This window comes from Pedobacter sp. (genome assembly GCF_041645105.1).
GTDB lineage: Bacteria > Bacteroidota > Bacteroidia > Sphingobacteriales > Sphingobacteriaceae > Pedobacter.
This window is the reverse complement of sequence record NZ_JBAZQQ010000004.1, coordinates 461,373-519,043: the sequence shown is the minus strand read 5'-3', so window position 1 is coordinate 519,043 and position 57,671 is coordinate 461,373. Positions and strand designations below refer to the sequence as shown.

Annotated in this window: 45 protein-coding genes (2 of these 45 cut by a window edge); 20 read left to right on the top strand and 25 right to left on the bottom strand. The window is 39.2% G+C overall.

Annotated elements, in window-relative coordinates:
• The 5 genes in view from WC623_RS15505 to WC623_RS15485 are tightly spaced (at most 44 nt apart) and all read right to left on the bottom strand, a layout consistent with a single transcriptional unit that may run on beyond the window.
• On the bottom strand, positions 1 to 911 hold the beginning of the coding sequence (locus tag WC623_RS15505) for a right-handed parallel beta-helix repeat-containing protein (protein WP_372852656.1). 1,285 nt of this gene lie to the left of the window's left edge; the window shows 911 of its 2,196 coding nt (coding positions 1–911); it begins with the start codon at positions 909 to 911; its stop codon lies off the left edge, out of view.
• Positions 908 to 3,133, bottom strand: a complete 2,226-nt coding sequence (locus WC623_RS15500) for a hypothetical protein (RefSeq protein WP_372852654.1) — start codon at positions 3,131 to 3,133, stop codon at positions 908 to 910. Before WC623_RS15500 ends, WC623_RS15505 begins: the two co-directional genes overlap by 4 nt.
• Before the next feature lie 44 nt (positions 3,134 to 3,177).
• Entirely contained in the window at positions 3,178 to 3,993 is an 816-nt protein-coding gene (locus WC623_RS15495) for a ketose-bisphosphate aldolase (RefSeq protein ID WP_372852651.1), read from the bottom strand.
• Positions 3,974 to 4,984, bottom strand: a complete 1,011-nt coding sequence (locus tag WC623_RS15490; protein WP_372852808.1) for a carbohydrate kinase family protein — start codon at positions 4,982 to 4,984, stop codon at positions 3,974 to 3,976. Before WC623_RS15490 ends, WC623_RS15495 begins: the two co-directional genes overlap by 20 nt.
• Positions 4,984 to 6,168, bottom strand: coding sequence for an SIS domain-containing protein (locus tag WC623_RS15485; protein ID WP_372852649.1), 1,185 nt, complete (start codon positions 6,166 to 6,168; stop codon positions 4,984 to 4,986). Before WC623_RS15485 ends, WC623_RS15490 begins: the two co-directional genes overlap by 1 nt.
• 177 nt (positions 6,169 to 6,345) lie before the next feature.
• On the opposite strand from WC623_RS15485, the gene agaR reads away from it, so the two are divergent.
• From agaR to WC623_RS15470, 3 genes are all read left to right on the top strand, one after another.
• Positions 6,346 to 7,173: a transcriptional repressor AgaR gene (gene agaR / locus WC623_RS15480; protein ID WP_372852647.1), complete on the top strand. Its 828-nt coding sequence runs from the start codon at positions 6,346 to 6,348 to the stop codon at positions 7,171 to 7,173.
• Between the two features lie 177 nt (positions 7,174 to 7,350).
• Complete coding sequence (locus tag WC623_RS15475; RefSeq protein WP_372852645.1) at positions 7,351 to 8,562, top strand: M14 family zinc carboxypeptidase; 1,212 nt, start codon at positions 7,351 to 7,353, stop codon at positions 8,560 to 8,562.
• Between the two features lie 106 nt (positions 8,563 to 8,668).
• Entirely contained in the window at positions 8,669 to 9,886 is a 1,218-nt protein-coding gene (locus WC623_RS15470; protein WP_372852643.1) for an acyltransferase family protein, read from the top strand.
• A 205-nt stretch (positions 9,887 to 10,091) separates the two neighbouring features.
• Here WC623_RS15470 and WC623_RS15465 read toward each other — a convergent pair whose 3' ends face one another.
• Together WC623_RS15465 and WC623_RS15460 are read right to left on the bottom strand one after the other, a co-directional pair.
• A complete protein-coding gene (locus WC623_RS15465; RefSeq protein WP_372852641.1) occupies positions 10,092 to 10,334 on the bottom strand; it encodes a hypothetical protein in 243 nt (80 codons plus the stop codon).
• Between the two features lies 1 nt (position 10,335).
• On the bottom strand, positions 10,336 to 10,995 hold the full coding sequence (locus WC623_RS15460; protein WP_372852639.1) for an Rpn family recombination-promoting nuclease/putative transposase: 660 nt from the start codon (positions 10,993 to 10,995) through the stop codon (positions 10,336 to 10,338).
• 367 nt (positions 10,996 to 11,362) lie between these two features.
• Here WC623_RS15460 and WC623_RS15455 point away from each other — a divergent pair, with 367 nt between their 5' ends.
• A complete protein-coding gene (locus WC623_RS15455) occupies positions 11,363 to 11,488 on the top strand; it encodes a hypothetical protein (protein WP_372852637.1) in 126 nt (41 codons plus the stop codon).
• An 85-nt stretch (positions 11,489 to 11,573) separates the two neighbouring features.
• On the opposite strand, the gene WC623_RS15450 is transcribed toward WC623_RS15455, so the two are convergent.
• The 7 genes from WC623_RS15450 to WC623_RS15420 all read right to left on the bottom strand — a co-directional run bounded on the left by WC623_RS15450 (position 11,574) and on the right by WC623_RS15420 (position 19,646).
• Entirely contained in the window at positions 11,574 to 12,242 is a 669-nt protein-coding gene (locus WC623_RS15450; protein ID WP_372852635.1) for a DUF6266 family protein, read from the bottom strand.
• Between the two features lie 335 nt (positions 12,243 to 12,577).
• On the bottom strand, positions 12,578 to 14,767 hold the full coding sequence (locus WC623_RS15445) for a DNA/RNA helicase domain-containing protein (RefSeq protein WP_372852633.1): 2,190 nt from the start codon (positions 14,765 to 14,767) through the stop codon (positions 12,578 to 12,580).
• The gene (locus WC623_RS15440) at positions 14,764 to 15,279 is read right to left on the bottom strand and encodes a nucleotide pyrophosphohydrolase (RefSeq protein ID WP_372852631.1); all 516 of its coding nucleotides are present in this window, start codon (positions 15,277 to 15,279) and stop codon (positions 14,764 to 14,766) included. Before WC623_RS15440 ends, WC623_RS15445 begins: the two co-directional genes overlap by 4 nt.
• A gap of 124 nt (positions 15,280 to 15,403) precedes the next feature.
• Entirely contained in the window at positions 15,404 to 16,369 is a 966-nt protein-coding gene (locus tag WC623_RS15435) for a hypothetical protein (protein ID WP_372852629.1), read from the bottom strand.
• Between the two features lie 42 nt (positions 16,370 to 16,411).
• The gene (locus tag WC623_RS15430) at positions 16,412 to 17,191 is read right to left on the bottom strand and encodes a hypothetical protein (RefSeq protein ID WP_372852627.1); all 780 of its coding nucleotides are present in this window, start codon (positions 17,189 to 17,191) and stop codon (positions 16,412 to 16,414) included.
• A gap of 241 nt (positions 17,192 to 17,432) precedes the next feature.
• Positions 17,433 to 19,229: a DUF4365 domain-containing protein gene (locus WC623_RS15425; protein WP_372852625.1), complete on the bottom strand. Its 1,797-nt coding sequence runs from the start codon at positions 19,227 to 19,229 to the stop codon at positions 17,433 to 17,435.
• Positions 19,230 to 19,316: 87 nt separating this feature from the next.
• A complete protein-coding gene (locus tag WC623_RS15420; RefSeq protein WP_372852623.1) occupies positions 19,317 to 19,646 on the bottom strand; it encodes a hypothetical protein in 330 nt (109 codons plus the stop codon).
• A gap of 607 nt (positions 19,647 to 20,253) precedes the next feature.
• On the opposite strand from WC623_RS15420, the gene WC623_RS15415 reads away from it, so the two are divergent.
• The 11 genes from WC623_RS15415 to WC623_RS15365 all read left to right on the top strand — a co-directional run bounded on the left by WC623_RS15415 (position 20,254) and on the right by WC623_RS15365 (position 33,293).
• Positions 20,254 to 21,441 carry a GTPase-associated system all-helical protein GASH gene (locus WC623_RS15415; protein WP_372852621.1) on the top strand — a complete coding sequence of 396 codons (1,188 nt, stop codon included), beginning with the start codon at positions 20,254 to 20,256 and terminating at the stop codon, positions 21,439 to 21,441.
• Positions 21,441 to 22,406 carry a hypothetical protein gene (locus WC623_RS15410; RefSeq protein ID WP_372852619.1) on the top strand — a complete coding sequence of 322 codons (966 nt, stop codon included), beginning with the start codon at positions 21,441 to 21,443 and terminating at the stop codon, positions 22,404 to 22,406. The genes WC623_RS15415 and WC623_RS15410 overlap by 1 nt, the downstream gene beginning before the upstream one ends.
• A complete protein-coding gene (locus tag WC623_RS15405) occupies positions 22,399 to 23,226 on the top strand; it encodes a hypothetical protein (protein WP_372852617.1) in 828 nt (275 codons plus the stop codon). Before WC623_RS15410 ends, WC623_RS15405 begins: the two co-directional genes overlap by 8 nt.
• Positions 23,223 to 25,772, top strand: a complete 2,550-nt coding sequence (locus WC623_RS15400; RefSeq protein WP_372852615.1) for a hypothetical protein — start codon at positions 23,223 to 23,225, stop codon at positions 25,770 to 25,772. The genes WC623_RS15405 and WC623_RS15400 overlap by 4 nt, the downstream gene beginning before the upstream one ends.
• 3 nt (positions 25,773 to 25,775) lie before the next feature.
• The gene (locus WC623_RS15395) at positions 25,776 to 26,924 is read left to right on the top strand and encodes a hypothetical protein (RefSeq protein WP_372852613.1); all 1,149 of its coding nucleotides are present in this window, start codon (positions 25,776 to 25,778) and stop codon (positions 26,922 to 26,924) included.
• Complete coding sequence (locus WC623_RS15390) at positions 26,921 to 27,961, top strand: trypsin-like peptidase domain-containing protein (protein WP_372852611.1); 1,041 nt, start codon at positions 26,921 to 26,923, stop codon at positions 27,959 to 27,961. The genes WC623_RS15395 and WC623_RS15390 overlap by 4 nt, the downstream gene beginning before the upstream one ends.
• Positions 27,951 to 28,901: a DNA/RNA non-specific endonuclease gene (locus tag WC623_RS15385; RefSeq protein ID WP_372852609.1), complete on the top strand. Its 951-nt coding sequence runs from the start codon at positions 27,951 to 27,953 to the stop codon at positions 28,899 to 28,901. Before WC623_RS15390 ends, WC623_RS15385 begins: the two co-directional genes overlap by 11 nt.
• 458 nt (positions 28,902 to 29,359) lie before the next feature.
• The gene (locus WC623_RS15380; protein WP_372852607.1) at positions 29,360 to 30,796 is read left to right on the top strand and encodes a hypothetical protein; all 1,437 of its coding nucleotides are present in this window, start codon (positions 29,360 to 29,362) and stop codon (positions 30,794 to 30,796) included.
• A gap of 68 nt (positions 30,797 to 30,864) precedes the next feature.
• Complete coding sequence (locus tag WC623_RS15375) at positions 30,865 to 31,371, top strand: hypothetical protein (protein ID WP_372852605.1); 507 nt, start codon at positions 30,865 to 30,867, stop codon at positions 31,369 to 31,371.
• A 241-nt stretch (positions 31,372 to 31,612) separates the two neighbouring features.
• A complete protein-coding gene (locus tag WC623_RS15370; RefSeq protein WP_372852603.1) occupies positions 31,613 to 32,173 on the top strand; it encodes a hypothetical protein in 561 nt (186 codons plus the stop codon).
• A gap of 4 nt (positions 32,174 to 32,177) precedes the next feature.
• Positions 32,178 to 33,293, top strand: a complete 1,116-nt coding sequence (locus WC623_RS15365; protein ID WP_372852601.1) for a hypothetical protein — start codon at positions 32,178 to 32,180, stop codon at positions 33,291 to 33,293.
• 807 nt (positions 33,294 to 34,100) lie between these two features.
• Here WC623_RS15365 and WC623_RS15360 read toward each other — a convergent pair.
• Positions 34,101 to 34,322: a helix-turn-helix domain-containing protein gene (locus tag WC623_RS15360; RefSeq protein ID WP_372852599.1), complete on the bottom strand. Its 222-nt coding sequence runs from the start codon at positions 34,320 to 34,322 to the stop codon at positions 34,101 to 34,103.
• Between the two features lie 572 nt (positions 34,323 to 34,894).
• Between WC623_RS15360 and WC623_RS15355 the strand changes: the two genes are divergently transcribed.
• From WC623_RS15355 to WC623_RS15345, 3 genes are read left to right on the top strand one after another with little or no spacing between them, the layout of a single operon-like run.
• Positions 34,895 to 38,122: a SusC/RagA family TonB-linked outer membrane protein gene (locus tag WC623_RS15355; protein WP_372852597.1), complete on the top strand. Its 3,228-nt coding sequence runs from the start codon at positions 34,895 to 34,897 to the stop codon at positions 38,120 to 38,122.
• 14 nt (positions 38,123 to 38,136) lie between these two features.
• Positions 38,137 to 39,495 (top strand): RagB/SusD family nutrient uptake outer membrane protein, encoded by a 1,359-nt coding sequence (locus WC623_RS15350; protein WP_372852595.1) that lies wholly within the window; start codon positions 38,137 to 38,139, stop codon positions 39,493 to 39,495.
• 33 nt (positions 39,496 to 39,528) lie between these two features.
• The gene (locus tag WC623_RS15345) at positions 39,529 to 41,145 is read left to right on the top strand and encodes a TlpA family protein disulfide reductase (protein ID WP_372852593.1); all 1,617 of its coding nucleotides are present in this window, start codon (positions 39,529 to 39,531) and stop codon (positions 41,143 to 41,145) included.
• 58 nt (positions 41,146 to 41,203) lie between these two features.
• Here the strand turns inward: WC623_RS15345 and WC623_RS15340 are convergent, their stop codons facing one another.
• The 3 genes from WC623_RS15340 to WC623_RS15330 form a co-directional block, all read right to left on the bottom strand.
• Positions 41,204 to 41,491 (bottom strand): hypothetical protein, encoded by a 288-nt coding sequence (locus WC623_RS15340; RefSeq protein ID WP_372852591.1) that lies wholly within the window; start codon positions 41,489 to 41,491, stop codon positions 41,204 to 41,206.
• 31 nt (positions 41,492 to 41,522) lie between these two features.
• Positions 41,523 to 41,990, bottom strand: a complete 468-nt coding sequence (locus tag WC623_RS15335; RefSeq protein WP_372852590.1) for a MauE/DoxX family redox-associated membrane protein — start codon at positions 41,988 to 41,990, stop codon at positions 41,523 to 41,525.
• Between the two features lie 477 nt (positions 41,991 to 42,467).
• Complete coding sequence (locus tag WC623_RS15330; RefSeq protein ID WP_372852588.1) at positions 42,468 to 43,586, bottom strand: hypothetical protein; 1,119 nt, start codon at positions 43,584 to 43,586, stop codon at positions 42,468 to 42,470.
• A 405-nt stretch (positions 43,587 to 43,991) separates the two neighbouring features.
• Here WC623_RS15330 and WC623_RS15325 point away from each other — a divergent pair, with 405 nt between their 5' ends.
• On the top strand, positions 43,992 to 44,972 hold the full coding sequence (locus WC623_RS15325; protein ID WP_372852586.1) for a hypothetical protein: 981 nt from the start codon (positions 43,992 to 43,994) through the stop codon (positions 44,970 to 44,972).
• 94 nt (positions 44,973 to 45,066) lie between these two features.
• Positions 45,067 to 46,230: a PstS family phosphate ABC transporter substrate-binding protein gene (locus WC623_RS15320; RefSeq protein WP_372852584.1), complete on the top strand. Its 1,164-nt coding sequence runs from the start codon at positions 45,067 to 45,069 to the stop codon at positions 46,228 to 46,230.
• Between the two features lie 28 nt (positions 46,231 to 46,258).
• Here WC623_RS15320 and WC623_RS15315 read toward each other — a convergent pair whose 3' ends face one another.
• The 7 genes in view from WC623_RS15315 to WC623_RS15285 are tightly spaced (at most 40 nt apart) and all read right to left on the bottom strand, a layout consistent with a single transcriptional unit that may run on beyond the window.
• The gene (locus WC623_RS15315) at positions 46,259 to 47,512 is read right to left on the bottom strand and encodes a redoxin domain-containing protein (RefSeq protein ID WP_372852582.1); all 1,254 of its coding nucleotides are present in this window, start codon (positions 47,510 to 47,512) and stop codon (positions 46,259 to 46,261) included.
• Positions 47,513 to 47,552: 40 nt separating this feature from the next.
• Positions 47,553 to 49,217, bottom strand: coding sequence for a trypsin-like peptidase domain-containing protein (locus tag WC623_RS15310; RefSeq protein ID WP_372852580.1), 1,665 nt, complete (start codon positions 49,215 to 49,217; stop codon positions 47,553 to 47,555).
• Between the two features lie 10 nt (positions 49,218 to 49,227).
• Positions 49,228 to 50,475: a TlpA family protein disulfide reductase gene (locus WC623_RS15305; RefSeq protein WP_372852578.1), complete on the bottom strand. Its 1,248-nt coding sequence runs from the start codon at positions 50,473 to 50,475 to the stop codon at positions 49,228 to 49,230.
• A 9-nt stretch (positions 50,476 to 50,484) separates the two neighbouring features.
• Positions 50,485 to 51,780: a redoxin domain-containing protein gene (locus tag WC623_RS15300; protein ID WP_372852576.1), complete on the bottom strand. Its 1,296-nt coding sequence runs from the start codon at positions 51,778 to 51,780 to the stop codon at positions 50,485 to 50,487.
• A 17-nt stretch (positions 51,781 to 51,797) separates the two neighbouring features.
• Entirely contained in the window at positions 51,798 to 52,880 is a 1,083-nt protein-coding gene (locus tag WC623_RS15295; RefSeq protein WP_372852574.1) for a redoxin domain-containing protein, read from the bottom strand.
• Positions 52,881 to 52,914: 34 nt separating this feature from the next.
• On the bottom strand, positions 52,915 to 54,375 hold the full coding sequence (locus tag WC623_RS15290) for a RagB/SusD family nutrient uptake outer membrane protein (protein ID WP_372852572.1): 1,461 nt from the start codon (positions 54,373 to 54,375) through the stop codon (positions 52,915 to 52,917).
• Between the two features lie 24 nt (positions 54,376 to 54,399).
• Positions 54,400 to 57,671 carry the 3' portion of a SusC/RagA family TonB-linked outer membrane protein gene (locus tag WC623_RS15285; RefSeq protein WP_372852569.1) on the bottom strand. Its footprint extends 316 nt past the window's final position, so the window shows 3,272 of its 3,588 coding nt (coding positions 317–3,588); its start codon lies off the right edge, out of view; the stop codon is at positions 54,400 to 54,402.

Genomic DNA, 57,671 nt, shown 5'->3' with positions numbered 1-57,671 from the left:
TTCTTTATCCGTCCATTTCGGATAATCACAGCACCTTCTCCAGTCACTTTCTTCATTCCAGATGTCGAAGCATCCGAAAAGACTTTCTCATGGTCGAAAAAGGCACCATATCTACCTTCGAATAAATGCCCATAATGCCCATACCGTTCTACCCGACCTACAATCCCCACACCCACGTCAAACGCAGGCCTGATATCAATCTCATCAACCAGGCAATCAGTATCTGCCCGTACACGTACGCGATATTTACCAGCAGGCAGCCCCTTCAGGTGCGCCATAACAAAACCTCCACCCAAACGGGGCGATTGGTTTATAGTCGGACAGCTCAATGCGGTAGAGTCGGCATATTCTGTCAGGCAACGAACCGACTTCCCAAACTCATCTTCCACGAACACACTAACACGCATTTCCTTGCTCTTGTCGGGCCCCATGTCTTCATAATAATAACCAGTCACACCACACATAGCATAATAAGACCGATCAGCCACAGGAAGCTCCATGTAAGACGACACAATTTCGTCTCCCGCTTTTAGACTCATTAGTTTTTCACCCACAAAAACATGTACATCTTTGGTATTCACTACACTGGCACCTGGAGCTCTTGACAGATCCCATCCTGCCGGGCCCTTTTCGAAACCACCGTTAAACAGATTGTTATAACCTCCATCGGCATAGTACACGGTAAATCCATTAAGATCCAATGTCACGTCTTTACCTAAAAAGAGGGCACTGTGGCTACTATGAATATCATTAGTTAGCTTGTAAGTCACCCCAGGCTCCGCATAAAACCCCGGACCAGAAACCAATACAATCTTTTTATTTCCAACATTTTTCTGAGCACAAGCCCCAGTCCAAATCCCGAAGAGTAAGACAAAAAGCCCTACATTCGCTACACATACACCAATCTTCATTGTTTAACGCCGATTTTTAATTTCACATTTTCCGTTAAGCGAACCAATTGCTCACCTCCAGGATAGACCAACTTGTAGGGTCCATTTGATACCGTCACACCACCAGACACCTGAATTTCCGTCAATTCAACCTTCAGAAAACCTCCGGCCGAAGAAATACCACGATAAACCTCCAGTTCTTGATGATCCAAAATAGACACCGGAACACCAGACACCCCCTTACCGGCAAGCCCGACAAATTGCGCATCCAGCGTCCAACGAACCAGATAATCTTTTTCAGCCTGACCAACCTGTTCCACCTTAAAAGGTATTCCTACCAACGCATTGGATCGAAATGCAATGTTCAGAGCAGAGTTACGAGTACCCCTATACCCTAACCGTATTGCCGGAAAATCAAACTCAGATTCCCTATGTTTGATTAAGGTATTCATAGTCAGATCAATATTTGCCGCACTTCCATAAGGGCAAGCCACCCAAATCGGCGTAACATTCGAAACAACGGTATTCCGCTCAAAAACTCCCCCATCTGCATTCCCGATATAAAAGGCATGAGCAATTGTTTTGGCTTTTGGATCCTCATGCCATACCGACACTTTATTACCATAAATTTCATTATCACCCGCACTGGCACTAAAAAATACCGCATTCGCCATACCTACATAATCCGGATACGCGTCAAATGCACGTGCCACTATATCAAATGTATTATTGTATATTTTATTGAACCTAGTTCCTTTCGTCGAGCCCCTTACCGCGCCATAATCGGCCAATCTCACCCCATTTGTACTGTAATCCAAATGATACTCACAAGACGGCGGAGCAACTGACACCTTGAAATAATTATCAAAAATCTCCACACCTTGTCGACGGAAAATATTAATTCCAGAACCAATTTCAGGCTCAAAACGATTTTCAAAAATCTTTAAACTATCTCCGGATGCCGTAATACTATAATGATTGGTAACCGTCTGTCTATTTGCAAAAAAATTACGATAAACCGACGAGCCCTTACCTTTTAACACCAGACACCCCTGCCCTCCAAAAAATGACGAATAAGACACTTCAGACGGCTTATCACCTCTCAAGTCAACCGAATGGAACTGTGAACCATGCCTATTAATAATAAAAGGATTATCAGTACGAAACACACATTTTGAAATATTTGCCTGAGGCACATCTACCGCGATAGAATTAATCCCTTTGGATTCTATCACCAGATTTTCCAATACCAATTGCACATCTTTAGCGGTAGACTGAATACCCCATGACATTACCCCTGGCGTACCATTTTTGATTTTACCATTTTTGATAACAACCTTACCTTCCCCTATTACCTGAGGCAACCCTTTCCTTGGGCTTAAACGCCTTACCGGGTCAGCATAATCAAAAAAAGCTGAATACCTCCCCTCAAAAAGGTGATCGTTATGTCCGTTCGGGAAAGTCGCCCCTACAATACCAATTCCCACATCAAATGCCGGCCGAATATCCACCTCGTCAATCAGACAATCTGTATCCGCCTTTATCCGCACCCTATATTTTCCTGCCGGCAAACCATTCATATGAGCAACAACAAATCCCCCACCGAGCCTAAGTGTTTTCCGCTCAACTGGAACACTCGTCATCACAGTATCCACATAAGAGGTCTGACAACGAACCAACTCCCCTTTTTCATTCTCTACATAGACACTAACAATCATATTGTCATCCAACGTCTTACGATCCTTATCATACCGTCCTGTAACCCCACACATTGCATAATAAGACCTGTTTGCATAAGGCAAATTGACAAACGAGGAAACAACTTCATCACCTGGCAACATACTCAACAAGCTATCTCCAACAAACTCATGCACCAATCTTGTGGCCACTACCTTTGCCCCGGGCGCTTTCGACATATCCCAACCATCAACACCTTTCTCAAATCCTCCATTTCGAATCTGCTCATAAGCCCCTTTCGCATAGGTGATCGTATACCCATTGAGGTCTAACGTCACATCTTTACCCAAAAAAATGGCACTATGTGTACTTGTAATATCATTCATCAAACGATAAGTAACACCTCGTTCCGCATAAACACCAGCTTTGGTAACCGGAACAATACGTTTTAGAGAGTCCGTAACTGCCATCACGTTCCCTACAGAAACAAACACAAAGAAGAATCCAAAGGAAGGCCATACAATCATCATCTTTCTGCACAATACTCTTCCCGGAAATTTTATCATAAAACAAGTCATAGCGATAATAAGATTATAGAATAAATAAATAACTACAGCACATCCAACTTAGCAGAAACTAAGTCCGTAATTGATTTAATTGCGTAAGGAAATGTTTTCCTGAGATCGATTTCCTCATTTACAATCAACACCTCTTGCAATTTTCTCATAAATGCATCTTTGATCTCCGTTGCCAGGTTAATCTTACAGATCCCTAAATGAATAGACTCAACTAAGGTTGCAAGCGGGATACCAGAGCCCCCATGCAATACAAGAGGAATTTTCGTTACGCGCTTAATCTCCCGCAAGAGATCCAGATCCAACTTTGGTTCTGCTTTATAAAAGCCATGTGCAGAACCAATGGCCACTGCCAACGCATGTACCCCAGTCTCCTCTACAAATTGCTGAGCCTCTTTCGGAACTGTAAATCCGCAATTTTCTTTCGGCTGCCCCAACTTCGCCACATAACCTAACTCAGCCTCTACATTAGCGCCGTACTTTTCAGCCAACTCTACCACACGTCTGGTTATGGCAATATTTTCCTGAAATGTCCACTCGCTATAATCTATCATAACAGAATCAAATCCTACATCCAGGCAACTCGCAACCAACTCATACGAACCAGCGTGATCAAGATGTATCCAGGCTTCAACCCCATACTCCTGAATGGCGGACCGAGCCATACTTACTGCCGTGCGAAGCCCCATGTAATCTATAGACCCTTGTGTCAACTGCAAGATAACCGGACTTTTACGCTCCGCAGCCGCAGACAGAATCCCTGACAATGTCTCAAAATTATAAAAATTGGTCGCCAACAAACAGCCTTTCAGCAGGTTTAACTGACCTAATTTATCTTTCAACGTCATCATAGGAAAAATTAAATTTAGTTCTACCGATTTCCATCACTTCCTCCGGCGTGGTAAAGGCCCCCGTACCGCCGACAGCAGTGGTCGATATAGCCCCCATCAAGTTTCCATAAACCTGGCACATTTCGACCGAATACCCTTGCAAAAAGTGATAAATAAACCCAGCATTAAAGCTATCACCCGCACCTATGGCATCCACCACATTTTCGTTTAAAAAAGATGGAACATAGGTAACAACACCATTTTCCATAGCCAGACACCCCTTTTCCCCAAGCTTAACCACCACGATATTCGCATAACTACTCAGCTGATCTATCGCTTCTTCAACAACATCACAGCCCGTTAAAGCCAACACCTCCACTTCATTAGGCAGAAATAAATCCACCAAAGGAAGTAACCCCCGTATAGGTAAGTCCCACAGCTCATCAGGATCCCATTGCACATCCAAGGAAGTCGTCATTCCTAACGATTTCGCTTTACTCAACAGACTCATCAAGCCCTGTTTAAGTTTTGGTTGCAAAAAAACTGACGACACATGAAGATGGCTCATTCCAATCAACAAATCCCAATTAACATCATCCACACCAAATGCATTCATGGCCCCTGGATAAGTTACCATAGCCCTGTCGTTTCCGAAACTAAACGCAACAGTAGCACCCGTCTGATGGTTGCGATCACGGATAACAGCCTTTGTATCCACACCACTTTCAACCAGGCGACGCATCACCAAATCTCCAAACAAATCCTCCCCAATCTTCCCTACAAAGGCCACATCACCACCCAATACGCTTAAATTGTTTGCAAAAATCGCGGCAGAACTTCCCAATGTTAAACCCATAGTGTTAACCAAAACCTCCTTACCTACTACCGGCAATTGGCCCAGACCACCCATAATCAAATCTACATTCAACTCGCCAACAACAATAACTTTTCCCATATTAATACCTACATTTACATCAAAGAAAATTTCACTATTAAAATCGACATTATGCATCAAACCTCAAAGGGATATATGTAAACACCTTTAACCACTCGTGATATTTTACCATCAACAGATGGCGAATCAGGCAACAAACCCAAATTAATTGCTTTAAAGAAACCTATAATTTGCGCCGGCAATGCAGTTACGATAGCAAGAAAATCGTCCTCTAACAGCACCTCCCCATCTAACGACAAGGGAACATATAAATCCAAATCCTGATCAGATTTTGAATCTTCACCAATTCCAACCAGATACAAACCTGATTTTGAAGCATTCACCGACTTCACAAGATCCACCTCATAATGACTCGCATGGCTATTATTTGAAAAGATAAAAACGACGAGCGTTTTATCATCAATCACCACCATAGGGCCATGTCTCAACCCAAGATAAGAATCAAACTTACAAATCACTTGTCCTCCTGTTAGCTCCTGTAATTTTAATTGAGACTCACAGGCAACACCACGAAGCGGACCAGACCCCAGAAAAAACGCACGGTCAAACGCCCTATCCGACACCGCCCTGAGGCCCTCAACTTCATCCCGCAGAATACGCTGGCCGCAATCAACCACCCTGTCTACCTGCTTTTTATAATCCTCTATACGATTGATACGCGAAATCAGTATCCCCGTCAGCAACATCGAGGTAAAACTACTGGTCATCGCCAAAGATTTATCATTCGTTTCTTCAGGAAGAACAATTACATATGACTTCTTTTCCCGAACAACACGAACAAGCTCACCTCCCTCATTACAGATAACCACTAAATGATACACTCGGGAACACAACGACTCAGCCAAATCTACCACCACCACACTCTCCGGGCTATTACCCGAGCGCGCAAAGGACACCAACAGAAGTGTGTCTTTCTCGCAAAAATACTGTTGAGGATGTGTCACTATGTCCGTGGTAGCATACGCCCAGGTGTTTTTACCTAAAAATTGCTGAAAAGACTGACTGATAATATCACCAATATAAGCAGATGTACCTGCCCCCGTAAGAACAATCTTAAGATTGTCGAAAGCGCAAGCCTCTTGTAAAAATTCAGAAATCAACTCCTTTTGCTCTAAAATCTTTTGATAGGTGAGCCCCCAGACGTCAGGTTGCTGACAAATCTCACGTGCAGTATTCATCGCCCCCAACTCCACCAATAATTCACAACCAATCCCTAACTTATTCTCATTCTTTCCAACCATAAATCACAAAACAAAGTAAACTCAATAAATAATAACGAATTGCAAATATATAATTTTTTATTTCCTTTCATTAATATTGAATAAAAAAACATTTCCTTTCTAAATGGCTATATAAAACAAAAAAAGGATACAATAAACAAAGCGATAGACAGCGAAATATTGTCTAATATTAATTTTATGCATATCTTCGAAAGAAATAACAAGTTCATTGCAAACATCATGACAACGATAAATAAAGCAACCACAGTTCAAAGGCGAGTACATATCCTAGAACAATTAAATAAAGACGGCCAGGTAAATATCGCAGACTTAAGTAAAGAACTGAATGTCACTGAAGTTACTATCCGCAATGACCTTACTCGCCTTGAACAAAAGAAAATGCTAATCAGAGCTAGAGGCGGAGCTATTAAAGTTGAGCGTGTTGGAACTGACTTCAATATTTCCGACAAAAACAAACACAGATACGAACAAAAAAGTTTCATCGGAAAAGCAGCTGTCACGCTCATCGAAGATGGCGACACCGTTATTTTTGACTCAGGAACAACCACTTCTGAGCTAAGCAAACAGCTTGGCGACAAGACAATAACCGTCATCACAAATGCCCTAAATGTCATCAATCAGTTAGCGGAATCTGAGAACGTAACAGTTATTGTACCAGGCGGTTATCTTAGAAAAAAATCACTTTCCTTAGTCGGAGGAGCAGCGGAAGACAGTTTAAAAAATTATTTTTGCGACAAATTATTCCTAGCTGTAGATGGCATCAGTGCAGATTTTGGATTATCTACCCCAAATGTGGAAGAAGCACATCTTAATAAGGTTATGATTTCAATTTCCCAAAAAGTCATCGTAGTAACCGACTCGAGTAAATTCAATAAAAGAAGCCTCGCCTTTATCGCGTCCATCAACGAGATTGACACGATCATCACCGATTCTGGCATACCTGACGACGAGCGCATCAAACTTGAAAATGCAGGGATAGAAGTTATCATTGCTGACCCCAGTTAAAAAGAACAAGCTCCTTAGCTTTCATTATTTATCTTTACCCTTAGCCTTTCGAATGTAATAAATCGAAAAGAAAACCTATTTGCATAATTAAATAAAAATAGAAACGTTACGAAGATTTATTTTTTTTATTACCTTTGTTTTATAGAGACTAAGTCTAAAACAAGAAAAAGATAAATTATGAACAACAGCCGTATTTTTCAGATCGTTTATTTGGTTGCATTAACAACTATCACCCTATCCTGTTCACAACGATCTTCGGCTCAAACTTACAATATCCCGAAAGGATACTTGACAGAGGCTGAAAATATCCCCTCATTTTGGATAAATACCATACCCGAGATTGAAGACTATCTAAAAAATCACATCAAAAAAGGTCAGGTAAGCCATGTCGGCACATCAGCAGGAGGTAGAGCTATTCACTCTATTTCGTATGGAAGAAAACGACATAAGGGAGGTACAACCACTTTTTCGGGATACCTTGGTACAGGTGATTTACAACACTACCGAGGAAAAGATAGCGAAAAACTAGTATACATGGCAATAGCGGCAGTACATGGATATGAGGTAGAAGGCATTGTAGGCATAATCAATCTATTATCGGTACTCGAAACGGGCAAAGATCTGAGAGGCACTTCATGGCCGGAACTGACAAGAATGGCCGACAGCATAGACCGGATCGTACTCATCCCGTTAGTCAATCCTGACGGCAGATCGAGGGTTCCTGTAAAAATGGAGCCCAATCGAGGTGGATCCCCTGATGCTTTTACTATCCACGAATACCTAAATACCGGTGGCAAGCAGAACGGCACCATTATCGGATGGCCAGATGTAAAGGAATTTATCCCTATGGATTTCACCAAAGTAGGTTTTCCGGGAGGATATCCGAATGATGCAGGGGTCAATATCATGCATGACAATTTCTTTGGAACAGTCCAACCTGAGACTCGCATGCTTTTCGATTTATCTGAGTCCGAGAAACCGGATTTAATCATAAATATGCATACAGGAGTACCGCGCAATAACTATTTCATGACCATCCACAGGCCATTTTGCGAGCCTCAAATACAACCTGTTTTTGACGAATTATACAGAACGATCAATACGCGTTTAACCAGCCAAAAGCTAAGGGGTTCGACTAATATCGCTTTTGAAACTGAACCTTCTCATGCCGATATGAAGGGCTACAACTTGAGCACAGCACTCAATTTACACTGTGGAGCGCTTAGCGTCGTGATAGAATCGGCTTGTCATGGTTTTTCGGGGACTAATCTCAGTGGAGTACCAATTACACATAGTCCTCAAATGCTACTAGACGCACAGCTGATCGCCCATCAGGAATCTTTACGATTCTTATTAAAAACCGGAGGGCGCGCCAAATGGACTAAATAGACTACCTGATACCAGGTGTCTATTTCTTTAAAAACCCTTTCCACCATGAATCTATGTTAAGAGACTATTTAATCATACAATCCTATTATAAACAACAACCTAAACTATGACCACTGCATCATCACCCGTTATTGAACCGGCCACAATGTCAGCAACTGAAAGAATTGCTTCTATTGATGTATACAGAGGCTTGGTTATGTTATTAATGATGGGCGAGGTGCTTTCTTTTAAGCATGTATCCGCAGCGCAGCCAGATAGCTCTTTCTGGCGGTTTCTTTATTTCAACCAGGACCATGTCCAATGGTTTGGATGCTCATTGCATGATATGATCCAGCCCTCCTTCACCTTTTTAGTAGGAGTGGTACTGCCATACTCTATTTCAAGTAGACTAAAAAAAGGAGCAACGCATAAAGCCTTATTAAAACATGCTGCCGTACGCTCAATCATTCTTATCTGCCTTGGAATATTTTTGCGTTCCATGTCATCAAAGCAAACCAATTTTACTTTTGAGGATACGCTTACGCAAATAGGTTTAGGCTATACATTTTTATTTATGCTGGGGTTTTATTCTCAGCGTGTACAATTAATTGTATTAGCTGTAATCCTGGTTGGTTATTGGCTAGCCTTCGCATTTTATCCTCTACCCAATGCCAGCTTTGATTACATTGCCTCGGGATTAAGTGCATCATGGGAATATAATTTTCAGGGCTTTATGGCGCACTGGAACAAGAATACAAATCTTGCCTGGGCTTTTGACCGTTGGTTTTTAAACCTTTTTCCGCGCGAAACCCCATTCCTTTTTAATAATGGAGGCTATTCAACGCTGAGTTTTATCCCCACACTAGGCACTATGATCCTGGGCTTATTTGCCGGGAATCAATTAAAGGCTGATACGACCAACCGGCATAAACTTAAATTTTTTATCATAACCGGGTTCAGCTTAGTACTATTAGGCTTGCTTTTGCACTATTCGGGTATAAACCCAATAGTAAAACGGATATGGACACCGGCCTGGACGATATTTAGCGGTGGCATATGCTTTTTGTTTCTGGCCTTCTTTTATGGCATAATTGATGTCGCTGGCAAAAAAAAATGGTCATTCTTTTTACTGGTGATAGGAAGCAATTCTATAGCCGCTTATATCATATCTGATGCAGGCGTCAGGGATTTGATTTCCAACTCGCTTCATATCCACCTGGGGCAAACCTATGATCAGCTATTGGGCGCTCATTATGCTACATTGGTAAATGGTTGTTTAGTATTATTTATAATCTGGTTGATCTTATATTGGCTTTATAGAAAAAGGATTTTTATTAAGATTTAGCACATTGTCTTATACTGATATTAGTTTACGAATTTTCGCCATTTATAGAGTCCGATATTTTGGAAGGGTTACAGAGCCAATTGTAAATACTGTAATTATTGGAATTAACACTACCATAGAAGCAATTAGATCTAAGTTGGGCTCATAAAGATCGAATACTGTAAACGTATTTTTCCCCTTCTCCATTAGAGTGAAATGGAGTTTATTATTTTAGAGCTGCAACTTCTTCTTCTGATAACCTGGTACATTTTGCAATCTGACTTACGGGAATACCATCAGCCAACAATGCCTTTGCAATTTCAATTGAGTTCTGATACTTAACTTTTTCACTCGCTTTCTCTATTCCTTTCTCTATTCCTTTCTCTATTCCTTTCTCTATTCCTTTCTCTATTGCAAAATCTCTAACATTTTGCTCATCCCATTTTACTTGTTGTGCTGTTCTAAACATATTACGTTCCTCTTGTGTTAAGTTGGCATATCTCGCCAGATGAAAAAAAAGCATAAAGCCATTCATCTAGCAATGTCTTTAGTTCATGCTCCTTCTTATTAAACTTCGCAACTTCGATATAAGTGAAGTGTAGCTTGTTATAAAAAACACTGCCTGTATCCGTATCACATAGTGACACATTATGAAGATATTTACCAGGCTTCGTTTCTGGTAGACTGAAATTCTCCAACAATGAAATAGAATATATCTCTTTAAGGTTATATCTCCATTCCTTATACCCTTTCGGTGACTGATCACTAATCAGCCTACTGGTATAAAACAATGAACGTTCCTTAAAATTCTTCTGCTCCTGTCGTTGCACCTCTACCAGAAATGTTACCCCATCTTTGTCTTTGCAAATGAAATCAAATACAGAATTACCTTCATCTCTTATTTCTCCAGGGTATTCATTCTTACCATAAGTAATAGATTCAATGTACCTTTTGCCCTCCAAAACCACATTCAAAAATGCCTTTGCAACCTCCTTACTACTTTCCGAAGCAAAAATTCTTTTGAAAACCCAATCCTCAAATGGATTGATGTAAATAACCGGAGATTCAGGAGTTTTTCCATAAACAATAGATGACTCCTTTACAACATTTTCTTGTAGCTCTTCCGACATATTACTTGTTTTGCCTTTAAGCAAAGGTAGGTAGAGTTATTCTAAAAACCACAACAAATTATCATAAAAATTACAAACAATAACCATAATGCAATTTATTGTAACCAATTACATAAAAATGAATTATTTTATAAAATATTGAAATCTATCTCGATTAAATTCTGAAGTGGTATTATAAATAGCGGAAGTTATGAATCCACAACAATTCGAGATTGAACCAGGCTACTTGTGGGTTACTGTAGTTTCCTTGCAGTTTTTGAGAGTTAACTGATTACTGGCAGGAGCATGGAGTACAAAAAGGAGATGAGTTTGCTTTGTTAACAAATATCATTCATCAGGAATGGACTGGTAAAACCTTCGGGATCAGATGACCGAGGCGGAGTTATTGTTTACAGCACTGGCAGAATTATCAACACGACAGATTGCTGAAAGTGATGAAGCTGAAGGGTTAAAAGAAAATGCTGTCGCCGGTAAAAAAAAAGTGGGAAAATAGCCAAGGATGCCAGGATTTGACCGAACGAGATGTAAAGGTCATTATTGATGTTCAATAATGACCTTTACATTTATCTTTTAAACCATTATACAGATACCCTTCCTACATACACACTATCGGAGATCTTTTTACGGTCGTCGGATATAAATGCGATATAAGTTTCTATATATTCATCTTTATTAGCGTTGCTATTTGTTTTAGGAACCAGGCTAACTTTTAGCTCTTCGCTCCCTTCATTTCTACGTGCTCCGCTTAATAAATATTCTGCGGTGTTGTTGGCAGGTAGGTAAGCAAGCAGCATTACCTGATCGCGATTGAGCTTATAGCTCCATTTCGGATCTACAGTCCACGTGAACTTTAAAGTGTCGCCATCAAGCTTAACTGTAGGATTTAAGGGGACTGGTAGTTTCCCTTTGCTCACCATCACTTTACTGAAATCCATTTCATAATCTGGATACACCCCCGTTACCGCTTCTTTCAACAAGTAGGAAACTGCTCCGTTTTCGGGAATTCTTGGGGTTTTGGCCACATCAAACTGATAGCCTACATTGATAAATTCACTAATCACGGCAACAAATCTTTTGACCATCAGGAACCGTAAATTAACAGCTTGTTGTGCAATGGAGCGCTCTGCTTTTTTCTTCTTTTTTTTGGGCTTTGTCCTGACCACTGGCACGCCACGTCTTATATAAGTCACTAGATTTGAAATTTTCCCGATGATCGGTCCAAGGATACCATACTTCATGCTTGCCATATGTATAAAATATTTAATCAGGACACCATTGTCCTTAAGGCTAAGATAAGGTCAGATTGACCGTTTGCAGCCTTTAAGATTTAATTTGTTTTTATATAGCTGTTGTTATGGGTTTAAAGTGCATTTCTATTGGTCTGAGCAAAAGGATAGCAAAAGAATACCAAAAGGATAGCAAAAGAATAGCAAAAGAAAACTACAGCAGCAGGTGTAGCTCTTTTAGGAATCGACAGCATGTCTTATATAAACTTTTACTAAAACAATACGGAACTATTAAAAGAAATGGCATTAAGAATTAAAAAATGGGAATAGCCATTTGAGAGTTATGGCTCTAGTAGCTAAGCCAGCACCCCTTCAAAAACCCCAATCACCTTAAAACTGTCTAACTCATCTTCAGTTAGTTTAATATCTTCAAACTTCGGATCATATGACAATGGTTTTAACAATATTGAAGTATGGTTCCATCCCTCGTCATTAACGTTTTTAGAACTATGATATTCTTTTACGGTGTATCCAGAGCCAAATTCCATATCCTTAAATGTAGTACTCTCCGCAAGGACAATCTTCCCATTTCGGGAACCACCAGTATATTTTCGGAACAGACAAATTGAACCATTTGGAATGACCTTATTCATAGACTCCCCTATTACCCTACAGGCGAATAAATCAGAATCAGGGCTGTAACGATCCGGCAGTTTAACCCAATGATGATTGAGACCATACTGTAAATCGCTAAAATTACCGGCAGCAGCATACAGATCGTAAAAAGGTACACTATTTTCTGTCTGCGTTGCCATCACTTCCAATTTCACCTGTGGTTGCTCAACTTTAGCCTGGGGTATATGTTTCGCGAGGTAATTTCTGAGTTTAGGATCACAAACGTAAACATATGTACCTCTTATTCCACGCTGAAGTATTGTATTATAAATATTCAATATATACGATTTCAGTCTTTTAGGATCTTTGACTGTATTCTTTCCATTCTTGTCGAAATAGTTCTCTTTGTAGATTACGATTTCATCATTCAGCTCATCGTAGGAGATTTCATGCCCAAAGATGATCCCTGCATAATTCAAATCATATCCCTGCGTAGTATGGATACAACCAACCTCATCAATTGCATTCTTTGAATTGGTCCAGTCTATCGCTTTACTGTTCCACCTCAAGCTAGTATCACCAATCTGAATATCGATCAGGTATCTGTTCTTCTTTTCTTTAGTTTTCCATTCCCAGGAAAAGCCAGCGATTAGTCTTGCCAAACCAATTGCTTCATTCTTCGATTTAATTTCAGCTATCATCTGATCTAGAGAATCAAACAATAGAAACTCATAATCTTTACTCTGGTAAATCTTTCTATCTGGGGCTAAAGTACAATTAAGTAGCTTATCGATGTATGAGATATAGTCATGTCCACCCCTTACCCTAAACTGCGACTTAAGCTTCTCTACGGTGGTATATGGAGATGATTTTAGTCTGTCAAAGTCTTCCTTATTTGCATCCGAAGGTTTGATAGACTGTTTTTCATCATAAAAAAGGATACTTCTATCCGATCGCATCAGCACCCAATCCAATTCACTGCAGGTCATTTTGTTTAATCCCAGCTTCGCACATGCTTTGTCAAAATCTCTGAAGTAAGACCCCAAGTTTACACGTTGACGCAGGCGATGTGACTCATCTACCAGCACTATATCATATTGATCGTTCACCATTTCTGATGGACCGATCACCATATTCGCATTCAAGCCCTTTACATTGTTAAAAACCTTCTTTACCGTAGTCCTGAATGAGGACATTGGAATCACAAGTGCCATCTTTGGATCAGGATACTTCTCTTTCAACCTTTTCACCAGGTCAATAAATAGCTCTTCCTCATTCCCAAATTCACTGAAGTTGAAATCATGGATATCTGTCTTGAGCAATTTAAAAAGGAAAATTGCTAAAATAGTCTTCCCGGTACCTGCCCCACCTTCAACCACAATCCTTTTGGAGTAGTCATTCAGCAGGCTGTTCATTATCATCATTAGCCCAAGTTTCTGTTCTGGTGCTAAGCTTTTATAAGGGGAATATTTAAACAGGTTAGAGTTATCAATATATTGCAATGAGTGCTTGGCCAATCCCTTAGCGCGGAGATCGTTCCAAAGCAACTGAAATAATGCCCAATATTTAGCTTTTTCGTAAAACTGATGATTAGCTAATCCAACATTTACATTGAGTAATTTATAAATACCGTCTCCGGATATGTATTTAATGAGGTTTGATTCAATGTCCAGTGTCGCAGACTTATTGAACTTATCGCTGGCAACCAGATACATGGAGTTCAGCTTTTGCTTAGCATCATCTTTTAGATGAGCGGACATTCTAGTCAATGCATCTATAGTTTCACCAATGTAAGCCTCTTTACCTTGCCCATTATTTAAAATATAAACTACGGGCCAGTAGTTTTTGATGTGTTCACTCTCTATCAAATGACCTAGAAGATCCCGGTTAAATTTAAATTCAGTTACATCAAATTCGCATTCAGCATTCATAGATCTGTATACTTGGTAGCCGTACCTTTAGCTTTATCAACAGGATACTTCTCCCCGTTCCTCTTTATCTTATCCAGCACGATCTCATTGATATCCAGATCATATTTTTCTGCAAGCAATATCGCATAGGCAAACACATCAGCTAATTCTTCCCTGATCTTTTCCGGATTGGCTTCATCTGCCTTTTTCCAGAGGAATAATTCATTTAGTTCCGCAGCCTCAATAGAAAGTGCAAGTGCAAGATCCTTAGGATTGTGGAATTGTTCCCAGTCACGCTCATTTCTGAACGCAATTAATGCGTCTTGTAGTTTTTTCCAGTTTTCCATAAAGCTTCTTAAAATATGGATGAAAAATAGGGAAAAATTGAGAGGATGTGAAATAATAATGAAGTCCTTAAGGAACGGAGCATGTTTAGCCTCTCGCATTTTATCAAAAGAATTCATCCATTTTAAATACTTGGTGGCCATCACAGTAATTACCATGCTGATCATTGCACTTATAGCCCTATGCATCGTAGCCACCAAGTTATGATGAGCTGCACAAACCGCCTCTCCATACCTTTGGTATAGAGACCTCCTTAGTGGTATTCGATAAACATAAAAACCCACTCACCGCCCGATTTGATGGTGCATAAAATCAGAGCATTTGTAAATGTGCAAAGAAATCTTTCACATCAGCCTTTGTACCGCTGAATACTTTAGTTCCGTATTTTTCTGCCAAACCGGTTTGTTCTAATTCAAATTTACGTTGCTTATCGGTAAACACCAGGTCTGAAGGTAGTAACCCCGTTGAGAGCCTCATGATATCAATCTGGTCATTGACGGTTTCTTTTTTATGTTCTACTGCAATATTTGCTGTCAGACTGCACCGGATATCAAGCGGAGGGATTTGATCAAACCCCGTTTTATCCAGCAAATCCCAGAGCCTAATCGATTCCTGGTATGTCATTTTATGTTCGAGTAACAAATATTGCAACAACAAATCAGTCCATTTGATCACCTGCTCGCCATTGATGGTAACCCCCTCACTAATGAAATGCCCTTTAGCAATCAGGGATTCTAGGCGATCCAAAAAAGACCGTACCTGCAAAAACTTCGCAGCCTGATAAAGCGGCTCTATAACTGATCTGGGAAACCGTTTCTGTTTCAGCGTCTCCCTAAGCTCATTCTGATTACCTACAGTATCATCAATCTGTGATTTGAGCACTTGGTGCAAAGCCTTGTATTCCACAAATGCGCCCTCCTGGTTCAGCGTTTCCGCATGGCGAAGCAAGCCGAAAAAAACCCTCTGGCTAATAGCTTCCCCCCGTACGAGAGCGATCATATACCTGGTCGCCGCAACTGATTCTGATAAAAAAGCAAAACCATTCGAGAGTTTTCCAAACTGACGGTCAACCACAAGCGCATTGTCCTGAAGCTTGTTAGAAGATTCCAAAAGATGCTCAAATGGCACCGGACAGATTAATTTCCCCTTCCCATGTTTTTCCAGCAAAAGATCACGGATTTTGACCCAATCCTCAGAAGGCGGCTGATCAAACAAATTACTTGCAGCAAATTGATCCAGGAAGATGCAAGCCACCTCATTTCCAAAATATCCTTTCATACCTGTTATTAAATCGCTATAGGCATACCTCTTTGGTCCTCATTAACTCTCCCTGATGTAATCAATAAAATGTTTCCCAAAGGTGGTTATCTTCATGTGGAGGTATTGAACATGACCGATAGCACCTATTCCTCCATCAATCATTAAGGCCCTGCTCGCAAGAATTTGCTTCAAATACAGAAAATCATCTTCTGCTAATCCGTAAAAGTCAGCCCTCCTATACTTTCCCAGCGTTTTCTGTACCTCCTGAATTCTTTGCAATTCAGGCCGGTACATTTCAAGTTCAGCCTCATATTTAGCGGAATCATTAGCCACACCTAAGTCTTTTAATTCAAGCTCTTTTTTAAGCAAATTTTCTGCTTTTCTCACCAACCCCTCTTGTGTTTTCTCCAGTTGATCCAGCCTGTTAAATTCCTGATCACAGAGGTAATGGTATTTCAGTACGGTGATGGAGGACTCCGTGAGCACTGAGACTAGTTCAAGGAAAGTATCCGTATGATCAAGTTGCCGCTGAGGCTCTTGCAGGTAACCAACCAAAATATCCCTGAAACGTTTATGTTTTTCCTTCGATCCGGTGTGAGCCACCCTTAAAATGATGGATTCAAAAAGATCACTGAATTCTACCCTGTTCAGTCCGCTAAAATCTACATTCCGATGCTCGGAGAAATATTCAGCAAGCAAGGCACTAAATTCATTTAAGCGATCCTGCTTAATGCGGCTTCTGTAGTCATAAAATATTTCATTTAGTGGTTGCCCTGCAAATGGAATGGCGGCAAACACTGATTTTATTACCGATTCCTGAGCACTGTTTAAATTGATCATGAGACTAAATTACCAAAATCTTTCGCTTAACTTAAATCCTATTCGTTCTTGATGTAACTATTAGTCTTCAAATGTATTATCATTTCAGTAATTGCCTATCGTTCAACAAGATTTGACTGATGGGTTTGCAAAGGGAGGTTTTAAATCGCAGCCTGATCGCTTTCCATTCTTCTTAACGGTAACAATCGCAATCTATAAAAGCCCAAAGAACTGACCAGCTGACGACCAAGCCAGGTTGAGCCTAATTCTTTAGTGCCGGGAACTCAAATTTCATCAACTCATTAATCGACCACTCAACACGCTTAACATCAGCCAAACATTTTGCCTGCGAAAAATCCAAACATCCAAGATCAATGTTTGAATTAGCAACAAACTCATAATACTTACTAAACCTGGACTCCATCTCCCGATAAAACTTCCAGTGATCCGTTATACCCATTGCCAAATCCTGGTAATCTGCCCCGTTAGATTGCTGCAAATTCCTGTCATCAATCAATACCTTTATCCGGCTCAGCGTTTCCTGGGCAAGCTGATCCTGCCCGCTATAGTCCTCAATCTCATACTTCAGGCAAAGGACATCAACCTGTATAGCCGCATTTGCCGTGTCACCACACTGTTCACAAACACCCTCCAGGCGCCTAGCCCTTTCCATTAGTTCCGCCACGGCTAGCTTTTCAGCAGGTCCTGCACTCATCATAGTCCTGGAATTCCAGTGGTCAAAAAACTGCTTGATATATGCGGTCTTATAGATCCAAGACAAATGACTCTTGGTAATAGCGGTCAATACCGGAACATCCATCGTTTTCAGCGCTTCAGCATAAACCTGTCGAAGCCTTCCAAAATAACTTTCCTCATACTCATCCCAAACCTGGTACAATTCATCCTTCAGGTGACCAGCACCCAGACTAAACAAAGAGAAGAGGTTATCCCGGAACTCAGTAGTCAACACGACCAATTCAATATGCAACACTTTCGCATACACCATCACCCTGGAACCCGAGGCGTCCGGATTTGTGGCAAGGAAATTACTTATCGTCCCATATAACTTTTCTACACTCTCAGTGCATGGCCGCTTATTCGCATAAAATTCCTGACATGCTTTTTCTAATTCCAAAAAAGAACCAATACGCTCTCCTTCCAATAATGCCATCCGCTGCTGCTGAAAAACTTCCCTATCTATCATCCCCAGCAGATGTTTTGCCTGTAACAGCACATGGATCAGTGTCGAGCGGTGTTCAGGCGCAAAAAGACTGGCACTACGGTTGGCTTTTTTCAAATACTCCAATGCCCTGAGCATTTCCCCTTTAAAGTAATAAGCCATCCCGCAAACATAATTGTACATCGGTGAAGCCTCTTCCCCGCCCAGATAAGTTCTACGCTCCAGCTCAATGATCTGCTGAAAATTTCGGTCATTCAGCATATGAAGACCCCTGTGCTCAATCATATATATATTTTGCCCGGCACTATACACATCGTTGTTTTCATCAATCGTGATCCCAGAACCAAAAGCCTCTTTACCATTTGCTTTCCGCTGGGTACTCACTTTCCAAAACAGATCACCGGCTTTCAGCGTCTCTTTGTAGATTTCAGCAATGGCATCCGCATCCAACTTTCGGCTAAAATTGTGACTGAATTTAGTAGGATTCTGCTTCCCCTGGTATTTCTCATACATCGCCTCCCAAACCTCCTCCACATTCGCCACATAGAACTCCCCGGTATTATGATCATAAAGCACATAGTAAGCTGGCATTCCATAATGCAATAGGTAAAGAATATTGGTGCAGGCCAAACCATAAGCCATTGATCCGTCCTTTTTAACCTTACTGGTTTGCGTGGCTTTCAATTGCACTGCAAAATGAAAATTGAGGAAATGGCCGTCTTTTTTAATCTCTACAAACACATCAACACCTTTATCCCTCACCGATACGTCTCGCACTTCGAATAAAGCAGTATCCAGCAATAAACTAAATTTTCGTCTGCAAGTAGTTTCCAGTTCCTCATTTGGATTGGTTTTCGGTAAAGATGAGCGGTTACCCATAATCAGTTCGTTTGGTTAGCCTCAAACTTAAAAAAATAACTACAATCCAAACACATATTTTGTGCTGCAACCGATGGCAATAAACATCTATGGCTCGTTCAGAAATATCGGGGTGTCACAATTGGTAAGCGCCCAGTCCGTCCAGAACTTGAGCCACCTCAGACGTTCGAAGTGGAAATCTTCCTCCATAAGGGAATCTGGTGCCTTGATCGAAAAGACAAAAGGATACTCTTCCACGTAAGCAGAGCATGCTGCATGGATCACTTCCTGATGTGCCTTGGTAAACGGAGATACCCCATCCGCACTGTTCAATAGCCCTATTTCCTTTTCAAAGAAGAAATTATAAAGCCCAACGGCCTCTGCAAAGATCTCCCAGGTGGAATAGAAAGGGTTTCTGACATTGGTATGGTCGGTCAATCTCCAAAAATCGAGTTTCGAGGTTTTTGATGTGCCGTCGCCGAGTTTCGAGGCAGGGGCTGAAATCCTTTTGTATCACAAACGTACATTTCACTCCGCCAAAAAAACAGGCGGCATATCCCCTTCCCACCAGTACACTGCTGATTTAAATTGAGTGATATGTTGAGTGAATTAAATCCCCGGGTTCAGGCAGGAGCTGCGCCTTGAAATGGGCTGACTCGTGGGCAGGCCTTCCAGAATATGTTCCAGGTTCAGGGGAAGAAATCCACGGATCCTGGATCGGATCTTTTTACTCGGATCTATAACGATCCTCTTGATCTTAGGGTAATGTTTGCCGTTAAACTCACGGCTCTCGTGTTGTGTTGTTGTTCATGGCTCAATGTTTTATTTGAACCAAAGTTGGGTAGGGATGAAAAGGATTTATGGGGAGTGAATTGGGGAGTTGTTGCATTTAGCTTGATTCAGATGCTGCCATCTTAAAAAATAGATAAGATATTAATCAGTAACTCACATTAAGCAAAAACCATAAACTTGAACTTCTTAAGTCTTTTTTTATTGGATAAATTTTAACACTTTTGAGAACACTCAACTAACCAAACTAAATTGTATGCTCCGAGAATTTGTAAATGAAGGTGTTTTAATATTAGCTGACGATTCGCATTTTGATAAACTTAAAAAAACGTCAGGCGAGCTTGTAAAAAAGCTAAAAAACAAAAATAAAATATTGTCCTATACCATGACCGCTCTTGACAGTCAGGTTTCAATTGAAAACCCCGAAATAATAGAAGTTAAGGAACTTATAACAAAAAACTGGACAACCTTTCTTAGCAATGTAAAAGATACCCCTTTAGCCTATATAAGAGCTGTAATGCTGGACGCCTTAAGTGATCTAGCGAAAGACATAATTAACGCGACCATTATATGGAATGCCGGGAGAGACGCAATTAAATATAAAGTTCTTGTAGATAAAGAAAAGAATATTCTTAGAAAATTTTTATTAGAATTAGGAGAACGGGTCGAACAGGAAGCAATACTGCGATGGTCTTTTAAAGACATAGAACTCTCCGAGGCATATGCAAAAAATCAAACATACCTTCCAATTGATAAAGCAAAAATAGAAGCTCATCTGAAAGCCGCCGCTGGAACGGCCGATTATGACGGGGAAAATCCTGTAAGCACGGCAAGTACCGATTCATGGCATAATTTTTTCTCAAAACGTGCCGGCACCGGAATAGCCGACGAAGTTACTGCTGCTCTAAAATTTCTAGCTAACAAAAGTACGGCGAAAGACAATGCGATTGTGGAATATGTCACATCTTTGCAGGCTCAATTGAAAAATCAGGCCTTAAAATCAGAATTGTTATGGTGGAAAGAAAGCGGGTATTCATCAACCGTGAAAAAGGGTTATGAACAAATAGAAGAATGCCCCCTTCAGATTCTTTTAGCAAGTGATTTTGCAAACTTGTTGCCGGAAATATGCCCTGCTAGCGCTGATTTTTTTCTCATCAGAACCATGAAAACAATTTGCGCAGATCGTGAAGTAACATTTGGAGAATTCTTAGATGAAATCACTAGCTCATCAAATTTATGTCAGCAATTCTTAGTACAGTCAAGTGGAGAGGAAAACACCTCTACTTTGTTAGGTTTTGTTCGAGGCTTATTATGGGGTCAGCTGAAAAAAGAAGAGTTCAAAAAAATAGTTGGGCCCGATTTAGATACTAAAGTTAAACTAAGTTATATATGCAATTGGTTGTTCCATGGCTATCAAATCTCTAAACTAATTGCGATTAAATAATGGCTACAGGAAAATGCTCAAATCCAGATTGTGTCGCTCCTATCAGCTGTCATTTAGGAAAAGATGATTATAAAAATTGTCCTTCATGGGCGATTAACAACCAATCAAAAGTGGTTGAAGTCTCCAAAAAGACAAAATCGACAAAAAAAAATCAATTGACTTGGACCGGAAAGCCTATGATGGTTGACGAGCTACCCCTTGTCGGACCGCGGAATATGCCAGTGATTATAGGAGTAATCGGGAAAGCGGATGCTGGCAAAACCACGTACCTAGCCATGTTGTTTACCTTACTGTTACAGGGAAAATCAATTCCTAATTATAAATTTGCTGGTTCAAAAACAATTTTGGGATGGGACGAACTGTATCATACTCTGAAAGTATACAATAGCCAGGTAGAGTTCCCAGAACCAACTCCTTTATCTTATAACCGATTACATCATATCGCGCTTAGAGGTGACAAGAAAAGACTTGTTGATTTATTTTTTTCAGATGCCTCTGGTGAGGTTTTTAGTCGTTGGTCACAAAATAGAAATGACACGAATGCTGACAATGCCAGATGGATTTATCAAAACTCCCAAGCCTTCATGCTTTTTGTGGATTGTGATGATTTGGTTAAACGAAAAAATCAGGCAAAGACAGAAATAATCGATATAGCAGAAATGCTCAGACATGATCTCAGAAATAGACCCGTTATAACCTTATGGTCGAAGGCAGACAAAAAGAGTGACATCCATCCGTTAATAATTTCATCATTAAGCCAGGAACTATCAGAAATGTTTCCTGTATTTAGTGAAATTGACATTAGCAACTTTTCAATGGACGATCCTGACGATCTTGTTCACAGCAATAACATCAAGGTTGTGGATTGGTTACTAAACCAAATTTTCCAGCCAACTGGACAAATCTTAAAGATAAAAAACATAAAGAATTCCGACCCATTTTTCAACTATAAGGACGATGAATAAATCTCTGCTTTTAATTGGAAAGCCTCATGCATCGAAAACGGTTTTTCTGTCGCAATTTTATTCGCGCCTACGCAAGAATAAAAGCAAACTTTCTCTCTATAAACCTGTTGAAGATTTATCGCCAATTGCAGCGGTTAGAGACGCACTGTCTAACGGTGAACAACCTGAGACAACACCGCCAGAAAGAAATGTGAAGTTCAATATACCAATTCGAAGAGGGAATGAACATATTGACTTTCTCTGTCCTGAATACGGTGGAGAGCAGGTAAATCAAATAATTGAAAATCGAGAAGTTAACGCAGAATGGGAAAGCGCCATTAAAAACAGTTATCATTGGATTTTATTTATACGAATAGGTAGTGTCAGCAAATCTTTAGACATTTCTGAGGTAACGGTGGAAGAAAAAACAATCGCCGCCCCACCAGATCAAGAAAGACCAAAACATGTACTTTCAGAACAATCCTCCTATATCGAGCTCTTGCAAATTTTACTTCATTACAAAAACCATGATTACCATTTGCTAAACCGGGCTGTCACTTTGACCGTTGCTCTTACATGTTGGGATGAGTTGGAAACGAAAGAACTTCCTGGCAAACTCTTACAAGAAAGAATGCCTCTTGTAAAGTCATTTTTAGAATCAAACTGGGATAAATCAAAATTGAACATTGTCGGATTATCTGCACAGGGATTCTCATTACAAGATCGGGAAAACCAGGAGAAGTATCAAATAGAGGGTCCTGAAAAATTCGGCTACCTTATTTTTGCGGATGGACAAGACACCGACGATATTACTGAATTGATCGATATTGCACTGCAGTGAAAATACAAGTATATCAAGCCCTATGCGGCGAGAATCCGAAGAAGGCTTATGATTTGCTAAAAACAAATTTTCCTGATAAGGATATTGCGAAAAATCTTGCATTTAAAACAGGTCTTCAGGATAATGTCCAGGGCACTAAATGGGATCCTCAAATAAGAGGCTTTTTCGAGGGAGAATATTTTCTGTTGATGAAAACTTTCCCAGATAGATCTTCTGATGTACGACCTGGAAGAGTGTTTTCTCATACTCTTATACTTCCAGCTGACCAAATATGCGAATGTGTGTCACTGAATGCATTTTTTTCTATTCTTCCACAGGAGATGGATAAAAATAGCGTACTTGAAAATATTAGCGTTGATTGTAGTATATCTAACGAAACACTGACGGACACTAATTTTAAAGGCAGATTTAACAAAGTTATTCATGGATTAGTTAATCACCACAAATATAAGAATACAATCATTTGGGTCGGTCAGAAAGATATGTCAAATGCCACCAATGAATTATGGAAACTATTGACACCTTCCGAACGCAAAACGTTCAACTTCGGCATTTATTTCGATGCTGAAAATATATCGGGTGATAAGCTAAATCTGATCACGGTCCCAGAATCAATTCACAGTAAATTCTTGAGCAAGGAATTTCTTTTGATTAATAAAAACGAAAACTATCTACCAAGCGGACTAGCTGAAGAAATTTTAGCTGGGAATATCAATGCGAAAAACAGACTGGAGATCTTCAGAAAAGAACTTAATCTTTCTGATTTGACTAGATCAGAGTTGGATTTAATTGCAGTGGTACTTCCTACAATGGAAAATTTGAATTCTATCACAGACATTAAAAAAGTAAATACCCTTGGCCAAATCATAGCATTGCATGCACCGAACCCACAAACGGGAAAGAACTTCAAAAATAAACTGATCGATAGGCTCGTTACATTAATTGAAAATTCAAACAGCAGTGATTTAACCGTTCTTAGAAACTTTAAATTAGAGTGCTTTCTTTCTGCAAATGAAAAGATGGGAAAGGCAGTTCAGTCATGGGTTAACAAATACATACTAAACACAAAAAAAGCTGACCTTAATGAATCACTCGGTATAATTAATCTGTTAAATACGGATAAAAAGAGCTGGATTTCTATTAACATTTCAAAAAAAATAGGTGAATCTTTAGGGATTCTGGACTCGGAAAAGGCCAAATTAATTTGGAGGTGGCTTTTATTTGATCCAAGTTATTTCGACACAGTTCAGCAGTTTGTTTCACAAACATCCGCAAATGAGACGATCTTAATTGCAACAAAACCAAAAAAAATTGATAAATCAAACGTAGAGTGTGCAATAAACGCTGCAAATAAAAAACGGTGGTTTAGGCTTAACGCGCATCTTTTATTAAGTATACATTTACCGGAAAAAGCGTTGGAAATGCAACTTTCCGTCGATAAAGATCCAGAATCGATGGAAGGACTGCTAATTATCGCGAAAAAAGTAGAGCAGTCAAAACTGGTGGCCATAGCCATTAAAATTAGTGACCCACGGATTTTAAAGATTCTTTCAATGCTACACGGAACGTCTGCATTGGTTTTGGATAATTTAGATTTAAGCGACCCTTCTGCACAAAAACTCATTATTCTATTCGGAGAAGATCATGGAAATTCCAATTGGCTTAAAAATGGAAAACGCTCGAAAAAGGCGGTGAAGAACATTTTCGATTGTTTAATCAGCGGAACCCAAGTAGAATTAAGGCTGCTGGAAGACATAGCTGAATCGGAATTTTCTGACGTTCTTGACTATGATCAGAGAAACGCGCTTTGGGAAAAGTTACCTGGAATTATCCGAAGTAAAATTCTAGAAAGTACCTCGACAAAGCTACTTGGTAAGCTTGCAAAGGATCCTGCTACGAAGGTGCCAGACGACAAGATTCTCTCAGAATTCATCCTTTCAAATGGTATCTCTGGTTTTCTATATTACAATAACGATAAACTAAAAAATACGCTTCCAATTTTTAACCGATACAAAAACATTCCAGACCATTATCTCACAGATTATTTAAGAAATTATCGCGGAGACCTGAACTCGTTAGATGCTAAACAATTGGGGAAACTGATTTACAACAGAAGTAACAGAGATGCGGCTCATCTCATTTATCAAAAGAGTAGCCGAGATAATAACTGGCGGTTCGCACTAGTAGAATGTCATTCAATCTTAGATAGATGGACTAGGTTTAAAATTGCTGGAAAAGGGATCATTAAAGGAGTTAAGATTCCTTCGGATGATTGGTGGACTCCTCTAGGAGAGTTCATAGTTGAGTATTATTCCAATAGAAATGCCTTGGTGACAGTTTGGCGTAAAGCTGGGGGGCAAGAATCAGATTTATTAATGGATGGTTCCGCTTTAGATGCTTGGAACAATGCATTGTCTAAGCTTCGCCACGGTGCTTTGAAAAAGCCAAAAATGAAAGATCTGCTTTCGGAAATTAACAAAGACTACGGTCATATTGAAGATTTTCGCTTATTGTATGATCTACGCCATTCATTCATTAAGAAATAACATATGGATTCAAAAACAAGCAAGGCCACTAGGATTCTCGAAACTTTAGAAAGCTATAGTATTTCTGGAGATCAAAGCTGGGTATCAGAAGAAATAAGTCCTGATCATCAACTATTTTTCGAGGATGAGAGGTTGTTTTGGAATCAAATTCTAGCAACACCCGATGCCTTCTGGAATCAACAAGTGAATCTGCGCAATTTTACACTTTCGGAGTCAATTGCTCGGATACCTGGGCTCTATTGGAATGAAGGTTCTTCCGCGTTGCGGTTGCGAAGTGAAAATGAACTCATATTTAAAAACGATGCACGGATAGAATACCAACCTTCCGGAAAATCAAAAATAGTTCTCGGGGGCATAGGAACAATGAAACTCCCAAGAGCCGCAGATGGCGCTGCATTATTTTGCGTAACGTCAAGTTGCAATGCTTCTATGGGAATTCCTATCGCAATTACAGGTTCAATTATAGATGACCTTAAGCTTAAAGAAGGTGACTTGCTAAACATCAATAATGCAAAATGGATTAGATATACCCGAGAATGGTCCCGTAGTTTTCCAACCACAAAAGGTATTCCAAGGGGATTTTTACAAATTGATAGCCACAAAATGATTTCAGTAATCAGGACTGGACATTCAGTAATTAGTCATCCGTTTAGTGTAATGGAATATGAAACTGAAAATAATTTTCTTTATGATTTTGTATTCTGTTCCGCATTAAACAATGTGGGTCGAAACGTTAGATCATATGTGGAAAGGTTCTTTGAACACTATCGCAAAGATAAAGACAGAAATGGCAGGTATTTAATTAACACCGATCTAGTTGATCCCCTTTTTGATGCATATTATTTCGCTCCTTCGGAAATGAATAACCCACTCGAAAAGGCAAAACTTGATTTACTATACAAAAGAGTTTCAAGCGTACCGATTGCTGGCATCACATTAGATCTGTTGTTGGAACGTTTACCCATGTTCTATAACACCTCACAGGCGATACAAACATTAGCAACAAAGTTAGGAATACCCAGATCGCATCTAGTGGAAGGGAATGCCGCATCAATGTCCTCCTATTTGATTAACTACTGTATCGATAGGGAAAAAATAGACAGGTTGATTAAATACATTACCTTAGATTACAAAGAAATTTTCGAGAAATGAGTTGGAGCAAAAAACTAACCCAATTGAATGACGTTCTCGCGTATCTTGCTCCTAGTCAGCAAAGTGTACAACGATACGCCACTCATGCAGGAATAAAGATTCAAAAAATCACTTTTAGTGGTAACGCTGAAGACATGTGGAACAGTACGCTCGATGAGGCCAACAAAATGAATCTTGTCGATGAGCTTGTTAAACAGGTCCTAAAAGACTATGAGGGTAATCCGTATTTAATTGCCGCTCTTAATGAGGAGGAAATTGACTACTCCTTAAGTCCCGAAATTGACAAAAATTCAGGATGGAAACCTGTGTCAAAACAGACACTCGAAGTACTCACCTTTGCAGCAAGCAGTCTGCTACCTATTAATTTTCTGGAGCAAGGTGTGATAAAAAGCAGGTCTGTTGCGAAAGTTGAAATTCAGCGGGGAGCTAGAACAGATGTTGGTACGGGTTTTTTATTTAGGATCGATGGCATAGACCGCCTGTTTTTTATGACCAATTATCACGTTTTAAATAACAGAGATCATTGTTCAAGTGCCAGAGTTATTTTTGATTTTGAAATGGATATATACGGGGAAACCAAGAAATCAAAGAGTTTTCAAATAGACTCAACAGGTCCTTGGCTTACTTCCCCTGTACACGATAAAGATGTCGCTGTATTTTGTTTAATCGATGACACAGCTCTTTCGGTATATGGATTCTTAAAACTGGAACCTGTTGAGGTAGATAAAAATGACTTCGTTAATATCATTCAACATCCTGGTGGTGGAATGAAACAAATATCGCTTTACCACAATATCGTAACTCATTCCGACACACGAGTAATTCAATACCTAACAGACACCTTAAAAGGATCTTCTGGGTCACCAGTTTTCAATTCAAGGTGGCAAGTTGCTGCGTTACATCACAGCGGCGGTAATAGGAAACCCGGTGAGAGTGACCTACCTGACGGTATAAAATCCAGAAATGAAGGGATACACATAAATGGCATAATAGAATTTGTAAGAGCGGAATATATGAAAATAACAAATGAAAGTTGACACTGCCAGCCAAGGATATAATCCTAACTTCTTGTTAGACAATTGTTCAGGAAACGAAGCTGTTCCTCTCCCCACTTTAGATGCCGGCCAATTGTTGGATCTGCTTGTTGTACAAGACAAAGACAATGGAATTCTGGATTACATGAATTATAGTGTCGCAATGTCCAAGTCACATAAACTTGCCTTTTTTAGCGCTTCAAATATCGACGGACTAAACTTCCAAAACGCACCAAGAAAAGACAGGTGGAGAAAAGATGTACGAGTTGGAAAATATCAGTGGGGTATGGAATTTTATGGAGATAAAGAAGCCAAGTTTGATCGCGGCCATATGACAAAACGTGAGGACGTCCAATGGGGGACAACACAACATGTAGCGATGCTCGCTGCCGAATCGACATTTTATTATCCCAATGCAGTCCCGCAACACAAAGACCTGAATAGGAGCCTTTGGAAAAGATTGGAAAATTATATACTCAATTCAGAAACGAAAAAAAACTCGTTGCGTATCTGTGTATTCAGTGGCCCAGTCCTCGCTGAACGTAATCCCTATTTTATTAAAGCAATTAAAGGCCAATCAGTGCAAATACCGGTATTATTCTGGAAGGTGATCGTCTACCCAAAAAGCGACGGAACACTTCACCGGGTTGGATTTATCATGAGTCAAAATAGCCTATTAATAGCTAATGGATTGATAGAGGAATTAGAAATAGCCACTGACGACGATGACCTTTTTTTGAGATTCGATAGTGCTGATACCTATCAAGTTAACATTCAGCTGATAGAATCGATGACAGGGCTAACATTCCCCAAAGCTATTGATGCTTATAGAGATCACCGAGACACAAAACTTATTCTAAAAGAAGTAGATATTGATCCTGATTTAGAAAGTTCTTCACTTGAACAGGAATTGGGATATTCGATTGAAAATATTTTACTGTAGCAAACAAACCTTGATCAATCAAATAATTGAAAAAATGCAATATTGTACCTACTTAATTCATTTTTCTATGTAGATAGGTTCTTTCTCATACATTCTGTTACAGGATAATTTACAAAATAAAAATCTGTCAAATATACAATAGGATTAAGCCATAAATACGTTAGTCCTCATTTTTCTTGTTCTTATAGATTTTTCTAATGACACTAAAAATACCCTCTAAGTGTTGCAATGGACTCCCTTCTTCCCCGGATCTTGGATCTGACTTTTTACTCAAATATGTGACAATCCTTTTGATCTTAGGGGAATGTTTGCAGTTAAACTCTAGGCTCTCGTGTTCTGTTATGGTGTTGTTCATGGCTCAATGGTTTTATGAGCCAAGGTCGGGAAGGGAGTAAATATCTTTATGGAGAGTTGTTAGTAATTATATATAACTTTAACTATTCATTAAATTAACACTCATGGAGAAACCAACTGACAATGAAATCTTACGCCAGGCTATTGAAGTGTTTATCGTCCAACACTTTGATACAATAGATCTTGCTGGAAGCATACGTGAAGAAAAAAAAGAAAATGTTAACTATTACAGTATCGATTTAAATGAGCATGATTGGGATCAGAACGTCGAAAATCTAAATTCTGAGCTTAGTAAGTACTTAAGTGCATGGGTGCGTAAAAATCACAGCGTATTTGAAAATTACGTTTCACTGGCAGATATTACCGTCGACTACCTGTTGCCTGAAAAGGACGGTTCGATTCAAAATAAGGCTAAAAGTATTCGCCTATTTTATTTACCATCATACTATTATGAAACAACCTTTAATACAGGCGAACATAAGCCCAGATCAAAAATATTTTTGTGGTGGCTGAACACCTGGAATACACTGATAAATAGGTACATAATAATTTCAGCACTCTTTGTTAGTGTATTAACCATATGTACTCTTTTATACCTTAAGAAATTTCCGCATGAGGTTACCAGTTTAGGAAAAGTATTTGAATTTACAAACATTGCTAGCGGCGTGATTGCTTCATTTATTTTGGGATATATCGTTACAAAAGTGACGGCAATTAGACAGGAAAAAATCCAGCGGGCACCAGAAATATTGAAGCTTTCAAATCAACTCACTTATTTTAGAAAGGTTTGTTTTAATTTTTTGAGAGATCATAATTACTGGAACACGACAAATCCAAATATTGCTAGCTTCAAACATGGAAAATCGATTAAAAATTTAATTTCATATGAAGACTTCAATTATCCTTCTTATAACGATCCGGTAAAATATGCAAAATATAAATCATTGATCAACGATCACATGTCTTTTCCTATAGTAAATCTAGTACTTCAAATGTATATGTTTTCAGACGAAGATTATTTTAATTCAAAGTTGACCTACACAGAATATCCAGGCAACTACATTTATTCGTTCGAAGAAATGGAGAAGTTCATAATGATGAACGATGCGAATCATATTTGGTACTGTTGCGAAGAAGGCGCCTATTTTCCTGAGACATTTCCCGTAGGGCACTATTCCATTGAAATACTTAAGGACTTAAAGAGAATAAATAAAGTGTATAAATCTAAATTTCTTACTAAAAAGCTATTATCCAAAGTAAGTTTGGACTTTCAATATGAAATTCTACCCAGACTCTTTCACCTTATAAAACAAAACGAAGCACCGTTGCCTCCGATCATAAGCTATTTCAAGGTTACTACAAGTCTAATTCTCACCTTTGGAATTATTGTACCATCGATTTTTTATGTTTTTTTTTCCAATAAGGGTATCGCATTTTTTTGCTCTTATATTGTTATCGGGGTGATTGTTCATATTTTGCTAAGTTTGGGTGCCTTATTAAAAGATGAAAACACCCTTGATCGGGAAAACGACTATTTGTAAAAACGACCATGATCTTTGATATACTGAATAAGCTTTAGAACTATAAATTACGATTCAACTTAAATGCAATGAATGCAGAAAAACTAAAAAAGTACATTCATCCTGATGCTAATCCAAACCTAAACCGTTTTCAAACCGCTGCATGGTACTTGTGCGTCAGCTTTCCATTTTTTATTTTCATTGTCAGTGCAGGCATTGCGCTATTAATATATTTCGCCGGTAGCGAGAATAAGAGCATAAATCTCAGCAATATTGGATTTGCAATGTTAATCGCTCTTTCATCCGTCTGTTTTTCTTATTTTAAAGTATTACAACCTGAAAATTATGTAAAACTTCATCTTGACGTTCAAAAGGCTGGTGAACTGTTTCTGACATCCGCCATCGCTTTTATTATGTCATCCGCATTAAAATATGCCTGGACCATTATGGATTCGGATGGTTTTTTATCAGACTGGTTTGGATTTTTGATTCGAACATCTTTTAAGCTTACCTTTTTTACTGCCGAGGTAATCTGCATAGTTGGTTTAGCCAAATTAATAGATGTCTTACATATCAGAATAACGACATCACGTTAGACATCGTTGATCGTACTTTGTTTCTGAAGAATGTTGAAAAGCAGGAAAAGCTGTTCCTTACAGAACACTTTGAAATTAAAGAAGACATAAAGGAGATCGTACATGCTGAAATAGAAAGGATAAGACATGACCCGGTATTAGAACATCTCGTCATCAGAAAAAAATGGCACTATGGTCAATCTCTTACCAAAGAATAAAAAGTAAGCGTATATTGGTATAGACCACACCGTAAAACCAACAAATGCCTAGTAAAAAAAGCATAGCCATCGCTACATTAAAACAGCATCTGATTGAACTAAACTTAATCAGTAACATTCTGGAAGGAAATACATGGAAAGCATCGCTGAAGGATACACTGACTCTTTATCTCGGCGAAAACTCCTCTCTAACCAATAGGCTCGATAATATTTTCCTCACAAGAACGGTGGACAATCATTCCCGGGATTATGCTTATACAGAGCATGTTTTTGAAGAATCAAAAAAGGAAAATTTCAAAGTCCTTATTCAAAAAACTATCGGTTATGTCGAATCCAACGGCGTGTATCAAGATCCATCTCGAAAAAACTTTTTAAGCAATTTAACCATTATAGGTCTATGGAGTTGTCTTATAACAATAGCGGGAGGTCTGTTAACTATCGGGATCTTCTTAGGGAATTTGCAAAAAGAACGTGAGATCCTGGAAAGTGAAACTCAGCGCAGAACTTCTGAACAGAAACATGAAGCCTCCCTGAAAGAGCAAAAAGAGCTGAAAACTGAGATCGAAACGTTGCGGAAAAATCAGTTAACCACCATCAAAAAGTGATCACATGTCTGCTAAGATAAAACAGGCGATTGCCAAATGTATGATCAAAATAGAAAATGACACTTTTGATGAGGATACCATTCGCACCTTACTGATCGTTTCCAGAGAGCATATTGAAGGTAACGGCCTAATCAGAGAGCTGGCTCATTTTATTGCCCACAACGATAGAAATCAAGGGATGTTTCATAAAAAAGTGAATGCCAGATACACTAAGTTCAAACTTTTTGAACAGCAGAGCGACCGGGCTAATTTTACGGAGATCGCCAAGACTTTCAAGACTGAAGATGAATACAGCGACTATATGCTTAGTGCAGTGTCCATACAGAAGATTAATTCCAAGTTATTTCATATTCTGTATTCTGACGGTCTGGATGACTTGCCGGAAGAACATTTAAAGCAATATACCGGATTCACCAAAGCAGAAGCGACAGAACTGCTCCAGCGACACTATATCAAAAAAAATGGGTTCCATTACCTGACAACTCGCAGAACAGAGTATTTAATTAATGAAGTTAAAAAACTGGGGGACCATACGCAGGAAAAAGAGGCCGAACTTGAAGAGAGTTTACGCACAGTAAAAGAGCTGGCTGATAAAATTGAAAGGAGGATCGACGGTGTTCAAAAAGTAATCCGGGGAGCCATCCATTATACCGCAGTCTTTGAAACTGACACTTTTAAAAATGAAATTGAAACCGCGATCAGGCAAGTCTTGAGCAAGTTCGAAATTGATGATAAATACCTGCTTCAGGTCAACAAGAATAGCGATGACATCCTGCTGTGTGTGATGACCTTGTTGCATGACAGCACCTTTACTTTTTACGACAAGGAGGAATCAAGAAATTACCTTGGGTTTTATCTGGATCACAACAGTAAGGATGATAAGCAAATGTGCCGAGAGGAAGCGGTTTATCATTATGGTTACATTGCTTTATATATTTCAGGAATGAACAAAATGAGCTATCCCCTTTTTGTATCAGACTTGCCCGTAAAACGGTATCTTTCTTACGAGGCATACAAATGCAAACCAGCTATCTCAAACTTTTCCGAATCGGGATGGATCACCGCCGGAAGAGTCGGAAATAATCTGCAACTAATTAACGATACAATTGATGAAACTTGAATTTAAAGCCGGTAAAAACAAATGAAAAAAGATATAAAATTATTCAACGCGACGAAATCCCAAATCTCCCCAGCTTTCTTTTACAATCGGCACAAGATCTTCCACAGTTTTGCATAATGGGGTATTCAGTATGTCCAGGAAGAAGTTTTGCCAAATCACCTATCAGATTTTTTGCGGAATCTATGTTCTTGAACGCCGATTCGTTTAACGACAAACCAATTATCGTCTTATCATTATCATCGTGATTTAGTAATTCATCTTTGACATGAATGATATTATTTCGCAGCATCTCGAACTCCTTAAAAACACTCCAGTAATTAAAGGTATTAGGTTGTAACCCTTCCAAAATATCGGATAAAATGCGAAAATTCGTAACTTTAAAACAGTAAGATGAAAAAGTCAAAAATCGGTGAAGTACAGATCGTAGCAGCGATCAAAGAGCATGAAGCAGGTAAATCAGCAGCAGATATCTGCCGTAGCCTAGATGTTCATTAGGCTACCTTCTACGATTGGAAGAAGAAATACTCAGAAATGGATAATCAGGAACTTCGTCGGCTTAAGGAGCTGGAGTAGGAAAACCGTAGGTTAAAACACCTGTATGTGGAGTTAGCTTTAGATAATAAGATCCTTTTTGTGAATGAACAACGAGCCCTGATAAAAGGAAGAGAACACTATAAAGATATTTCATAAACAAATCAAAGCCTTATCAGCTCATTCCTCAAAAAAAGATATGCTGATTTTTCTTGTCGGCTAAAATCAAAACCTGTATGAAGAAACTTCCCAAATTAGATGGCAACTAGTGCCACATTACTCTTCCTCCTTTGTTAACATTTCGATTACTGACACATTTAATGCATCACATATTTCAAATAATGTAGAAATCATATAGTCCACACGGGCATTCTCAATCTTACTTATTTTAGCACGATCTACTGTTTTACATTTAGCAGCAAGATCATCTTGGCTAAGCCCGTTACTTTTTCTTATCCTTCTTAGATTGTAGCCTATGATTTGATAATTATTGCTCATACAGCATAATACAAAAGGAGTCAAAAACAAAACGTGTCAATATTACCACATTGTAAAAAAGAATGATTAAATTTACAGTAATGATTGCAATCAACTAAGTAATAAGATGTGGAATAACTAAAACGTAAAAAAAGACATGAATACCTTGTAGGTATTTTGGATAATTTCACGAGCCTCGTCAACAGAAACTAGCACTTTTTGAACCAAAACGAGCAATAGGAAATGAACCCATACCCGCTATTGCGTATATTTGCGCAATCTTAGGGGTTGGGTTCCTATTGGATATTGTTTTGGGGTATGTGCTAGTACCTTGTTGACAATTGAAAAAAGGGACCCGCCCCTTTGTCTTAAACAAGGCTCATTTAAAACTCAACTAATTTAAATGAGATATGAAACTGAAAAACAAAACCAATTATCGCAACATTATTTCGCTTGTAATCTGTCCACCCATATAGATAAAAATCCATCTTCAAGCATTTTGCGCTTAATTTTTTAATCCATTAATCACCTGCAAGCCAGATGCGGAATCAATTCCTCATGTCTAGCTTGTAGGTTTTAACCTCTAACCAAATATGTTTAAAACGATACAAATCATCGTAGTGGCCACGCTTTGCCTAAATTTCAACACTCGAGCACAAAGCCAAAGCACACTACTTTTACCAAATAAAAAAGCCATATTAGGGAAAGTCATTTCTTCCACAACCAGCGAAGCTTTACCCGGAGCAGTCATAAAAGTAACAACACCAAACCATTCTACAGTAAGCAACGATAAGGGAGAGTTTATCCTAACGCTAAGCAACGGAACCTATAATATATCCATATCCCACCTTAGTTATAAAACCAAAAACATCACCATCCAAGTTCCCCTAAAAGACCCATTTGTTATTGCACTAGATAACGATGATAAAAATCTTCAAGAAGTTGAGATAGTATCCACAGGATATCAAAACATTCCAAAAGAAAGAGCCACCGGTTCGTTTACTACAATCGATGAAAAAACTCTGAATCGGAGTGTTGGTATTAACATCGTCGATAGACTGGAAGGTGTTGCCAGTGGGCTATTGTTGAACCGTGGCATGGGCATTAGCAATACGCCAAAAATATCAATTCATGGCCGCAGTACCATTTTTGCAAATGCCGAGCCATTGATAGTTTTAGACGGATTTCCGTATGATGGAACTATCGACCAAATCAATCCAGCAGACATAGAAACTATACATTTGTTAAAAGATGCTACTGCCTCCTCAATTTGGGGAACAAGATCAGGGAACGGGGTTGTCGTCATCATCACTAAAAGCGGGCGTAAAAACCAAAAATTGGCTATTAATGTATCATCTACATTCACCATTACTGGTAAACCGAATTTATATCTAGTTGATCAACTGTCTTCATCAGATTTTATTGGATTAGAAGAATTCCTTTTTTCGAAGGGGTTTTATAATAGCCGCTTCAGTAATCCATACAATTCTGTCTCTGCTGCAGTTGAAATTTTCAATCAACGAAAAAACAACACTATAAGCTCATTGGATTCGGCTGCACAAATAGATAGATTAAAGGATCTTGATGTCCGCCGCGATCTAAATAAATATGTTTACAGAAATCAATCCCAACAACAATATCAGTTAAATTTAAGAGGAGGCACGGAAAATCATACTTATTATATATCTGCTGGATATGATAAGAATCTCGCAGACAAAGTGACCGAAGACTTTGATAGACTTTCTATTAATGCAAAAAACACATTTTCACTATTAAAGAACAGATGGCACATTTCGGGAGATATAAGTTATACGGCTAGCAATACCAATTCTAATCCCAGCTTATATTCTCCAAAAAGTCCTTATGATAGAATAGCTGATGAGAATGGCCGTTCAGTACCTGTTGTACTGAACTCGAGCACAGCATTTAGGATGTCATACGTGGACACCGTTGGCAATGGAAATTTATTAGATTGGCATTATTTTCCCAAAGATGAACTTTCAAGCTATCTTTCAAATCGGGTTGATCAACTTAGGATAAAGGTGGGCAATAATATTAGAATCATAAATGGCCTCGATCTTTCTGTAAACTATCAATATTTAAAAGAGAGTTCTATTCAGAAATCGGATCGGGATACAAACTGGTATTATACCAGAAACATGATAAACCAATATTCGACAATAATTGGTAATACAGTAAATCGAGTAATCCCAGTCGGAAACATCAACAGGGAGGTTCGTCGTGACTTTGTATCAAAGGTATTTAGAGCACAGCTTAATCTAAATAAGACAATAATAAAAGACCATGAGATAAATGTAATAGCAGGTTACGAAGGTGGCGACACCAGAGCGACATCGAATGGACAAACATACTATGGCTATGATCCCATAAATCTAACACATGCTAATAGTACCATTGATCCTTTATTTCTATATGATTATTATTACAGTTCTGCATCTGGTACAATCCCAACAGCACCTGATCTATTGGGAACAATTAGTATTAATCAGTCCTATTATTCCAACACATCCTATACTTATAAAAATCGTTATATACTGAGTGGTAGTATTAGAAGAGATGAATCAAACCTATTCGGTGTTAAGACCAATCAAAAGGGTGTTCCATTATGGTCTACTGGGATATCCTGGATAATCAGCGAGGAAAAATTCTTTTCCCAAGATTGGTTCCCAATGTTGAAATTAAGAGCAACCTATGGCTATAATGGCAATGTAGACAAATCTGTCTCTGCTTATTTAACAGCTAGCACCACAAGTACGAACAACATAATGGGCAATCCATATGCGGTAATACAAAACCCTCCAAACCCATCACTTAGATGGGAGAAAGTAAGAATATGGAACTTAGGAATAGATTTTTCTTTCAAAAACACAAGAATCACTGGTAGTATTGATGCTTATGAAAAAAATGCAGTCGACCTTATTAGCAACAATCCCATTGCAATGCAAACAGGTATCATCCAATTTAGAGGAAACGGAGCTAATCTTCAAACAAAAGGCATTGATGCAGTAATCAACACGACCAACCTGACTGGCAAACTTCAATGGTTCTCAAAACTACTCTTCAGCTATAATACCGACAAAGTAACCAGTTACAAAGTGAAACAAGTATCTAACAGTCAGATTGCATCCAATAATGAACAGAATCCTTTGGAAGGATACTCTTATTATGGCATTTTTAGTTTTCCATTTGCTGGGCTCGATAATAAGGGAGCAGCACAAGGTTATTTAAATGGAGCCTTAAGTAAAGATTACACTGCAATCACTGGTACTCTTGACCCAACTCAACTTAAATATCATGGATCTGCTTCGCCCAAGTATTTTGGGAGTCTCATAAATACCTTTGCTTATAGTAACTTTCAACTTTCTTTTAATATCACATATAAACTTGGTTACTATTTTAGAAGAAATGGTGTTTTTTCTGGGAGTAATTTTGGCTCAGCTGCACTGACAAGTTATAGCATGTTAGACTATGCTAAGCGTTGGCAAAAGCCGGGTGATGAATTAACCACCAACATTCCAGCCTTGACCTACCCTGCTTCCAGGCAGGATGGTTTCTTCCAAAATTCGGATGTGATGGTTGAAAGTGGCAATCATATTCGCTTGCAGGACATCCGGCTCTCTTTTAGCCTTGGAGGATCTAGAACTCAAACCTCCTTTTTTAGGAATGCAAACATTTTTGTTTATGCAAAAAACCTCGGAATCTTATGGAGGGAGAACAATCTTAAAATTGACCCTGATTATGGCGCAACCAATATACCGCAATCTTTTAGTGGATCATTGGGAATCAATATCACTCTTTAACAGTCAAAGCAATCATGAAAAAACTAATCATATTAATCATTATCTGCACTTCATTTTCTTGCACAGAAAAGCTGGAACTAAAACCAAGCAGTTCTACCATATTACCAACAACAATTAAAGACCTTGAACTAATCCTTGACAATATTGATGTAATGAATGTTACCATGGCATTACCACAATTGTCAGCGGACGAATACTTTATCCCAAACCGGGAAGACTGGGAAGCACTGTCCACAGCCACTGCCAGAAACTCATATATTTGGGCGAAAGATATTTACGAGGGAGAAACCAAAGTTGCAGATTGGAGAATACCATATGCTTCAATCTTTTATTGTAATAACGTTCTTGATATTCTTTCCAAAAAAGACGTAGATAATGATAGCCAACTGAAAGTTTTAAAGGGTTGGGCACTCTTTGCAAGATCTTACTCGTTCTATTGCCTGGTAAGTACATTTTCTAAAGCCTACAATCCTGCAACCGCATCAACTGATCTTGGCATATCTTTAAAATTGAGTGCCGGAATTGATGAAATTGTCCAGCGAAGCACGGTAGAGAAAACATATAGTCAAATTATTAATGATGCCTTAGAAGCCGCTGAATTATTAAATCAGAATATTATAAATGGCAAAAGAAACCGCCCTTCAAAAGTTGCTGCATATGCCTTTTTAGCCAGGGTTTACATAAGCATGAGGATGTATGATAAAGCTGAAATATATAGCGACAAGTGCTTAAGTATATATTCCAAGCTAACTGATTTCAATACATTAAATAAAACAGCAAGCTCTGCTTTCTCTTATGATGACGATGAAATTATCTATTTTACAAAGCAGATAAGTAGTTACTCCCAGATAACTTATGGGCTTAGTAATAGCTATGGAATTGATCCGGATTTAATAGCATCGTATGATCCATCAGATTTAAGGTTACCTATATATTTTCGAAAAAATACAATAGGAAATTATAATACCAAACCGATCAATAACCGTTCACAGGTCCCTTTCTCTGGATTAGCTACAGACGAGGTATATCTGATTAAGGCTGAATGCCTGGCAAGAAGGGATGAAAAAGATGAAGCACTCATTGTTTTAAATGATTTGGTTAGAACAAGAACTTCGGGTACTTATACTCCCATTATTGCAAATACAGCTGAAGATGTTCTGGAAAAAGTTTTGACCGAACGACGGAAAGCTCTGATTTGGAGAAGCCTGCGATGGACTGATTTAAAAAGATTAAATCTTGAGGGGAGAAACATTACGCTAACCAGAAACTTGCAAGGTGTAACATATAGTCTAGAGCCCAACAGTCCTAGATATATCTTACCCATCCCAGATGATGAAATAGCACTCAGCGGAGTAATTCAGAACTTAAGATAACCTATCATTTAAAAATATTAAAGTCATTATACTATGATAAAGAAATCACTATTGCTACTGACAACTGTTTTAATGTGTCATTTATGCAAGGCGCAGACTTCAGAGGGAAGTTTCAAAATCAATGGAAGAATAGATAGTTCCGTAGTCAATTTTTTCGCCCTTAACGAACTGGTTATTAAAATTTACAACAGATACGATAGATTGAATGAAGTGGAAAGTATAAGTATCCCTGTTAGTGCAGATGGATCCTTTCGATCGACAATAAAATCAAAATCGGCATTGGTCTATGTCTCCTTTTCTGCCGAATATAATGGAGACAGCGGAATTAAACGCCCAGGCACAATCTTGCCAATATCCTATCCTTTCAGAACTGAAATCGGTACGGAGGAACTTTATATTTTTGAAAAATCAGATAGCATCAATGTCCGGATAGGACCTAATGGTAATCTTAGTTTTAGCGGGACAGGAGCAGATAAACTTAACTGCCAATTTCTAATCCACAATATTGAACCTACTTCAAAAAGTGCACTTTCCAGATCTATTCAGCTAAGTCAAACAGGAAATTTTGAAAGATGCATTGCCATCCTTGATGAGAGTTTACAATTAGCGATCCAAATGCGCCTCATGATTTTGAAAAGTTATAAACCTCAGTTAAATAGGAACATTTATGATCTCATCTACCTAGATGCAATTGCTAAGGCTGAATATCACTTTCTAAGTAGGCTTCACATAAGTGCTTCCTTTGGAAGCGAAACCAGGAGATCAAATGGTACAACTGCTGTTCAGAATTTCTATAAGAAATACATCAAAAGGGAATTTGAAAACGGAATAGATTCTTCTGCCTTGGTGAAATCTGCTTATTATCCGGAGTATCTTTTTCTGAAAGAATGGAATGCGTATAAGTTATACACTAAAAATCCAGCCATTGGAGATTCGTTTAATGCGATCTTTAAAATTTTAAGCACGAAATATTCAGGAGAGCTCCGTGATCAATTAATTTTGATCTGTATTCGTAAACTGAATAGACGTTTTCCCACTGAAATCAAGTCATACATTGATAAAGCAATTGAAAGGTTAGAAGGGGAAAAATATAAAAGTCACCTCATAGCTTGGAAAAATAAAAACTATTATGCTCAGGCGTTTCCATTTGAACTCCAGGATAAAAATGGAAAGGTTCATAGGTTAATTGATTACAGGGATAAGATCATAATTATGGACTTTTGGTTCACTGGTTGCACCTGGTGCACCAACCTAAATGCAGCAATGCACACCATTATTGATCGGTATAAGGCCAATGGGGATGTCGTCTTTATTAGCGTAAGTGAAGACAAAAGTAAAGAGGTATGGTTAAAAAGCGTTTCAACTGGAAAATACACCTCTCCCGGAACCATTAATTTGTATACAAATGGATTAGGTGTTACCCATCCACTTCTAAAATTCTACAACTTTAAAGGAGCACCACAACAATTAATAATAGGGAAGAACGGGAAGCTTATCTCATCAAGACCACCAAGACCTGACGGAGGGATTGAGTTTGAAGTAGACAAGAATAGAGTATATATTCCCAACCATAAAGATGTTTTGTCAAACCCCGCAGCTCAGGCATTCATCAAAATTATTGATGATTTACTTTTGTCCAGTCAAAACTAATTTATAGAAAGTACAAAGGGGCATAAATACCCCTTTGTACTTTCCATCAATAAACTTATTACTGCCAAGTCCCTTCTTCTATTGACTTATTAGCCGTTCCTCCAACTACCTCTACATCTTGAAGTTCATTATATTCAAATGAGGGGTATTCTTCCCTGGGATCATTATCAAACGAAATTGTACATGGATACTGTTCAATACCCAAACAATCAGAGTCTAAAGGTGGTGTTTGTTCATATTGACCACTACCAACATGATAGTAATTTGTTAGTAAAAGAGAAGAGTTATTCTCAGCGCTTGTAAATGCGCTGAATCCTACCACCAAGCAAGCAACTAGCCCGCTCAAAGTGATTTTTTTTATGCTATTATACATAGTATTATTTATTAAGTGTTTGTTTTGCTTTCCCTAGCCACAAGGCAAGTACAGCCAATGCAATAAATCCTACATTGAACCATAAATGCTGTCCCCAGCTCAATTTCTCGATGATCAGATTGCAATGACAAGGCAACTTCTCGGCCCAGAACAGCATACTTAAAATGTATCCTGTAAAGACCGTCATCAGTCCTGTAAAACCATACAGTCCCCATTTACTTAATGCTGGCACTAACAATAAAACACAAACTATAATTTCTGCTATCGGAACAAACCAGGCAAGGTATACCGCAGCCCCTCCTATCACAGAGACTTTAGATAAACCTTTTACAAAGGTTTCATGATCTGCAATCTTACCATAAGCGGCAGAAGCAAACAAAGCGAGACAAAGTAAACATATGCCGTATACCATCCATTCTTTGGTCTTGTCTGTTAGCCTAAATCTAGTCCTGTGTTTTATTGTAGTTTCCATTTTTAATCATTGTTCTTATTCATCGTTTTTACTCTTTACCACTTATGTGGGTTCTCTATATTTAATCCTTGCTGGCGCTACGCCTGAACAGTGCATATCTTCGATTATGGGCAACAACATGTGAAAACAATAGATAACCTAACGATCGACCACTCAGGCAGTCTGGCGCTGTGTTCTCGCAGTCAAACAGACAAAGGGCCATACTCTTATCCTGGACGCACATCCGGGTACTAAACGATTGGTTAATTCTTGCTTTCATAGCCGTTATTAAAAGGTTCAAAAGCAAAAGAGCGATAACAATTTCAATCCAAGGGGTATAGTCTAGCATAGCCAAACGATACTGAAAAGCCTACATGGGTATAGTTTCAAAAACCCACAACTATCCCCATTGGCTCAAAACAGACATAAAAACCAAAAGGGGGTATGATTTTTCGTCATACCCCCTATTTTAATAAAAGCAGTCTTTTTCTGCTGTTTTTAAAGATCGAAGTCGATTTTTAACTGTTCTAAAATCCGAGTACTCCTTCGATAATAATTCAATGCAGCACTTCGTTGTTCCAGTCTATCATATTTCAGCAGAGAATTCGCCGAAATATCCGCCGTCCCGACACTTCGAATATTTTCGCAAATAGCTTCTGCTGCCGCCTTTTTTGATGGATAATCGAAAACTTTTTCGGTATAATAAGAATGAAACACAACCGATAGCTCATCTACACTAAGCTTGTACTTAACTTTCTCTGGCTTTAAGGCTGCTCTCCTTTCCATCTTTTCTCTCAAATGTGGGCCAAGCATTCTGATTTGCTCCAGCAACATGCTTTTTAAATCATCTACATCGGTGTTATAAGCAAGCTTGCGCTCCATCTGAATTTGCTTGATCCAAATCTCCTTAGCAAATAGCAGATCATATTGCTTTTCCGGATCCCGGATCATAAGAATCTCTTTTTCCTGTTCTGCTTGCAGCAACTTATAAATGCCCAGATGGTTGCAGTTGAGTTTAATTAGCAAAAGCCTGAGCCGCACATTCCAATCTTTATCCCTATCATCAATAGCCATTGCCGAAAGATTGGTAAGTAGCGCTTCTACATATTCCTTCTTGGAAACACTAAGTACAGGGTATTTTGATTCTTTAAAAAGATCAAGGAATACTTTCTCTAGCTGCAAGATTAAAGCTTCTGATATTTTCTTAGCCCTCAAATGTCCTTTAATGACCTTAAGTTCTGATAATACACGATGCTTTAATGTGAATCTTTCGAAGCTTGTTAAGTCACGGTCCGCATCTAAAAAACTACGATACTCGTACTCCAAGAAATGTTTCAGCGCCAATACGTCCATCATCGCCAAACGGGCAAAGGAATTAGGCAATCTGGCTCTTTCCCATAATAAATTGGCAAGATTTACCAATCTTATATAACGGGAGTTCATAGCTTCAGTAAACTGGAAACTATCTGCAGTATGATTAAAAGAAATATTAAAAACGTCTTTTAATCGTGCACATTCGGTTTTTATAGTTGTTAACATATCCAATCCCGGATATACGGAACGGTTCATAATAAGTAAACTTACATATGATGTCAACATTTCTAATTCTGTTTTCATAATATATAATTTATGTGGAAGCATACACCACAAAATGGCCATACGCTGTTATTTTCGTTAAAACTGCTTGGGGTGTTAGTCCTTCCGTCTGATACCGGGGTCAGCTCCCTCTATAGGACCGGGAGCGCTGTAGCTGGTTGGGATATGAGCCCGTAACCACAACTGTATCACCAATTTAATAAATTACTTTAGCAAAAGGAAATATATGCAGAGAATACTACCCTGTAGGGCTTTGAGGTAGCAGTATTTCACCAGATGAAAACCTAAATATTTGAGATACTTTACAGTTTATTGGAATAAATAGTAAATAATATATCATTATAGATTATTAAAATTAATCAATTAATTCAATCATGTGGATCAAAGGATAATTCATGCATATATTTACGTTTAATCAGATACAGCATGAAGGATGAAATAGAAACTACACTTCCATTAATAGTAAATCATGGCGACAAAAAGCACCGCAGAAAAAACGACATCTTGCTTAAGGGTGCTGTAGAAGACTTTTTTCCTTATGTACTGCGTTTTTTCTATCATGACGCGGACGAGATTTTCAATATGGGCAAAGGTTTTGAATGGATGAATACTGAGCTTCATGAAATCCAGCCCCTGCTGAGTCAAAAAGGTGGAAGCCGTGCTGCTGATCTTCTGGTAAAAGTACATTTAATGAATGGTAGCACAGAGCTTTTTTTGTTACACCTGGAAATACAAAAAACTACGAATAATGACTTTTCGAGACGGGTATTTCAATATTGGTATCGCTTAACTGACAAGTACAAGTCTGCCGTGGTATCATTGGCGGTATTTACTGGCCTTAAAAGTCAGTTACAACCAAATCAATACAATTTTAATCTGTTAGGGACACAGCTTAACTTCAAGTACAATACCTACCAGATCTTTAACCATACTGAAGAAGAATTAATAGAAATGGACAACCCATTTGCACTTGTGATCATTGCTGCACAACAGGAGGCGATATATAATGAGAAAGCACAGGATGGACTCTACAACACTAGAATGAAAATTGTGAAAGCCTTGAAAGCAAGCAAGAAGTTCAATTACGAAAAAATTAAAGACTTCTTGCACTTCATGGATCAACTTATCCCTTTGACGGATAAGAAATTAAAAATTATATTTGATAAAGAAATAACTAAATTATTTGGAGGAAAAATTACAATGGGTATAATGGAAGCAATAAGAGAACAAATTCTTGATGAAGGGATTGAACAGGGGATTGAAAGAGGAATTGAACAAGGCGAAGTTAAAGGTCGTCGTAAAGAAGCTTTAGAAATTGCTCTTGAACTTAAAAAAGAGGGTTTAACTATTGATTTCATTGCAAAGACTACCAAGCTTACGGCAAAAGAAATCGAAGCTCTGGTATAGCCTGCACACAACAAACTAATAACAACTCCCTTTCACCTATCATCAAGCCTAAAGCAATTTTAGAAACGGTTATATTAGCCGCATTTAATATAGTATGCTCATTTTAAGAATATTTCTGACACTGTTATTAATTACACTAGTTGGCTTCTCCGGTTTTGCGGCTTTATTTATAATTAATTTTGGTGGAGGCCCTGCCTATGCCACCTATATTACCATCGCCATAACCATTGCCTTAATTATATTTATCATCTTATTTTCAACAAAACTTATGCCGCGCAAAACTTTATACAACGGAATGGGGATCTTTTTGGGGTTATGTGTATTGATTATTGCAGGATGTCAGATAAATAAATATCGCATTGACAATATTCCTGTAGTTAACGATGAGCTAAACCTCTCTCCTTATGAACCTTTTACAAAAAATACAAAAGCTGTAGATCTTGGCAGTCCTTCTTCATTAAAGATCGACGATCATCTTCCGGTAATGGATGGTGCAACTGCACTATATCCTGTTTACTCCGCATTTGCCCGGGCTGTTTATCCAAATAAAAGATACAACCATTACAATAGTGATGTGATGTGTACCAATACGCCAAATGCATACAAGAACCTGGTGGACGGAAAGGCAGATATTATCTTTGTTGCCCGACCATCAAAGGAGCAATTAGATTATGCCCGAACAAAGGGTATAGAAATGGTACTGACACCAATAGGAAAAGAAGCCTTCGTGTTCTTTGTTAATTCTACAAACAAAGTTACAGGCCTTCAGCTTGATCAGATCAGGAAAATTTACTCGGGCTCCATCACCAACTGGAAAGAACTTGGCGGAAATTCGGAAGCGATAAAGGCTTTTCAACGGCCTGAAGGCAGTGGTAGTCAGACCATGTTAATTCATACCATGCGTGGTTATAAACTTACTGATCCGCCCACAAATAATGTAGCGGCTGGAATGGGTGGTATAATTAAAAAAACAGCCAATTATAAAAACTTCGGGAATGCAATAGGCTTCTCTTTCTTATATTTTGCTACGGGAATGATAAAAAATCAGGAGATAAGGGTGTTGGATATTGACAACATTCCTGCTAACAGCAACACCATCCGAACAGGGACATATCCTTTGACAACCCAGTTCTATGCAGTAACAACCAACCAGGCAAAACCAAATACAAAAAAGTTGCTGAATTGGGTTTTGTCTGGACAAGGTCAATCTATAATTGAAAAAACAGGCTATGTTTCTTTACACACACAGCCTGAATAGCCTGCAGTTCTTTATCACCTATTAAGAGTTATGAGGCTTTACGGGTCATTTCAACCATTTGTGCAACCTCTTCTGCAGCGGCCTCAGCTTTACCTTCAAAACCTTCTACTTTAAAACGGATCTTACCATTACCATCTATAATAAATTTTGCCGGAATGCCTTTTATGCCAAAAGCAGATACTGCCGGAGATCTTTTGGTCTGTGGATCTACCTTATCCATGTATAAATCGAATTTATAGTTCCTTTTCTTTAAGAAGTTTTTAGCATCAGTTAGCGGATCTGCCACATTCTCCCAGGTATGGATAAAAAGAAATTTAACTTCCGGATCATTCGCATATCGGTTTACAGCCATCTGCATGGCAGGAAATGATGCTACACAGGGACCGCACCAGGTTGCCCAGAAATCCAGTACTATCGTTTTGCCTTTAAAATCGGCCAAAGACACTTTTTTCCCGTTAACATCGCTTACCGTAAAATTTGGCGCAGCTTCATTCACCATTAATTTAGAAACATCGTTTTTAATTTTATCAATAAAAACCTGCTTCAAACTGGCAATATAGGCTTCAGCATCCTTACCTGGGTTTAATTTGGAATAACCTTTTCTTACTTGCTCCAGGTATCTTTCCTCAAACTTGCCCTCTTTTACCGCTTTGGATAAGATGGGCAATGCTTCTTCATATTTACCGTTTAAAGCGGATAAAAAACCGTAGTTTTCTATAAGTTCTCCATCTCTTTGTTTAATATTCTGGTAGGCTTCTGTGGTATATGTGTAAGCTTCTTCATTTTTCCCTGCTTTAAAAAGCAGTTTTCCGTACAAGTTTATAAAATCATCATAAGCTGCTTTAGGATCAACCTTTAAAGGCTCGCTTAATGCAGTCTGACCTTTTATTTTTTTAGCCTTTTCTAATTCTCCGGCAGCAAGTTCCAGTGACTTCGCAGGATCAATCGGGGCCATGAGCTCAATGGCCATCACGAAAGCCCTGAGTCTGAATACCCTGTCTTCCATCATATTGATGTACTGCATAACTTTTGCTGCATTGGGATCTTCGGCGTACGCACTGGAAACCAGGCTTTTTTCCATATCCAAATTAACTTTAGGATAATCCTTAAGCATAGATTGCAGCAAATCTTCTGTTTGCTTACTTCCACTCAACTTGAGAAATGACATCATACGATTCATTCTTGCCTGTTCTGCAGGAGGAAGTTTTTTAATTTCTTCTTTTTTTTGGGCCAAGGTACTCAATGAGCACAAAACCAAAATGGCTAAAACTAGTTTTTTCATCTGCTTATAATTTGTTTTTTTATTGTTAATGAAGTATGTATTACTTGATACTGTTCTTTAAAAACTCCGCAAGGGCCGCTACCGGCATAATTAGGGTCGATGTTCTGCTTCGTCGGGCAATGTTTATCCCATAAAAATTACCATCACCGCTGAACACCGGACTGCCGCATTCCTCTGCTTTGACCGCTGCGTCGTACACAAGTACTTGTTTGAAGCCGTCAGAACGTACGCTTCTACCACCGGGATATTCAAAAGATACGTGCCTAACGGTAGGCTGACCTTCCAGGTATACGTTTACCTGAACTGCCTTTCCGTCCCTGATGAGGTCCATGGAAACAAGGTCCCCGGCCTGGTACTTCATAAACTCCTGATCATAATCCGCTGCCGTCTGCACCGCAACCCCGTTTATTTTACTTACCTGATCCTTTGCTTTTAGGAGTGCAGCTGCCGCACCAGCCTTTCCAACCTGAGTCAAGGTAATTTTTCCGTCGGCATATTGCGCAGCCGCGCCCAGGTATCCCATACTGGAAACCAATGGCATGTCGGTATAAGTTGCACTAAGTATGCCTGTGCTGACAGAATCCTTCGGTAAGGGAGTGACCAGGATTTTCCCTAAGTCTTTCATGTCCAGTACAGGGTTTATGGCATTAGCTTTGAGCTTAATACCATTCTTCAAACGTTCGGTAACTTTCAATAAAACCAGATCCATGTCCCTGTCCCTTTTCAGTACCTGAACAGCTACAGACCGGTCGCCCGTTTCTAGCAAGGGACTGTCAAATACCATCGTGCTCTTGCTGATGATGTAGCTGGCGCCGCCATAGTCGACCAGGGTTCCTAATATGGATACCTGCTGACCGCCACGTGTGCTGCTCAGCCTGACCACACTTTTACGTGCTGTTGCCGGAATGGCCGAAAGCTCTTCAAGAGGGCCTGCTGTTGTTGTAGCCATTGGAGCGGAAGCAGCAGGCAAAACATCGGCAGCAGGGAACTCTTTATAATCTTTTGCAACATTCAGCGCCGTCCAGTACTTCAGAAAATGATCAGCCGGAACATCATAATTCTGGTCTTCGTTCTCTTTAATCCAGCTATGAATTCCGACTACACGGCCATACTCATCAAATAAAGGGCCTCCCGAGTCGCCCGGTTCCATTTTAGCAGATGACTCTATAAAGCCATCACTTAAGTCAATGTCTGATATCCTGCCGTAACGGACATTCGGCAGCCCTTTGAAAAAAGCACCTGGATAAGAAATGCTGACTACGGGCTGATTTAATTTCAAATCTGTACTGGGTGCCATTTTAGCGAAAGGCCATTTTCCTGGTTTAAGAATTTTCAGCATCGCCATGTCGTAATCCTTTTCTTTGTCCTGCAAGCCAATCCTGCCCAGGCCAATTGCCGTACGCTTACTACCATCCGGAAAAGAAATCATGTACACCTGGCTGGGCATCGCCGCATGGGATACTGTAAGGATATGGCCTTCTGCAGAAACTACTGCACCGGTAAAACCACTTGCCGGATCAATCCCTTCCTGTACCCTGTTCTTCAGGGTATCCCACTCTATGATGTAAACACTGGCTGCCATCGCCTTTTCCACACAATTGGAAATCAGTTTTTCAATCTTTTTAGCTTCGGGCTTATTCTGGCTATACCCATTTATAAAGACAAGACAAGCCAGTCCGAGTAAACTCAGTTTTAAATACTTCATTTTAATTTAATTAATTAGCCGCTGATCTACCTGATGACCGTGCTTTAGTAAGCTCTACCATGGCTTTTAGCTTATAAAACTCCTTATCATCTGATCCTGCATAGCCAATACCGGTTTGATTGATGTTTCCCTTCGTATCAATGATAAATTTCTGCGGTGTACCCAAAGCATCCAATGCCTTAAAAATCGCTTCATCATTATCAAATAATACATCCAGCTTATAACCTTTCTTATCCATATACGGCTTTACGATATCCGGGGTCTCACCTTCATTAATGACAAATAGTTGGAAGGGTTCGTTTTTATAAAAATCAACAGCGCGTTCGAATGCAGGAAAAGCCGCAACACAAGGTTTACAAACTGTGCTCCAAAAATCGATAACAACTATTTTACCCTTGTAATGAGACAACTTAACGGTCTTGCCATTCATATCTGTCAAAGTAATATCCGGTACAATTTTAGTATTCGCAATCCATGCTTTTTCCACTTCCTTTGCAATCTTCTGATAGGCTTCATCCTGTAACGCAGTGATATACTTGTCCACTCCCGAACTGTCACCCTTAGCTTTTTGATAAACTGCTTTCAAGGTGCCTATAGTTGTAGGTGTTGAGATAGCAGTACGCACTGCATTAGATAGGGTATCTAATGCACGTTGATGCTGTCCGGCCGCCGATAAGATCACCCCAAGACGGTTTAGATAGTTGGCCTTAGAATTTCTGAAATAAGGCATATTTCTGAACGTTGCATCTGCGCCCGACTTTTCAATATTTTTCATGGCGATCTCTATGTTACCGAGCCTGGCATTTGCAACCGCATTCACTTCAAGCAAAATGCCGTTTCGGCCAAATGTATCATTATGCATCTTTTTTGCTATTTCATCTAAAATCTGCTTAGAAATCTGCTCCACAATAGCAACATTCTTATTGTCGTCAACCCAATACTCAAGCAGATTACTCAGGTCAAACAATTGGAGTGCTGTAAATTTGGGATTGGTATTCTTATAAAATTTATACTTATCCATGTTTCCGTTAATGAGCCAATCTACCGCTAGCTGTGCGCGGTATTCATTATATTGGTCTGGCTTCATGGGATCGGCAGAAACTTTTGCGATCAGGTCATTATAAAACTTTTCTTCATCCTCAACTTTAACCAACGCGTTAAATTGCTTGGCAATCTGCTGAGGTGTTTGCTTTGGTTTTTGCTGCGCACGGACTGAACCGCAAAAAAGCAACAACAATAATAATATTAGCTTTTCCATCTGTGAGGATTAACTGCGTGCTTTTATGATCTCTACCATCGCTTTCAACTTGTAGTATTCCCTATCAGTAGAACCTGCATAGCCCACACCATAGAATCTGATGTTGCCCATTGGGTCAAAAACGATCTTAGTGGGTGTTGCCTGGATATCATATGCCTGATTTGGCTCATCACGCAGAACATCCAGGGTAATGCCTTTTTTCGCTATAAAACTTTTGACAGTTGGTTCTTCTTCAAACAGGTTGACCACAAAAAGCTGGAAAGCATCTTTTTTATAGTCTGCAACAACTTTTTCAAATCCAGCAAACGCAGCAACGCAAGGGGTACATCCTGTAGTCCAGAAATCGATCACTAGAGTCTTCCCTTTATAATCGGCGAAGTTTACCGCTTTACCATTCAAGTCTGTTAACGATATATCCTTAGCATGCTTTTTAGCAGTCAGAATAGTGATCATCTTGTTTTTATCATCTGAATTTGGGTTAGCTATTGTTCCCTGAAATGGTATTTTGCTATCTGCGATGTATGATTTTTCAACCTCCTTATAATACTTTTGGTAGGCTTCATCCTGCAGGGATTTGATCATCTCATCTAATCCTTTGTCGTTTCCATTCACCTTTTTATAAACCTCACGAAGGGTAGCCACCAACTTAGGATTAGAATCAGCGGTTCTTACTGCATCTGTAAGTAAATCCAGCGCCTTTTTATGCTGCCCTGCGGCAGATAATACTATCCCGTAACGGTTTAGATAATTGGATTTCGAATCCCTGAAATACTTTCCTTCTCTCATGCCTTTGATGGTAGAAGATCGCTCTATGTTTTTCATCGCCACATCCACATTACCCAACCTGGCATTGGCCATTGCATTCAATTCCAGTAGAACCTGCATACGATCACCGTCAAGATCTTCATAAACCTTATCCTTTTTCTTGTCCATCACCTCCAGGACTTCTCTGGAAACCTGCTCAACGATCCGCAGATTTTTGTTATCCTCAACCAGGTATTCCAATGCATAGGTCAGGTCTAGCAAGTTCGGATAGGCAAACTTCGGTTCGTTTTTCGTGTAATGTTTATAGCGATCAAGATTTCCTTTTGCCAGCCATGCAACTGCCAGAGGGATTCGAAACTGGTCGTATTGAGTAGGTTTCGTTTGATCTTCAGGTTTTGCCTGAATCATCTCATTAAAGTATTTTTCCTTGTCTTCTACCTTAACAAGTAAGTTAAAATCGTTGTAATTGTACTTAACTGTTTTTTGTTGCTGTGCCCAGGCTGAGCTGGAAATCAACAGAAATAATAGTATTTTTTTCATCTCTATCTGCTTATATCTTATTTAATTAATTCAGCTAGTCTGTCATGTAAGTCCTTACCTCTTAAATCCTTACCAACGATCTTACCATTAGGATCAATCAACACATTAGCAGGAATAGAGGAAACGTTATACAACTGTGTCACTTCGCTTCTGGAAGCCTTAAAATCGCACACCTGTTTCCAAGGGAGTTTATCTTCAGCAATCGCTTTTAGCCAGAGGTCTTTTTTCTCATCTAAAGAAACGCCCAGAATCTGAAAGTTTTTGGCTTTATATTTTTCATAAGCTGCCAGTACATTGGGGTTTTCTGCACGACAAGGCACACACCAGCTTGCCCAGAAGTCTACCAGCACATAACCTCCTCTATAAGACGCCAGCGATACCGCTTTGCCTTCGGTATCATTCAGTGTGAAGTCAGGAGCGGTTAAATTACCTGAAACAGCTAGCTTTGCCTGATCTAATTTCGGTTTCCAGGCCAAAACCTTTTCTGAGTTTTGCATGCGCTTGCTCAAGGCATTGTACAAAGGCTCAACCAACTTAGGATTTATTGAACTTTGGGTAAACAGATCCATTAAATCTACACTTGCATAAATATCTGGATGCGTTTTAACAAAGTCTGTTATGGCTTCTTCATAAAGTTGCATACCTTCTCCCTTGAATGTTTTATTCTTTTCTAAGACCATAGCTTCATAGTCTCTCCAGCCTTTTTGTTCTTTACCACCACCTACATAGGAAGCCATCCCTGCCGTATCAAATGTGACATTAATGGTTCCATCTAAATAAAAAAGCCCGACATTTTTCATATTATTACCCTCTTCACCGGACTGGTTTCTACGCGCATTTTCTTCAGCAGAGCGAGGAATGATCAAATTCAGTTCTGCCAATTGTGGCCTGCCAATCATCCCTTTGAATTCAAATTCACCGCCCTGAATTGTTGCGGTATCCGCTTTATATTCCCCTCCCTTATCATCCGGCGGATAAGACATCACAGCCCGGGTGGCTTTGTGTGTTGAAGGAATTTTCCCTTTTATGGTATATTTCGTTTGTGCATTTGATAAAGCAGGTACCAGAAATGCAACTGCTATTGCAAGTAATTTATTCATATAGAATTATTTAACAGATCAGTAATTAATTTTTCTAAGGATTTTCCTGCAGCCCCTGACTTTCGCGCAACATACGTTCACCAAATTTCAATGCGAACCTTTCCTTCTTAAATGGCTCGGTTTTTTTAACCACATTTCCATCTGCATCAAAAAACTCATGTACATAATTTACATGATCGGAATAAATGGGATCCTGAGATAAACGACGCATATCCAACCAGCGCAAACCAGTAAAAGCAAATTCGCGAATACGTTCATCAAGAATAAACCTCACCAGGGCCTGCTGGTCTGCAGCAATATTTGCAGGGACTTTAGCTGCATCTTCAGATAGTCGGTTCACCCTTAGTTTCTCCAGGTCTTCTATTGCTCCGCCCAGATTTCCATCACGCGCTTTACATTCCGCACTCATCAGGTATAAATCCGGAAGTGAAGGCCCAATCATCACAAAGAACCCAATCGGACGTCTCATTCCTTTCGCCAGTATTTCTTCTTCGAACAGGTTCATGGGATCAAATAAATCAATCCGTTTATCTCCAGATCCGTATAACAAAGCAGTTTTAGGACTTAATACAAATGTATTATGAGAACCTAATTGGAACGAACTTGCCTGAATATCATAAATGGTTTCGGTATAATTGGCTGCAAGTGGTTTCTTCGAATAGCCAAAAGGGCTAAAAGGAAGCCAGTTATTTTGGCCTGTAGCACTCAATACCTCGTTATAGTCATACAATCTCAAGCCGATGTTAGCGCTCGATAATTCTGAGAATGCATTGTTAATTTGGTTTTCCGCATCTTTAAAACGGTGCATAGTCATGAAAATCCTTGCCAGATAGAATTGCGCAGCCAGCTTAGAGATTTTACGTCTGTGAACAAGAGGGCCAAGATGTGGTATGGCCTCTGTCAGGTCCTGGATGATGAAATCATAATTTTCCTTTTGGCTCAACCGGGTAAAACTATTCTGTGTAACATCGGCTTGTGTAAGGCTAGGTATCCCTAAATCTGTGGTAGCAGTTTTCTCATTATATGGTTTTGAAAAATCACTAAGAAACATAAAATTACATATCGCCCTGCCCGCCTTGGCTTCGGCCATAATCGCATTCTTTTGTTGCAGTGTACCACCTTCTGAATCCATAATCTCATTGATGATCTTATTGTACAGATATAGCCGGCGAACATAACCTTCCGTATTGTCAATTTCGGTAGGTATCTCATCTGACTGATAAATTCTGTCCTCATATTTAAAAAGGCGCTGCATACGAAGTGTTGCCCCACTAAAATAAGCATTTTGAACGCCGACTTCATCTCCCATATAAATACTGGCGGTGAATGCAGAGCTAATGTAAGTTCCGTTTAGTGCAAGTTCATAGTCTTGTGTTTTGGAGGTTATAATTGAGCCTTTAGGATCTATTTCGAGAAATTCTTTTTTACAGGAAACCAGCGTCAAAACCCCTGCCGTCAACACCAGACCTAAGATATATTGTTTTAAAATTTTCATTTTTTGTCAGTTTTAACTTAATGATTAAAAGGTGATGTGGGCGCCAAATGTTACTGTGCCTTGTGCGGCACGTGTATAACCGCTGGCTTCCGGATCATAATTGATATCATTGGCCGTCCAGAGTAACAGATTAGAAAGCTGGAAACGGAAACTGATAGCCTGAGCTTTCATTTTACTAACCAGCATTTGAGGCAAACTGTAACCTAAAGTAATGTCTCTGATCTTGGCATATGACGCATCCATAACCCTCTGTTTTCCATAGGTGTAATAACTGGTATTACGTTCAGAGGCCAGTTCAGTATCTGCAATCCATCTTGGGATATTGGTTTTGTTTTCATCACCTGCAATTTTAAAACGGTTTAGAAAACCCGGATCATTGGCATTTAACGGATTACGTGGATCTAACATCACATGGCCTCCATTGTAAATAATGTTTACTCCTAATTGGAAATTCTTGTACCTGAAATTATTACTTAAACCTCCACTTAAGGGGGCCTGGGTAACTCCGTTATATAAAATATCTGCTGGCAGGCTGATGTTTGGATCCGATGTTAGTGATCCATCAGCAAGTCTGATTTGTGGGTCACCATCGGCGTTCAATCCAGCATAATTGTAAGAATGGGACACAAACATTGGGTACCCAACAAGATATGTAGCATTAATCAATGCATCCCCTGTAGTCGCCGGATTGATATTTAATTTAGTGATCTTATTTTTATTATAACCTAAAACAAGACTGGTACCCCATTCAAAATCACGGCTCCTTAAATTAACTGAATTCAACTGGAGGTCAATACCTTTATTTTTTAAATTACCAAAGTTCCCGGTTACACTGGAATATCCGGTTAATGGCGAAGTGAATAGTGTGCCGATCAGGTCTTGCGTATTTTTTAGATATAGATCAATACTACCATCTAGTCTTCCATTCAAAACAGAAAAATCAATCCCCGCATTGTAAACCTTCGTACTTTCCCATGTCAACTTAGCATTGGCAGGTGTAGTTAAAACTATACCGACACCATTCACATAATTTACGTTGGCTTCCGATTCAAAAATATCCCTGGATGCTGCCATTCCAGGAGTTGGTGCATTACCTGTAACACCAAAAGTTAAGCGTAGATCTAACCTGTCCAGCCAGTTAACCGGATCCAGGAATTGTTCGGTTCCCATTGCCCATTTACCACCGACGCTATACACCGGTCTGTTCTGGGCAGATTTATCAAATCCGAATAAATTACTCTGGTCTATCCTCCAGCTTGAATTTAAGGTATACTTGCCGGCAAATGTATAGCCGAGATTCGCAAAATATGAAGTAGTCCTGGCTATAGGTTGTTCCCTACCGCCTACATTATTTTCAAAACCATCCCAGCCAGCACGACCAGCAATCCCGTCAAACCCTTGTACGAGTCTTCGTACATTTACCGGACGCCCAACCTGAAGCTGGTCATCCCATCCAAAATAGGTAGCATTATTATCCACTGTCTGCACATGAGTTGCCTCCTGGCCAGCCATCACAGTTAACTGGTGCTGATCCCAATCCTGATTAAAAAACAACTGATTTCTAATGGTCCAACCTTTTGTAACCGAATTATTTGTCAGCAGACGACCACCATCCTTTGGTAAATTGCGTCGCAGTGGTCCATCCTCATCCTCATCTATTTCCTCGTCCTCTTGGGTGAACCGCATATAGTCATCTCTCACCCTATAGTTATCCTGTGACAAAACATTTCTGCCTGCAGTTGATATGATATTATAACCATAGGTCCCCTGAAAGGAAAGATTTTTAAGAATATCTATCTTGCCCCCGGCAACAAATCTTGAACTCAAAGTATTATTTGTCTGATATTGCCTGTCCATTTCCTGAACGGGGCTATAATCTAAGTTTATACCCGCTCTTGTCGCATAATCATTCCTAAATTCATCAGCATATCCGATTAAAGCGACAGGCGCCAAAACATTTATAACTAAAGGATTGCCCTTTGCATCCTTAAAAAGCTGATAGGGTAAAAACCCATCATCCGGAGTTACACTTACTGGTCCATCGCTCGTGCTCACCGTATTGCTCCTGATCACCGTATTGGTCAGGTCAGCATTTATAAATGCCGAAAATCTCTTACCAAAAATAAAATCGTTTCGAAGATTAACCTTATATTGATTGTTACGACTCCCAGGTGCATTGTCATTGCTACCTATATGATTTAATGATCCGTAAAAAGAATGTACCTTACCACCACCAGAAATAGATAAGGTCTGGTTCAACGTGGCAGCATTACGAAAAAAGATATCATTGATCTGTTTTCTGTTATCCAGTTTGGATAAACTATCCAGCTTGAAATTTGCCTGTGCCTGGCTGAGTATGCCACGATCAGGAAGTGCATCATAAAGAATCTGTAGATGTGGAGGTAAAGCTCCTTCTGCTATTTCGCCATCATAAGGATTAAACTGTGCAAATTCCGGAAAGATCTCGCGTTGGGCAGCAATAAACTGCGAAGAACCAAGTCGCGGTAAATACTCCCGGTTAGGGCGGCCTTGAAAAGCATAATAACCGTCATAATCAATTCGAAGCTGATCACCTGCCTGACCTTTTTTCGTAGTAATTACAATCACCCCGTTAGCCGCTTTTGCACCCCAGATGGATGCTGAAGTGGCATCCTTAAGAATAGTGATATCTTCTACGTCCTGCATGTTTACAGTTTCGATATTAGGCACTTCAATTCCGTCTACTACCACCAATGGCTTTGTGGAAAGGTTGATCGAAGATGCCCCTCGAATAACCAATCCACCTCTCTGACCTTCTGCAACCAAATCACTCCTACCACTCGACAAACCTGGAACCAATCCTTCGAGGCGGTCAAGGATATTCGGGCTGGTAGATCTGTTTTTCATTACGTTAAGATTAGGTTTCGCAAACGATCCAGCACTTCGTTCCCTGGAAAGTTGCTGATACCCTGTGTTGAACTTTATCTCTACTTCTTCGAGACTCCCTGTTGAGGATTTCATCTTTATAGTTCCCAAATCACGGGCTGCATCGATCTCTAACGGCTGATAGCCAACATAACCTATAAATATTTTCGCATTATCACTCACGTTTTTAAGATAAAACTCTCCCTTTTCGTTAGTGATTGTCCTGTTATTAGAATCTTCAACAAACACAGAAGCTCCCGGAAGAGGTTTTCCATTCTCATCAACCACCTTTCCGCGAACGTCTATCTGTTCAAATACCGAGATGATCTTATCTATCATTGTACGCTCAGTCTGCTTCTTAATGGTGATAATTTTACCTTCGATCCTATAGC

Excerpts from the sequence above, each read along its gene's own strand:
- WC623_RS15380 (WP_372852607.1), top strand. The coding sequence starts at position 29,360 with ATGGAGAAACCAACTGACAATGAAATCTTACGCCAGGCTATTGAAGTG.
- WC623_RS15455 (WP_372852637.1), top strand. The coding sequence starts at position 11,363 with ATGACCGAGGCGGAGTTATTGTTTACAGCACTGGCAGAATTATCAACA.
- WC623_RS15485 (WP_372852649.1), bottom strand. The coding sequence starts at position 6,168 with ATGGTTGGAAAGAATGAGAATAAGTTAGGGATTGGTTGTGAATTATTG.
- WC623_RS15430 (WP_372852627.1), bottom strand. The coding sequence starts at position 17,191 with ATGATCAATTTAAACAGTGCTCAGGAATCGGTAATAAAATCAGTGTTT.
- WC623_RS15495 (WP_372852651.1), bottom strand. The coding sequence starts at position 3,993 with ATGATGACGTTGAAAGATAAATTAGGTCAGTTAAACCTGCTGAAAGGC.
- WC623_RS15320 (WP_372852584.1), top strand. The coding sequence starts at position 45,067 with ATGCTCATTTTAAGAATATTTCTGACACTGTTATTAATTACACTAGTT.
- WC623_RS15410 (WP_372852619.1), top strand. The coding sequence starts at position 21,441 with ATGGCTACAGGAAAATGCTCAAATCCAGATTGTGTCGCTCCTATCAGC.
- WC623_RS15375 (WP_372852605.1), top strand. The coding sequence starts at position 30,865 with ATGAATGCAGAAAAACTAAAAAAGTACATTCATCCTGATGCTAATCCA.
- WC623_RS15295 (WP_372852574.1), bottom strand. The coding sequence starts at position 52,880 with ATGAATAAATTACTTGCAATAGCAGTTGCATTTCTGGTACCTGCTTTA.
- WC623_RS15360 (WP_372852599.1), bottom strand. The coding sequence starts at position 34,322 with ATGAGCAATAATTATCAAATCATAGGCTACAATCTAAGAAGGATAAGA.
- WC623_RS15335 (WP_372852590.1), bottom strand. The coding sequence starts at position 41,990 with ATGGAAACTACAATAAAACACAGGACTAGATTTAGGCTAACAGACAAG.
- WC623_RS15345 (WP_372852593.1), top strand. The coding sequence starts at position 39,529 with ATGATAAAGAAATCACTATTGCTACTGACAACTGTTTTAATGTGTCAT.
- WC623_RS15490 (WP_372852808.1), bottom strand. The coding sequence starts at position 4,984 with ATGCATAATGTCGATTTTAATAGTGAAATTTTCTTTGATGTAAATGTA.
- WC623_RS15450 (WP_372852635.1), bottom strand. The coding sequence starts at position 12,242 with ATGGCAAGCATGAAGTATGGTATCCTTGGACCGATCATCGGGAAAATT.
- WC623_RS15370 (WP_372852603.1), top strand. The coding sequence starts at position 31,613 with ATGCCTAGTAAAAAAAGCATAGCCATCGCTACATTAAAACAGCATCTG.
- WC623_RS15440 (WP_372852631.1), bottom strand. The coding sequence starts at position 15,279 with ATGCATAGGGCTATAAGTGCAATGATCAGCATGGTAATTACTGTGATG.
- WC623_RS15465 (WP_372852641.1), bottom strand. The coding sequence starts at position 10,334 with ATGTTTAGAACAGCACAACAAGTAAAATGGGATGAGCAAAATGTTAGA.
- WC623_RS15445 (WP_372852633.1), bottom strand. The coding sequence starts at position 14,767 with ATGAATGCTGAATGCGAATTTGATGTAACTGAATTTAAATTTAACCGG.
- WC623_RS15405 (WP_372852617.1), top strand. The coding sequence starts at position 22,399 with ATGAATAAATCTCTGCTTTTAATTGGAAAGCCTCATGCATCGAAAACG.
- WC623_RS15460 (WP_372852639.1), bottom strand. The coding sequence starts at position 10,995 with ATGTCGGAAGAGCTACAAGAAAATGTTGTAAAGGAGTCATCTATTGTT.
- WC623_RS15305 (WP_372852578.1), bottom strand. The coding sequence starts at position 50,475 with ATGGAAAAGCTAATATTATTATTGTTGTTGCTTTTTTGCGGTTCAGTC.
- WC623_RS15390 (WP_372852611.1), top strand. The coding sequence starts at position 26,921 with ATGAGTTGGAGCAAAAAACTAACCCAATTGAATGACGTTCTCGCGTAT.
- agaR (WP_372852647.1), top strand. The coding sequence starts at position 6,346 with ATGCATATCTTCGAAAGAAATAACAAGTTCATTGCAAACATCATGACA.
- WC623_RS15325 (WP_372852586.1), top strand. The coding sequence starts at position 43,992 with ATGAAGGATGAAATAGAAACTACACTTCCATTAATAGTAAATCATGGC.
- WC623_RS15365 (WP_372852601.1), top strand. The coding sequence starts at position 32,178 with ATGTCTGCTAAGATAAAACAGGCGATTGCCAAATGTATGATCAAAATA.
- WC623_RS15395 (WP_372852613.1), top strand. The coding sequence starts at position 25,776 with ATGGATTCAAAAACAAGCAAGGCCACTAGGATTCTCGAAACTTTAGAA.
- WC623_RS15425 (WP_372852625.1), bottom strand. The coding sequence starts at position 19,229 with ATGGGTAACCGCTCATCTTTACCGAAAACCAATCCAAATGAGGAACTG.
- WC623_RS15300 (WP_372852576.1), bottom strand. The coding sequence starts at position 51,780 with ATGAAAAAAATACTATTATTTCTGTTGATTTCCAGCTCAGCCTGGGCA.
- WC623_RS15350 (WP_372852595.1), top strand. The coding sequence starts at position 38,137 with ATGAAAAAACTAATCATATTAATCATTATCTGCACTTCATTTTCTTGC.
- WC623_RS15315 (WP_372852582.1), bottom strand. The coding sequence starts at position 47,512 with ATGAAAAAACTAGTTTTAGCCATTTTGGTTTTGTGCTCATTGAGTACC.
- WC623_RS15355 (WP_372852597.1), top strand. The coding sequence starts at position 34,895 with ATGTTTAAAACGATACAAATCATCGTAGTGGCCACGCTTTGCCTAAAT.
- WC623_RS15290 (WP_372852572.1), bottom strand. The coding sequence starts at position 54,375 with ATGAAAATTTTAAAACAATATATCTTAGGTCTGGTGTTGACGGCAGGG.
- WC623_RS15470 (WP_372852643.1), top strand. The coding sequence starts at position 8,669 with ATGACCACTGCATCATCACCCGTTATTGAACCGGCCACAATGTCAGCA.
- WC623_RS15500 (WP_372852654.1), bottom strand. The coding sequence starts at position 3,133 with ATGATAAAATTTCCGGGAAGAGTATTGTGCAGAAAGATGATGATTGTA.
- WC623_RS15310 (WP_372852580.1), bottom strand. The coding sequence starts at position 49,217 with ATGAAGTATTTAAAACTGAGTTTACTCGGACTGGCTTGTCTTGTCTTT.
- WC623_RS15415 (WP_372852621.1), top strand. The coding sequence starts at position 20,254 with ATGCTCCGAGAATTTGTAAATGAAGGTGTTTTAATATTAGCTGACGAT.
- WC623_RS15475 (WP_372852645.1), top strand. The coding sequence starts at position 7,351 with ATGAACAACAGCCGTATTTTTCAGATCGTTTATTTGGTTGCATTAACA.
- WC623_RS15435 (WP_372852629.1), bottom strand. The coding sequence starts at position 16,369 with ATGAAAGGATATTTTGGAAATGAGGTGGCTTGCATCTTCCTGGATCAA.
- WC623_RS15385 (WP_372852609.1), top strand. The coding sequence starts at position 27,951 with ATGAAAGTTGACACTGCCAGCCAAGGATATAATCCTAACTTCTTGTTA.
- WC623_RS15330 (WP_372852588.1), bottom strand. The coding sequence starts at position 43,586 with ATGAAAACAGAATTAGAAATGTTGACATCATATGTAAGTTTACTTATT.